62 protein-coding genes (1 of these 62 only partly in view) are annotated in these 57,671 nt (G+C 35.5%); 52 read left to right on the forward strand and 10 right to left on the reverse strand.

The window, feature by feature from the left end:
• The first annotated feature begins 11 nt into the window (after positions 1-11).
• From ACFVR1_RS16080 to ACFVR1_RS16115, 8 genes are all read left to right on the forward strand, one after another.
• The gene (locus ACFVR1_RS16080; RefSeq protein WP_387585456.1) at positions 12-1,046 is read left to right on the forward strand and encodes an ABC transporter permease; all 1,035 of its coding nucleotides are present in this window, start codon (positions 12-14) and stop codon (positions 1,044-1,046) included.
• 1 nt (position 1,047) lies between these two features.
• On the forward strand, positions 1,048-1,722 hold the full coding sequence (locus tag ACFVR1_RS16085; RefSeq protein ID WP_387585457.1) for an ABC transporter ATP-binding protein: 675 nt from the start codon (positions 1,048-1,050) through the stop codon (positions 1,720-1,722).
• Between the two features lie 263 nt (positions 1,723-1,985).
• Entirely contained in the window at positions 1,986-2,351 is a 366-nt protein-coding gene (locus ACFVR1_RS16090) for a DUF2089 domain-containing protein (protein WP_387585458.1), read from the forward strand.
• Between the two features lie 12 nt (positions 2,352-2,363).
• A complete protein-coding gene (locus tag ACFVR1_RS16095) occupies positions 2,364-2,750 on the forward strand; it encodes an SHOCT-like domain-containing protein (RefSeq protein WP_387585459.1) in 387 nt (128 codons plus the stop codon).
• A gap of 9 nt (positions 2,751-2,759) precedes the next feature.
• The gene (locus tag ACFVR1_RS16100; protein ID WP_387585461.1) at positions 2,760-3,041 is read left to right on the forward strand and encodes a hypothetical protein; all 282 of its coding nucleotides are present in this window, start codon (positions 2,760-2,762) and stop codon (positions 3,039-3,041) included.
• Between the two features lie 134 nt (positions 3,042-3,175).
• Positions 3,176-4,135 carry an NAD(P)-dependent alcohol dehydrogenase gene (locus tag ACFVR1_RS16105; RefSeq protein ID WP_387585462.1) on the forward strand — a complete coding sequence of 320 codons (960 nt, stop codon included), beginning with the start codon at positions 3,176-3,178 and terminating at the stop codon, positions 4,133-4,135.
• 357 nt (positions 4,136-4,492) lie between these two features.
• Complete coding sequence (locus ACFVR1_RS16110) at positions 4,493-5,374, forward strand: DMT family transporter (protein ID WP_387585463.1); 882 nt, start codon at positions 4,493-4,495, stop codon at positions 5,372-5,374.
• 425 nt (positions 5,375-5,799) lie between these two features.
• Positions 5,800-8,931 (forward strand): Ig-like domain-containing protein, encoded by a 3,132-nt coding sequence (locus ACFVR1_RS16115; RefSeq protein ID WP_387585465.1) that lies wholly within the window; start codon positions 5,800-5,802, stop codon positions 8,929-8,931.
• Positions 8,932-9,162: 231 nt separating this feature from the next.
• Here the strand turns inward: ACFVR1_RS16115 and ACFVR1_RS16120 are convergent, their stop codons facing one another.
• Positions 9,163-9,513 (reverse strand): DoxX family protein, encoded by a 351-nt coding sequence (locus ACFVR1_RS16120; protein WP_387585467.1) that lies wholly within the window; start codon positions 9,511-9,513, stop codon positions 9,163-9,165.
• A gap of 127 nt (positions 9,514-9,640) precedes the next feature.
• Here ACFVR1_RS16120 and ACFVR1_RS16125 point away from each other — a divergent pair, with 127 nt between their 5' ends.
• The gene (locus tag ACFVR1_RS16125; RefSeq protein WP_387585469.1) at positions 9,641-9,991 is read left to right on the forward strand and encodes a winged helix-turn-helix transcriptional regulator; all 351 of its coding nucleotides are present in this window, start codon (positions 9,641-9,643) and stop codon (positions 9,989-9,991) included.
• A gap of 355 nt (positions 9,992-10,346) precedes the next feature.
• On the opposite strand, the gene ACFVR1_RS16130 is transcribed toward ACFVR1_RS16125, so the two are convergent.
• Entirely contained in the window at positions 10,347-11,105 is a 759-nt protein-coding gene (locus ACFVR1_RS16130) for an SDR family NAD(P)-dependent oxidoreductase (protein ID WP_387585471.1), read from the reverse strand.
• Positions 11,106-11,256: 151 nt separating this feature from the next.
• Here ACFVR1_RS16130 and ACFVR1_RS16135 point away from each other — a divergent pair, with 151 nt between their 5' ends.
• From ACFVR1_RS16135 to ACFVR1_RS16180, 10 genes are all read left to right on the forward strand, one after another.
• On the forward strand, positions 11,257-12,504 hold the full coding sequence (locus ACFVR1_RS16135) for a helix-turn-helix domain-containing protein (RefSeq protein ID WP_387585473.1): 1,248 nt from the start codon (positions 11,257-11,259) through the stop codon (positions 12,502-12,504).
• Between the two features lie 910 nt (positions 12,505-13,414).
• Complete coding sequence (locus tag ACFVR1_RS16140; protein WP_387585475.1) at positions 13,415-13,591, forward strand: asparagine synthase; 177 nt, start codon at positions 13,415-13,417, stop codon at positions 13,589-13,591.
• Positions 13,592-13,663: 72 nt separating this feature from the next.
• A complete protein-coding gene (locus ACFVR1_RS16145; RefSeq protein ID WP_387585476.1) occupies positions 13,664-13,987 on the forward strand; it encodes a DUF378 domain-containing protein in 324 nt (107 codons plus the stop codon).
• Between the two features lie 127 nt (positions 13,988-14,114).
• Positions 14,115-14,549, forward strand: a complete 435-nt coding sequence (locus tag ACFVR1_RS16150) for an NUDIX hydrolase (RefSeq protein WP_387585478.1) — start codon at positions 14,115-14,117, stop codon at positions 14,547-14,549.
• Positions 14,549-16,036 carry an amidase family protein gene (locus tag ACFVR1_RS16155; RefSeq protein WP_387585479.1) on the forward strand — a complete coding sequence of 496 codons (1,488 nt, stop codon included), beginning with the start codon at positions 14,549-14,551 and terminating at the stop codon, positions 16,034-16,036. Before ACFVR1_RS16150 ends, ACFVR1_RS16155 begins: the two co-directional genes overlap by 1 nt.
• Positions 16,033-16,779 carry a class I SAM-dependent methyltransferase gene (locus ACFVR1_RS16160; RefSeq protein ID WP_387585481.1) on the forward strand — a complete coding sequence of 249 codons (747 nt, stop codon included), beginning with the start codon at positions 16,033-16,035 and terminating at the stop codon, positions 16,777-16,779. Before ACFVR1_RS16155 ends, ACFVR1_RS16160 begins: the two co-directional genes overlap by 4 nt.
• A gap of 59 nt (positions 16,780-16,838) precedes the next feature.
• Positions 16,839-17,465, forward strand: a complete 627-nt coding sequence (locus ACFVR1_RS16165) for a histidine phosphatase family protein (protein ID WP_387585482.1) — start codon at positions 16,839-16,841, stop codon at positions 17,463-17,465.
• A gap of 59 nt (positions 17,466-17,524) precedes the next feature.
• Entirely contained in the window at positions 17,525-18,001 is a 477-nt protein-coding gene (locus tag ACFVR1_RS16170) for an AraC family transcriptional regulator (protein ID WP_387585483.1), read from the forward strand.
• A gap of 24 nt (positions 18,002-18,025) precedes the next feature.
• On the forward strand, positions 18,026-18,823 hold the full coding sequence (locus tag ACFVR1_RS16175) for a class I SAM-dependent DNA methyltransferase (RefSeq protein WP_387585484.1): 798 nt from the start codon (positions 18,026-18,028) through the stop codon (positions 18,821-18,823).
• The gene (locus ACFVR1_RS16180; RefSeq protein WP_387585486.1) at positions 18,807-19,271 is read left to right on the forward strand and encodes a hypothetical protein; all 465 of its coding nucleotides are present in this window, start codon (positions 18,807-18,809) and stop codon (positions 19,269-19,271) included. The genes ACFVR1_RS16175 and ACFVR1_RS16180 overlap by 17 nt, the downstream gene beginning before the upstream one ends.
• A gap of 40 nt (positions 19,272-19,311) precedes the next feature.
• Here the strand turns inward: ACFVR1_RS16180 and ACFVR1_RS16185 are convergent, their stop codons facing one another.
• Genes ACFVR1_RS16185 through ACFVR1_RS16195 form a run of 3 tightly spaced genes read right to left on the reverse strand, consistent with a single transcriptional unit; the run spans position 19,312 to position 22,389 of the window.
• Positions 19,312-20,874, reverse strand: a complete 1,563-nt coding sequence (locus ACFVR1_RS16185; RefSeq protein ID WP_387585488.1) for a YndJ family protein — start codon at positions 20,872-20,874, stop codon at positions 19,312-19,314.
• Positions 20,864-21,475 carry a DUF4166 domain-containing protein gene (locus ACFVR1_RS16190; RefSeq protein WP_387585489.1) on the reverse strand — a complete coding sequence of 204 codons (612 nt, stop codon included), beginning with the start codon at positions 21,473-21,475 and terminating at the stop codon, positions 20,864-20,866. The genes ACFVR1_RS16185 and ACFVR1_RS16190 overlap by 11 nt, the downstream gene beginning before the upstream one ends.
• Before the next feature lie 11 nt (positions 21,476-21,486).
• Positions 21,487-22,389, reverse strand: a complete 903-nt coding sequence (locus tag ACFVR1_RS16195) for a DoxX-like family protein (protein ID WP_387585491.1) — start codon at positions 22,387-22,389, stop codon at positions 21,487-21,489.
• Between the two features lie 90 nt (positions 22,390-22,479).
• Between ACFVR1_RS16195 and ACFVR1_RS16200 the strand changes: the two genes are divergently transcribed.
• The 5 genes from ACFVR1_RS16200 to ACFVR1_RS16220 all read left to right on the forward strand — a co-directional run bounded on the left by ACFVR1_RS16200 (position 22,480) and on the right by ACFVR1_RS16220 (position 25,196).
• Complete coding sequence (locus ACFVR1_RS16200) at positions 22,480-22,986, forward strand: NUDIX domain-containing protein (RefSeq protein WP_387585492.1); 507 nt, start codon at positions 22,480-22,482, stop codon at positions 22,984-22,986.
• A gap of 43 nt (positions 22,987-23,029) precedes the next feature.
• The gene (locus tag ACFVR1_RS16205) at positions 23,030-23,437 is read left to right on the forward strand and encodes a hypothetical protein (RefSeq protein ID WP_387585493.1); all 408 of its coding nucleotides are present in this window, start codon (positions 23,030-23,032) and stop codon (positions 23,435-23,437) included.
• 41 nt (positions 23,438-23,478) lie between these two features.
• Complete coding sequence (locus tag ACFVR1_RS16210; protein ID WP_387585494.1) at positions 23,479-23,691, forward strand: hypothetical protein; 213 nt, start codon at positions 23,479-23,481, stop codon at positions 23,689-23,691.
• Positions 23,692-23,833: 142 nt separating this feature from the next.
• Entirely contained in the window at positions 23,834-24,361 is a 528-nt protein-coding gene (locus tag ACFVR1_RS16215) for a histidine phosphatase family protein (protein ID WP_387585496.1), read from the forward strand.
• A gap of 22 nt (positions 24,362-24,383) precedes the next feature.
• Complete coding sequence (locus tag ACFVR1_RS16220) at positions 24,384-25,196, forward strand: class I SAM-dependent methyltransferase (RefSeq protein WP_387585498.1); 813 nt, start codon at positions 24,384-24,386, stop codon at positions 25,194-25,196.
• A 240-nt stretch (positions 25,197-25,436) separates the two neighbouring features.
• On the opposite strand, the gene ACFVR1_RS16225 is transcribed toward ACFVR1_RS16220, so the two are convergent.
• The gene (locus ACFVR1_RS16225) at positions 25,437-25,973 is read right to left on the reverse strand and encodes an MFS transporter (RefSeq protein WP_387585500.1); all 537 of its coding nucleotides are present in this window, start codon (positions 25,971-25,973) and stop codon (positions 25,437-25,439) included.
• A complete protein-coding gene (locus ACFVR1_RS16230; protein ID WP_387585574.1) occupies positions 25,973-27,406 on the reverse strand; it encodes an FAD-binding protein in 1,434 nt (477 codons plus the stop codon). The genes ACFVR1_RS16225 and ACFVR1_RS16230 overlap by 1 nt, the downstream gene beginning before the upstream one ends.
• Positions 27,407-27,831: 425 nt before the next feature.
• Between ACFVR1_RS16230 and ACFVR1_RS16235 the strand changes: the two genes are divergently transcribed.
• The 3 genes from ACFVR1_RS16235 to ACFVR1_RS16245 all read left to right on the forward strand — a co-directional run bounded on the left by ACFVR1_RS16235 (position 27,832) and on the right by ACFVR1_RS16245 (position 29,079).
• Positions 27,832-28,029, forward strand: coding sequence for a hypothetical protein (locus ACFVR1_RS16235; RefSeq protein ID WP_387585502.1), 198 nt, complete (start codon positions 27,832-27,834; stop codon positions 28,027-28,029).
• A 59-nt stretch (positions 28,030-28,088) separates the two neighbouring features.
• Positions 28,089-28,451 carry a hypothetical protein gene (locus tag ACFVR1_RS16240; protein WP_387585504.1) on the forward strand — a complete coding sequence of 121 codons (363 nt, stop codon included), beginning with the start codon at positions 28,089-28,091 and terminating at the stop codon, positions 28,449-28,451.
• 139 nt (positions 28,452-28,590) lie between these two features.
• Positions 28,591-29,079 carry a HEAT repeat domain-containing protein gene (locus ACFVR1_RS16245; RefSeq protein ID WP_387585506.1) on the forward strand — a complete coding sequence of 163 codons (489 nt, stop codon included), beginning with the start codon at positions 28,591-28,593 and terminating at the stop codon, positions 29,077-29,079.
• A 253-nt stretch (positions 29,080-29,332) separates the two neighbouring features.
• Here ACFVR1_RS16245 and ACFVR1_RS16250 read toward each other — a convergent pair whose 3' ends face one another.
• Positions 29,333-30,109 carry an enoyl-CoA hydratase-related protein gene (locus ACFVR1_RS16250; protein ID WP_387585507.1) on the reverse strand — a complete coding sequence of 259 codons (777 nt, stop codon included), beginning with the start codon at positions 30,107-30,109 and terminating at the stop codon, positions 29,333-29,335.
• Positions 30,110-30,267: 158 nt separating this feature from the next.
• On the opposite strand from ACFVR1_RS16250, the gene ACFVR1_RS16255 reads away from it, so the two are divergent.
• Both ACFVR1_RS16255 and ACFVR1_RS16260 read left to right on the forward strand, forming a co-directional pair.
• Positions 30,268-31,497, forward strand: a complete 1,230-nt coding sequence (locus ACFVR1_RS16255; protein WP_387585509.1) for an EAL and HDOD domain-containing protein — start codon at positions 30,268-30,270, stop codon at positions 31,495-31,497.
• A gap of 163 nt (positions 31,498-31,660) precedes the next feature.
• Complete coding sequence (locus ACFVR1_RS16260; RefSeq protein ID WP_387585510.1) at positions 31,661-32,026, forward strand: YhjD family protein; 366 nt, start codon at positions 31,661-31,663, stop codon at positions 32,024-32,026.
• On the opposite strand, the gene ACFVR1_RS16265 is transcribed toward ACFVR1_RS16260, so the two are convergent.
• Complete coding sequence (locus ACFVR1_RS16265) at positions 32,023-32,565, reverse strand: competence protein ComK (RefSeq protein ID WP_387585512.1); 543 nt, start codon at positions 32,563-32,565, stop codon at positions 32,023-32,025. The genes ACFVR1_RS16260 and ACFVR1_RS16265 overlap by 4 nt on opposite strands.
• Before the next feature lie 176 nt (positions 32,566-32,741).
• Here ACFVR1_RS16265 and ACFVR1_RS16270 point away from each other — a divergent pair, with 176 nt between their 5' ends.
• From ACFVR1_RS16270 to ACFVR1_RS16285, 4 genes are all read left to right on the forward strand, one after another.
• Entirely contained in the window at positions 32,742-32,978 is a 237-nt protein-coding gene (locus tag ACFVR1_RS16270) for an IDEAL domain-containing protein (protein WP_387585513.1), read from the forward strand.
• A 117-nt stretch (positions 32,979-33,095) separates the two neighbouring features.
• Entirely contained in the window at positions 33,096-35,078 is a 1,983-nt protein-coding gene (uvrB, locus tag ACFVR1_RS16275) for an excinuclease ABC subunit UvrB (protein ID WP_387585514.1), read from the forward strand.
• Between the two features lie 4 nt (positions 35,079-35,082).
• Complete coding sequence (gene uvrA, locus ACFVR1_RS16280; protein WP_387585516.1) at positions 35,083-37,974, forward strand: excinuclease ABC subunit UvrA; 2,892 nt, start codon at positions 35,083-35,085, stop codon at positions 37,972-37,974.
• 77 nt (positions 37,975-38,051) lie between these two features.
• On the forward strand, positions 38,052-39,194 hold the full coding sequence (locus ACFVR1_RS16285; RefSeq protein WP_387585517.1) for a DUF4097 family beta strand repeat-containing protein: 1,143 nt from the start codon (positions 38,052-38,054) through the stop codon (positions 39,192-39,194).
• A gap of 160 nt (positions 39,195-39,354) precedes the next feature.
• On the opposite strand, the gene ACFVR1_RS16290 is transcribed toward ACFVR1_RS16285, so the two are convergent.
• A complete protein-coding gene (locus ACFVR1_RS16290) occupies positions 39,355-39,918 on the reverse strand; it encodes an N-acetylmuramoyl-L-alanine amidase (RefSeq protein WP_387585518.1) in 564 nt (187 codons plus the stop codon).
• Positions 39,919-40,038: 120 nt separating this feature from the next.
• Between ACFVR1_RS16290 and hprK the strand changes: the two genes are divergently transcribed.
• From hprK to whiA, 19 genes are all read left to right on the forward strand, one after another.
• Complete coding sequence (gene hprK / locus ACFVR1_RS16295) at positions 40,039-40,974, forward strand: HPr(Ser) kinase/phosphatase (protein WP_387585520.1); 936 nt, start codon at positions 40,039-40,041, stop codon at positions 40,972-40,974.
• Positions 40,975-40,998: 24 nt separating this feature from the next.
• On the forward strand, positions 40,999-41,808 hold the full coding sequence (gene lgt, locus ACFVR1_RS16300; RefSeq protein ID WP_387585522.1) for a prolipoprotein diacylglyceryl transferase: 810 nt from the start codon (positions 40,999-41,001) through the stop codon (positions 41,806-41,808).
• A 17-nt stretch (positions 41,809-41,825) separates the two neighbouring features.
• On the forward strand, positions 41,826-42,764 hold the full coding sequence (locus ACFVR1_RS16305; RefSeq protein WP_387585524.1) for a nucleoside recognition domain-containing protein: 939 nt from the start codon (positions 41,826-41,828) through the stop codon (positions 42,762-42,764).
• On the forward strand, positions 42,761-43,417 hold the full coding sequence (gene ppaX / locus ACFVR1_RS16310; protein ID WP_387585526.1) for a pyrophosphatase PpaX: 657 nt from the start codon (positions 42,761-42,763) through the stop codon (positions 43,415-43,417). The genes ACFVR1_RS16305 and ppaX overlap by 4 nt, the downstream gene beginning before the upstream one ends.
• A complete protein-coding gene (locus ACFVR1_RS16315) occupies positions 43,414-43,920 on the forward strand; it encodes an acyltransferase (protein WP_387585527.1) in 507 nt (168 codons plus the stop codon). The genes ppaX and ACFVR1_RS16315 overlap by 4 nt, the downstream gene beginning before the upstream one ends.
• A 243-nt stretch (positions 43,921-44,163) precedes the next feature.
• Entirely contained in the window at positions 44,164-45,156 is a 993-nt protein-coding gene (locus ACFVR1_RS16320; RefSeq protein ID WP_387585528.1) for an NAD(P)-dependent alcohol dehydrogenase, read from the forward strand.
• Between the two features lie 341 nt (positions 45,157-45,497).
• Positions 45,498-46,679 carry an ATP phosphoribosyltransferase regulatory subunit gene (locus ACFVR1_RS16325; protein WP_387585530.1) on the forward strand — a complete coding sequence of 394 codons (1,182 nt, stop codon included), beginning with the start codon at positions 45,498-45,500 and terminating at the stop codon, positions 46,677-46,679.
• On the forward strand, positions 46,672-47,301 hold the full coding sequence (hisG, locus tag ACFVR1_RS16330) for an ATP phosphoribosyltransferase (RefSeq protein ID WP_387585532.1): 630 nt from the start codon (positions 46,672-46,674) through the stop codon (positions 47,299-47,301). The genes ACFVR1_RS16325 and hisG overlap by 8 nt, the downstream gene beginning before the upstream one ends.
• An 8-nt stretch (positions 47,302-47,309) precedes the next feature.
• The gene (hisD, locus tag ACFVR1_RS16335) at positions 47,310-48,593 is read left to right on the forward strand and encodes a histidinol dehydrogenase (protein ID WP_387585533.1); all 1,284 of its coding nucleotides are present in this window, start codon (positions 47,310-47,312) and stop codon (positions 48,591-48,593) included.
• 11 nt (positions 48,594-48,604) lie between these two features.
• Positions 48,605-49,186, forward strand: coding sequence for an imidazoleglycerol-phosphate dehydratase HisB (gene hisB / locus ACFVR1_RS16340; RefSeq protein ID WP_387585575.1), 582 nt, complete (start codon positions 48,605-48,607; stop codon positions 49,184-49,186).
• An 18-nt stretch (positions 49,187-49,204) separates the two neighbouring features.
• The gene (gene hisA / locus ACFVR1_RS16345) at positions 49,205-49,948 is read left to right on the forward strand and encodes a 1-(5-phosphoribosyl)-5-[(5-phosphoribosylamino)methylideneamino]imidazole-4-carboxamide isomerase (protein WP_387585535.1); all 744 of its coding nucleotides are present in this window, start codon (positions 49,205-49,207) and stop codon (positions 49,946-49,948) included.
• The gene (gene hisF, locus ACFVR1_RS16350) at positions 49,942-50,697 is read left to right on the forward strand and encodes an imidazole glycerol phosphate synthase subunit HisF (RefSeq protein ID WP_387585536.1); all 756 of its coding nucleotides are present in this window, start codon (positions 49,942-49,944) and stop codon (positions 50,695-50,697) included. The genes hisA and hisF overlap by 7 nt, the downstream gene beginning before the upstream one ends.
• The gene (gene hisIE, locus ACFVR1_RS16355) at positions 50,694-51,320 is read left to right on the forward strand and encodes a bifunctional phosphoribosyl-AMP cyclohydrolase/phosphoribosyl-ATP diphosphatase HisIE (protein ID WP_387585537.1); all 627 of its coding nucleotides are present in this window, start codon (positions 50,694-50,696) and stop codon (positions 51,318-51,320) included. The genes hisF and hisIE overlap by 4 nt, the downstream gene beginning before the upstream one ends.
• Positions 51,321-51,474: 154 nt before the next feature.
• On the forward strand, positions 51,475-53,001 hold the full coding sequence (locus tag ACFVR1_RS16360) for a tetratricopeptide repeat protein (RefSeq protein ID WP_387585538.1): 1,527 nt from the start codon (positions 51,475-51,477) through the stop codon (positions 52,999-53,001).
• Between the two features lie 70 nt (positions 53,002-53,071).
• Positions 53,072-54,022 carry a thioredoxin-disulfide reductase gene (trxB, locus tag ACFVR1_RS16365; protein WP_387585540.1) on the forward strand — a complete coding sequence of 317 codons (951 nt, stop codon included), beginning with the start codon at positions 53,072-53,074 and terminating at the stop codon, positions 54,020-54,022.
• A 518-nt stretch (positions 54,023-54,540) separates the two neighbouring features.
• Positions 54,541-55,038, forward strand: a complete 498-nt coding sequence (locus tag ACFVR1_RS16370) for an NUDIX domain-containing protein (RefSeq protein ID WP_387585542.1) — start codon at positions 54,541-54,543, stop codon at positions 55,036-55,038.
• Complete coding sequence (gene rapZ / locus ACFVR1_RS16375) at positions 55,016-55,900, forward strand: RNase adapter RapZ (protein ID WP_387585544.1); 885 nt, start codon at positions 55,016-55,018, stop codon at positions 55,898-55,900. The genes ACFVR1_RS16370 and rapZ overlap by 23 nt, the downstream gene beginning before the upstream one ends.
• Before the next feature lie 4 nt (positions 55,901-55,904).
• Positions 55,905-56,864: a gluconeogenesis factor YvcK family protein gene (locus ACFVR1_RS16380; protein ID WP_387585545.1), complete on the forward strand. Its 960-nt coding sequence runs from the start codon at positions 55,905-55,907 to the stop codon at positions 56,862-56,864.
• Between the two features lie 45 nt (positions 56,865-56,909).
• A protein-coding gene (gene whiA, locus ACFVR1_RS16385) for a DNA-binding protein WhiA (RefSeq protein ID WP_387585546.1) crosses the window boundary here: on the forward strand, positions 56,910-57,671 show its 5' portion. The gene runs 180 nt beyond the window's last position; the window shows 762 of its 942 coding nt (coding positions 1-762); the start codon lies at positions 56,910-56,912; its stop codon lies beyond the right edge, outside the window.

Genomic DNA, 57,671 nt, shown 5'->3' on the forward strand with positions numbered 1-57,671 from the left:
GAGGGGTAAAAATGAATATTGCATGGAAAGAAATGAAGAAGAATAAAGCAAAATTTACGATCTTAGGATCTATCATATTTCTAGTAAGCTTTTTAACATTCATTATATCTGGATTATCAAATGGGCTATCTCAAGATAATGCGGCTTTGATAAAGGATTTACCAGACGGACAATTCTATATGAATGCGGATGCGAATGAAACATACAATCTTTCGAAAATAGATGTAGATATACAAGCAGATATATTAAAAAAACAGAAAGATGCGATGGCATTTTCGATTCAAATGGGTTTTGTGAACGATACTGAAGACAAGCAACATAGTGTTGCATTTGTCACTTCAACAGATTCGAAGTTATTTAAATCTGTTGGTAAAGGAGAGGTAATCCTGGATCGTTCAATGGAAGATGACGGTATAAAAGTCGGAGATATCTTAACGAACAATCAGTTTAATGGAGAATTTAAAGTGACGGGATTTGTCGATCAACAAAAATATAGCCATGCCCCTGTTGCTTTCATCAATATGGATGACTATAAAGAAATTTACCGTGCACAGGAAATGCAATTGATTTTCATACCGGGTACAGAGAAAGTACAAGATGTATCGGGTTTACAATCATTTTCTAATAAAGATTTCCTAAATACGATTCCTAGTTACAATGCGGAACAGATGTCGCTCAACATGATCGTTTGGTTTTTAGTTGTCATTAGTGGAATGTTGTTCGCGATATTCTTCTACATGATGAACGTACAAAAGATAGGGTTATACGGAATCCTGAAAGCGCTCGGTGTTAAAACAAGCCGATTGTTCGGTATGATGTGGTACCAAATGATTGTCATCACCGTGACTGCACTTGTATTATCAGTTGCGTTAAGCCAAGGCTTTGCGACAATTGCACCCGAAGGAATGCCTTTCAGTTTAACACTCGAAACAACTATTCAATTATCAATCATATTCTTAATCATCGGATTTATAGGCGCAACACTTTCTGGTCTTCAAATTAAAAAAGTTGAACCACTGCAAGCTATTCAACAAGGAGAGGTGTAATATGACAATCTTTACAATCGATGAAGTAACCAAAACTTTTACAAATGGCGAAGTGGAAGAACAAGTATTAAAAGGCATTAACCTTTCTCTACAAGAAGGTGAAATAACAGCTTTAGTAGGTGCATCTGGATCTGGTAAGAGTACAATGCTTACAATTGCGGCAGGACTGCAACGCGCATCAGATGGCAAAGTAATCTTCCAAGGAAAAAATATGACCAACATGAACCAGGAGCAGATTCGAAAAATCAGAGCAAGCGAGTTCGGATTTGTCTTTCAATCATCGCATCTCGTCCCTTTTCTCACAGTTGAGGAACAACTAATGCTAATGCTAGACGTTTCAGAAACGAAGATGAGCAAACTTCAACAAAATGAAGAAGTTGAAAAGACACTCAAATTGGTAGAAATGGATCATCGGAAAAAAGCCTACCCCGCATCATTATCAGGCGGAGAAAAACAGCGAGTTGCAATTGCCCGAGCAATCATCCACAAGCCAAAAATGCTATTTGCCGATGAGCCAACAGCAAGTCTAGACTCAAAAAGATCGAAAGACGTTATGACATTAATTCGAGAGTTGACGAAGTCCCTGAAAATCACGACATTGATGGTAACCCATGACGAAGAAATGCTGCCGTACGCGGATCATATTATTACAATGAAAGATGGATTAGTTTTATAATAAATAAAAAACAGCCTCACGAAACCGTAAACTTTGGTATCGTAGGCTGTTTTTTTTCTTCTTGTATTTCATTATCTAAATTGAAGCATCTTTAATTACAGAATTTTTTATAGAAAGAAGATGCTTTTTCAAATTAACTTTATCTTTGTATTAATATTATTTATTAATACTTTTAATTTTATTCATTTATTCAATTTTAATATTGATTTTATAAATGCGTTGTTATATGATGAATACAAATGAAAGGAGGAATTAACAGTTTTATGGGATATCCAGTTATTAGTCATTGTCCTGTCTGTAGTGAAACATTAAAAATCACGAAGTTACACTGCTCTCACTGCCAGACAACGATTGAAAATGAATTTGAATTATCCAAATTGGCTTCCCTTTCAAGTGAGCAACTTCGATTTGTTGAGGTATTTCTAACATGCCGGGGCAATATAAAGGAAGTTGAAAAGGAACTAGGGATTTCTTATCCAACAGTTCGTGGGAAACTGAATGAGGTTGTTAGTTCTCTTGGATACGAAACAAAGAAGAAAAACGAAGTGGATGAGAAAAAGGTAATTGAAATGTTAGCAAACGGAGAGATAAGTTCGGAAGAAGCGATTAAGCTTTTAAAAGATGAATAGGGGGAAATGGCGATGAATACTGAAATTGAAAAAGTGTTAACAATGGTACAAGAAGGGAAATTAGATGCTACGAAGGCTTCTGAGCTTATTCAAGTATTAAAAGATAGAGAATCCGGAAGCACTATTGCACCAAAGTCTTCTACCTATGCAGACAAAATGTTGAAAGTACGTGTTGTATCAGCTGAAAATGACAATGTTAATGTCAATTTGCCAATCAAGCTTGTGAAAGTAGTGTTATTAGCTGGACATAATATTGCATCAAGTATTCCTCAGTCGGAAAAATACGTAAAAGATATCGATATTAGCTTAATTCTGGATGCAATTGAAAATGAACTAGACGGTCAAATTGTCGATGTTAGATCAGCAAATGGCGACACAGTTTCCGTTACGATTGAATAGAGTACCCATATGTTAAACGTAAAAGTGAAATCGAAGGGAGTCAGACTCTCTATTCCAGTTCCTTATTTGGTATTAAACGTTGGTATTTCTATTCTTTCTTCACAATTGTGGAATAAAATGATGAACAAATGGATGATAGAAGGTATGAAAGAAAAAGAAATGTCATTTACTATTCCACAATTAAATAAAATGGAACTAAAAGAAATTGTGAAAGAACTAAAAAGACATAGAGGGCTTAATATAGTTGACGTTAAAGCAAAAGATGGAACAGAAGTATTTATAAGGTTGTAAATCAATTAAAAAATCCAATTTGATGGTTTATATCAGAGTCTAATAATTCATAAAAAAGATTGAAAATTCGTATAATATTTAGTGAAAAGTGCAAAGGTTAACTCAAGATGCCGATAATCAAGGAGGTAAGATAGTTGAGAGCTGCTATTTACAAATCCTATGGTCCTCCTGAAGTCCTGGAGATAAAAGATGTCGAACTTCCATCCATCAAGGATGACGATAGGGTATTGATCAGAGTGCAAAATGCCTCGGTCAATGCATATGACTATCTGTATCGAAAGGGCTATTTGCCTACCAGATTAGAGAATGGTCTTACAAAGCCGAAAACACTTATACTGGGCTTAGACGTTTCCGGTACGGTTGAAGCAGTCGGAAAAAATGTACACAGATTTAAGGTTGGCGATCATGTTTTTGGGAGTTGTCTCGGATCCCATGCAGAATATGTCTGCCCACGCCAAAGTGTTTTAAGTCATATGCCGAAGAACGCAACCTTTGAAGAGGCAGCGGCTATACCATGTGCTGCTCAAACGGCGCTGCAAGCTTTGCGAGATATAGCACAAATAAAGCAAGGTCAAAGGGTCTTGATTTATGGTGCATCCGGCGGTATCGGGCACTTTGCTGTTCAGCTTGCCAGGCACTTTGGTTCCGAAGTAACAGCTGTTTGTAGTACCTCGAATCTTCAGTGGGTTAAAGATCTTGGGGCACATTACGTGATAGATTACACTAAGGAAGATTTCGCAGATAACGGGAAAAAGTACGATATTATTTTAGATGCGGTTGGTAAGCGGACTTTTTTTAGTTGTATGAGTTCACTAACCAAGAAGGGTGTTTACATTTCAGAGCATGCACTTTACCCAAAGTATCACCCAATTCAATTGATAATAAGTCCTTTGATTGGTCGTAAGAAAGCTAAAGTGCATCTTGCAAAACCTAATGATAGGGATTTGGATTTCTTACGTGGGCTTATGGAGGAAGAGAAATTAAAACCGGTTATTGAGAAGTGCTATCCTTTGAATCAGATCATAGAAGCTCACAGGCATGTTGAAAGTGGACGCACAAAGGGGAAAGTCATCCTTGAAATCAATAAGGGGTGATTGTACCTACTTCACTTTAGGAACAATTATTTGCAGTCAGTAACCCCACTATGAACATCGTGCTTGTAAGAGGACATTGTCATGATGTTCGCCTCAAAGTAATAAAAGGAAGAATTCGTCATGGTATCAATCCTAGAAAATATGACTTTAAAGACCAATATATTCTGGTCTTTTTTATATGCACTTTTTTATGAATGAAAGGAGAGCGAAGATTTTTTTCGTAAGGCTAGGATTAGATAATAAAGTAATAAGTAAAAGGTTGAGTGCTAAGGTTTCTTTGAATTGTTTTAAATCATGTCTTTTTTTTCAATTTAATTAAGCTATACTTAGAATATTGAAAAAAGGCTGGTGGTTTAAATGCAAAAATATATTGGTGAAATATTGTTGATTGTAACAGCAATTATATGGGGAAGTGGATTTGTTTCCAGTGCCATAGCGTTAGAATATTATTCTCCTTATCAAATTTTAGCGGGAAGGTTCTTGATTGGCGCAGTAATATTAAGTATTTTATTTTACAAAAAGCTGAAGAAAGTAAATAGAAGTACCATGATAAAAGGAGCGCTTTTAGGAATTATCTTATACCTTGCTTTTGCTCTTCAAACTATAGGACTTCAATTTACGACACCTTCTAAAAATGCATTTTTAACATCCGTTAACGTAGTAATTGTACCTTTTATTGGTTTTCTCTTTTATAAGAAGAAAATTGATATGTACGAATTAATTGGTGCTATTCTGGCCGTAATGGGTATAGCGGTATTGTCTCTTAAGTTATCCTCTGAAGTTAATATAGGTGATTTGCTAACTTTATGCTGTGCGATTGGTTTTGCATTTCATATATTTTATACATCTAAGTTTGTAAAAAATGAGGATCCAATTGCTCTTACGATTGTTCAAATGATAGTGGCGGCTGTTGTCAGTTGGATTGTTGTTCTGTTCAGAGGGGAATCTTCTTTTTCTTTGGAAACAGAAGGAATGATCAATCTCCTTTATCTAGGTGTTTTTTCAACAACGATTGCTTTTTTAATACAAACAGTTGCTCAGAAATACATTTCGGAAACAAAAGCAGCAATTATTTTATCCACAGAAGCCTTCTGGGGAATGGCATTTTCGATTGTCATTTTAAGTGAAGTAATGACTTTCAAAATGACCATAGGAGCAATTCTTATACTTTGTGCAATTATTATTTCTGAAACCAAATTTGGATTTTTGAACAAGAAAAGCATAGAAGAAATAACTTAAAAAAAGAGAGCGTTTCTACATATAATTAAGCTACCCAGTTGAGTGATACGAAATACCATATAAAGAACGAAATAGACCGCCAATTCTCATATGAATTAGCGGTCTTTAAAATGCCTATAAATCAATGGTTGCATACAAATCGGACTTATTTTAGTAACCAGGAAGAATGGAATATAACATACCGCACTAAGCATCCTTTGTTCTTAACCCTTTTTGAAATAAATTATTGTTGTTATAGGACTCAATACAAACCGTTCTAAATTTGGAGGTATTACCCTAGACCAATCTGAAATAATTTTCTACTTAACCAAATATGCAATGATAATTTTCTTTTTTACGGATAATAACCCATGTTCTTCCTATATCTATTATCTTCCTATTCTAAGATAATAAAGGAATATATATGATTTTGGGGGAAGAATTACATGAAACATACTATTTTATCCATTTTTACTGCATTATTCTTACTGAGTTCACACTCACCTGTGTATGCTTCTGATTTAGCTGGTAATACGGTTATACAATTAGAGGATTCCATGCTTCAAAAAAAGTTAGAGGATTATGTTAACTTTTGTGACCACCAATATGACGAGGAAACCACTATCGATCGAATATCCAGCTGTGTAGAGAAAAATAATGGTGTCATAACGCTTGGAAATTGGTATTCGGGGACTATCACAACTTTCAAAGGGATGGAGAAACTGGCTGGTTTGCCTATTAAACAATTAATCATTCAAAACAGCCATGAAAGCGGCGACCCAACAGATCTTACTCCGCTTTCAAAAATAAAAAGTTTAGAGAGTTTGTATTTATCTGGTACTTACGCAAATGATTTCTCTCCTCTAGGTGAACTTTCGAATTTAAGTGAATTAGTGATTAACTCTGCTCATAATCAACCGTTGCTTACGATTTCTTCAATAAAAAACCTACAAAAACTTGACCTCTCCGGAAAACAAGTTACTTCGCTTGCTGGAATTGAAAGTATGCAACAGCTTACGGATTTGGCGATAACTGGTTTATCGATTCCTGATTTTAGTGAATTGACAAAGGCTCCGCAGTTGACGAAATTATTTATTGATTTTAATGGTAGCTCTCGTTTTTTACAGTCCCTGCCTAATCTAGAGTCATTAACACTCTTTAATAATAATAAATCTAAAGTCTTTCAGGGAGATGACTTGAAAAAGGCAACAAAGCTTAAGTATCTTCGATTGGATGGCATTGAGGTAAATTATGACTTCCTTAACGTTATGCCAACATTAGAGGAATTAAAGATATCAGATTCATTAAAGGACGCTAGTACCTTGTTCGATGCGATTAATAACCCATTGGTCCATCTTAGAAATATAGATTTAAGTTATAATCAACTTTCTGCTATGGAAGGTGCCAAGAAAATGTCTTATCTGTTTCCGTCCATTGAAAATATAATAATGTACAGAAATGAGATTACCGATTTATCACAGCTTGTTCAAACAGATATTCCTTATCAACATCTAAAGGAATTGGAGATAAACTACAATAACATTTTTAATATCAACTTACTAGGAGAGCATGCTGAATTATTCCCTTCATTGGAGACGATTAATGCTAATTCGAACTATATTCATTCTATTAGTGAAATGACTAAGCTTCCAGCATTACAATCATTGTTAACTGATTTCAATTTTATTGATCGCTCTGATGTACAAAATCCAGCAAATTTTGTGGGATCTCCACAATATCAATTAGGTACACCAAAAACATTAGAATTGTTTATTGGGTCTGTGTATAGTGGGTTTATTTTAGAAAAGTTTTCGATTCCAAATGGGGGTTGGAAAGAGAAAATTAAGTCAAAAGATTTGAATATAACTTTTTCAGACCCTGAGGTTGCTGAAATAACGGAAAAAGGCAATATTTTAGCCAAAAAAGCAGGGACAACAACCGTTACTGCCTCTATTATAGGTTCAACAGACCCTTATTTTTCACATTCCTTCCTGTTAACAGTCAAGGATGAATATTATAAACCGTATGATCCTATGGTTTATGGTGATGTGACGCTTCAAACGAACAAGCTGACCTTAGCTGCCTACGAGGAGGAAGGCAAAGTGGTTGTAGCAGGAAATGGCAAAGTGATTGCAATCGTTGAATCATCCGGAAATTTGACATTAGACCTTCCAAGCCTTGAGGGATTAACGGAATTACAGGTTTGGGCAGAATCAAAACTAGGGATTAAAAGCAATATTATTACCGTACCAGTTTATAAAACCGAGAAGCCCGAGATGCCAAGTATAGATTCTATTACCGATCAAAATGAATATATTACAGGAAAAGCAGAGCCTAATACGACTATTTATGTTTCTGCTGCAATACAAGACAAATTGTTTCAGGACCAATCCCAGAAGGTGAACGCTGACGGGACTTTTAAGTTTTATACAGGAAAGCTGCCAAGTGGTTATTCTCTTGTTTTTTATACGAAAAATGAGGAAGGACGAGAGAGCTATTATATCAGTTCGACTGTCCGTGATCTTACACCGCCTGAGGTACCAACATTTGATATTATTACAAGTGATTCAAAACAAATTAGTGGCAAAACAGAAGCCAATGCAAAAGTAACTATCTACAAAAATTCTAATTATATTGGGTACACTTTCGCAGATAAGAATGGCGTTTTCGAGTACTGGATTTCGGCTCCAATCCCAGGAGATATCTTTACTGCTTTTGCTGAGGATAAATATAAAAATAAAAGCGAAGAAGGAAGAATTGTTGTCACTTATAAATTGGAGAAGCCCCAGCCACCAAAGATAGATTTTCTTTCCGATCAAAATGAATATATTACAGGAAAAGCAGAACCTAATACGACTATTTATGTTTCTGCTGAAAGCCAAGATGAATTGTTTCGGGACCAATCCCAGAAGGTGAAACCTGACGGGACTTTTAAGTTCTATAGCGGAAAGTTGCCAGATGGTTATTCTCTAGTTTTTTACGCAAAAAATGAGGAGGGACGAGAGAGCGATTATATTCGTTCGACTGTCCGTGATATTACGCCGCCTGCGGTACCGGCATTTGATCCAGTTACAAGTGATTCAAAGCAAATTAGTGGTAAAACGGAAGCCAATGCAAAAGTAACAATCTACAAAAATTCAAAGTATATTGGGGATACTTTCGCAGATCAGAATGGCGTTTTCAAGTACTCTATTTCGGCTCCAATCCCAGGAGATATCTTTACGGCTATTGCTGAGGATAAACATGCAAATAAAAGCAAGGAAGGAAAAGTTGTTGCTACTCTGCCTATTAAGGAAGAAATTAAACCACAAAAGCCTGTCTTTTGGAAAGGTTTGGAGCTGAAAAAAGGTCAAATTGGTCTAGTTACCATTACGAAAAGAATCAATCTTTGGAAACGAGAAGGCGATAAGCTAGTCTTCGAACGTGTGTTAAACCCTGGAGAAGTATATCGAGTCTACCGGTATGACAGCAAATATGGAGGGCAATATGGCGTAGGCGGAAGCCTCTACATCACCAACATTAAGGGTTATGTGAAATACGAAACACCATCAAAGGCAGTGCTAGCACAAGTAAAATAGAGGTCTGGCTCTGCTCATCTATATTATACAATTTCAACGGTCTTTGATTTAAATTTATATATGGGAAATAAGTTACTAAAATATAAAGCCTGTATCTATGATTACTATGTAATCTAGATACAGGCTTTTTGAAAAAAATTCCTTCTTTTTCAACTTAAGCACCTGTTAATTGAATAACAATCACCTTGTCCTTTCACGTTAGTTTTATAATGTATTTTTATATATTTGAAATTAAAAACGTCCAATTGTGACAAATAGAGCTAAGGCGATAATGATAATATTTGTACCAATCGCTTTATATTCCCCACGCTTCCCATGGAAGCCAGCTGCAAACACCATAATTAATAGCAGACCAATAGCTGCAAGGGGTGTTAAAATTGGAACTATGCCTAAAGCGAATGGAAGAATTAATCCAATTCCCCCAAGAACTTCTACAACCCCAATAAATGCAATAAAGCCCTTCGAGTAATCACTTACCCATGGGAGTGACTTTTTTGCCTTTTCATATTGTAACTTAGTTGCTCCTGCACCAATAAACATTAGTGCTAACAAACCTTGAATAATCCATAGTGCAATGTTCATATAGTACCCTCCTTGTTTCAATTTAAATCCTAAGGTTATAATAATTGATAAGAGAAATATTTAGAAGTAGTCACTTTAATGTGTCATAGTATACAAAAAGATACCTAAGATACAAGGGGGAAGATTTATGACTAATAGTTGTAATGGTGGAATTGAAACTGCTCTTGATATTCTTGTCGGAAAGTGGAAGCCAGTAATTCTTTATCATCTTATCGAAAATGGTACATTGCGTTTTAGTGAACTACAACGTTCAATTCCTGGTATAACGAAAAAAATGCTTACAACCCAATTAAGGGAATTAGAATATCACGATATTATCAATCGTAAAATCTATGCACAAATACCCCCAAAGGTTGAATACTCCATTACTGAATACGGAAAAGGGTTAATGCCAGTTTTAATGCCAATGCATGAATGGGGATTAAATCATTTACAACATTTGGATGAGCTTTACAGGGAAAAGCCTGAATCTCAATGAACATAAAAAAGAGCTGTATTCAGCTCTTTTTTATTTATCCTTCTTCAACTATACGGCTCCGTTAGTTAGTTTAATCGCCCTTCACAATGTATAGTTGTTTTAACATAAATACCCAATAAAAATCACCTCTCAGTATAATTTGAGAGGTGATTTTAACAATCTTTACTATAAATAAAACTTTTACAAACTAAACTTTGAATTCTATAAAATTAGGATAAAAAAAGGAATTGCCACAGCAACTCCTTACATTATTTGAATACATTTAAAGCAATTAACTAAATTAGAATAACTAGGAGAGGTGTATACTTATTATTTCTTCAGTGTTCTACCTGTTACACTAAGATGTTATTATTGACTATAAAGTTAACCCGCCATCTACAAGAACAATTGAACCGGTCATATAACTTGCTTTTTCTGATGCTAAGAAAGCTACCATTTCAGCGAGTTCATTTGGCTCAGCATATCGCCCAAGTCTCATATTTGAAATTTCTTCAGGAATGTAACCACCTTGTGCAAACTGATCGGCAACACCTGCTGTTAGAGCTGTTTGAACTCCACCTGGACAAAGAGCATTAATACGAATTCCTTTTTTTGCATATTCTAACGCAGCACCCTTTGTTAAACCTATAACAGCATGTTTGCTCGCAGAATATACAGCTACACTATGTTCAGGGCGAATTCCAGCTGTAGAAGCAGTGTTAATAATAGATCCACTTCCTTGTTCTTCCATAACTTTCAACACATGTTTCATTCCAAGGAAGACACCCTTTACATTGATATTCATAATACGATCAAATTCAGATTCTTCTACTGTCGTGAAAGGTGCAAATTTTTGGATTACACCTGCATTGTTGAAAAATACATCTATACGTCCATATACTTCAACTGCTTTATTTACATAGTTTTGAACATCTTCGCTTTTCGATACATCAGCCTGAACGAAGATTCCCTCTCCGCCTTGCTCCTTAATTAGGTTTAATGTTTCTTCCCCTGTTTCTTTATTGTAATCTACTAAGACAACAGTTGCGCCGTCTTGAGCAAGTTTCAAACTACTTGCTCTTCCGATTCCACTTCCAGCACCGGTAATTACTGCAATTTTGTTTGTTAATTCCATGTTTAACTCCCCTTTTTTTTATAATATCTTACGTCCTTTATTTTATTGCGAGTAAAGGATTATATATTGTAGTATTTTACGGATAATGGTACTTTTTTAATGTGAATAAAATGTATTTGGAATAAAAAAGTGAGAGGAGAATATAAGGTAGATGATTAGAGAAGATTTACAATATATTTGTCAGCTCATTTATGACATTCATCAAATCCCTGTTTATTATGTCAATCAATTTGGCGAGTTTGAATATGAGCTTTCAAAAAATGAACTGCGGAAAAATCCATACTATGAGCCGTTCAAAGAGCAGATTAGGGTATATAATTACGACGAGGATCCACATGATTTTCCTATCTTTTTCTCGAATTCAAATTTGAACTGTTTCTTTATCAATCTTAAAGAAACTGGTCTTTTTTTAGGATCTATTATTGTAGGACCTACGCTGGAGTCAGAAATATCGAAAGAAGACATTTCCAAAGTCATGGATGTTTTTAAAGGAAACGTGAATAAAGGGAAGCTCATAGAATACTATCAATCCGTCCCTGTTATAGATAAGCAACAACTATTATCGATTAGCCTTTTGGTTTATTATTTAGCTTACCGTAAAATGTTAGATGAAAAGATAGTCTTGCAAAACAATAAGAAGTTGAACCTCGTAATAATTGAATCTGAAGAACTGGAACTCGAGCTTTCCAAAGGAAGAAGGAATTTCATTTTCCACTCCAATCTTTCATATGAACGGGTTTTGCTTGATTACGTTAAAAACGGTCGTATGGATAAAATAAAAGATACCTTTGATTACTCCATTGTTGGTGAGGCAGAATTAGGATTATTGTCGAAACGAAATCGCTTAAGAAGTGAAAAAAATTTAATGATAACCGGAATTGCACTTGTTTGCAGAGCTGCGATTGAAGGTGGCTTAAATGAGGAAATAGCCTTTACCTTAAGTGATTTTTACATTCAACAACTTGAGGAATTAAGAAGCCTAAAGACGATATTGAACTTAACGGAAGAAGCAATAATGGATTATACCAAACGAGTGCATCAATTAAATGTAGAGAAATATTCTGCAACAATTATTACATGTCAGGAATATATTTATAAACATCTGTATGGTGACATCACGCTTGATCAACTTTCGGAAATATGTAGTTTAAGTCCTAATTATTTATCATCTCTATTCAAAAAAGAAGTTGGTATACCAATAAGTGAATATATACAACGGCAACGAATAGAGGAAGCGAAAAGTTTATTACATTTAACGAAATATTCAATTTCAGAAATTAGCACTTGGCTAAACTTTAACGATCAAAGTTATTTTATAAAAGTTTTTAAAAAATACACTGGTTTAACCCCAAGGCAGTATAGAAATAATAATCATACTTCGGGTATTTCTTCAACATGATTTCTGTTATTTTTGCAGCAAGAATTTGCACAATTTTTTCTAAGTCTGACTTGAATAGACCAACTAACCGCTGTCATTCTTCTTTGCTCTCAATAAATCTAAATTTGAATAGTATCGATAGAACGTTCAGTAAGTCTGGTCATTTTGTAAACTTCCCCCGTTGTTAATGTCAAAAAAAAATAGGCTTAGCCTTCTGAGTACAATAAGAAAACCGAAATCTCTTTTAAATAAACAAGAGATTTCGGTTCACTATTGACGAATTATTTATTTAAAATTGAATTCTCTTTACGTAGGATTAATCGGCTTTATTCATGTCGGAAATTGCTTTAAGAACTTAGAAATAAAGTGGATGTAAATGATATATACTATGAATGAGGAAATGGGAAAAAGCGATTCCAATTAATACAAAAGCGTGCTATTTTTAGAGAAAATACTTGCTATTACTTCAGCATTTTTTATTTCCGATTGTGAGCAACAACATTACCATTAAATATCGACTAAAGATGAGCATGTTCTTTTTCTTGTTCTTGGTTGTCTATGATAAGTATTGACCGGCACTTTGGAATTTATCCTTTCCATAGATTAGGTCAGTTATCTTCCTAACAATTAATGGCACAAATTAATGAGAAAAAGAGAGATAACAAAGGATTAATCGGTAGGCGAAACTCATATACAAATGAAGCTTCTTGATAAAAAGGAAAAGTCGAAAACCCATCATAAAGGTTATCGATTTTTTCTTTTTTTGATATTCGTTTTAGAATAAATGATCGTTTTTTTATCATAATAATTAAAATCCCTTTTCATTAAATTAATTCTTTTAAAAAGCTTAAATTGCATTGGTCTGTATTAAACGAGTATTTATTGCGAAAGATAAGGACGAATCTTAGCAATTAGCGAAAGGAGTGTTTTTATGGAAAATATACGAGAAGGATTAATCCCCACAGTACTTGGAACAGCCGTAACAACTACGGGCATGGTATTGCGTAATAGTAGAAACATTTCACCGTTAATAACGAGTTCGATTATTGGCTTTGGTGTAGCCCATATCGTATTAGGAACAATCGATTTATTCGAACATCGTCGCTAATGATTCGTAAAGGAAGGTATGCGCCCTTCCCTTACATCTTGCTCCGTATAAAAAATAAGGAGGTGTTAATCCATGAGAGTTATATCTCGGATTGCTTTAGTCTTAGTTATAATTGGTGCGATCAACTGGGGTCTAATTGGGTTTTTCAAGTATGATTTAGTCTCCTCTATATTTGGTGGAGAGACTACAGGATTATCCAGAATAATTTTTGGTCTTGTTGGACTAAGTGGACTACTATGCTTACCACTTCTGTTTGACCCTGTTGGAGACGTAGATGTAGTTTCAGACAGAGATCATAGAAGCTACAGAAATCCTAATTTCGGAACTGAACTTGGTGAGGAACCAGACTTTACAGATGTTAAGGATTCTTCTAAAAAGGATTATGAAAAGGATTAGTCTCCATGGAAAACTGATGACCCTAAATAAAGGGTTGTCAGTTTTTTTATACTTTTTGTAAAAAGGAAAGGAAATATTGTTACACATCACGAAGAATACATAGTGGCTTTGTGGAAGGAGAATACATATGTTTTTTATAAATGTGGAAGGTGCGGTATTTAGAGACGATAAGTGGCTTTTAATAAGAAGAAGTACAAAGGAAGCACATGCAGGCGGAGAATTGGCCTTAGTAGGTGGAACAGTAGACCATGAAGGTGATTCGCGAGATATTTTGGAGAGAACACTACGACGTGAGTTGTTTGAAGAAGTTGGGGTTGAAGTGAAGGAACTTATTCAATATGTACGGAATACTTCTTTTGTATTGGCGAATGGCAAAGAAGTTGTGGACATTGTATTTCTTTGTGAATGGGATAAAGGCGAACCGTACCCAAAAAGTCCGGATGAAGTTGAGTCTATTCACTGGATGACTGCCGATGAAATTGTAAAAAACGAGGAAATACAATATTATTTGCGCGACAGTATTGTAGCAGCCGAGGCTTTGAAGAGTAGAGGAGAGTTTTAATGGTAATCAAATTTAATAAATTTCTCAGAGAAGAATTGACCATTCAAGAAATACAAGCAGGTATGGAAGACGGAATAATAACTTCAAAAGAGCTAATCATGTATTACTTACATAGAATCGCAAAATATGATCAGGACTGTTTAAAGATTAACTCTGTTTTGGAGATCAATCCTGATGCCGTTTTCATTGCAGAATCATTAGATCAAGAAAGAAATGTAAAGGGATCTAGAGGGCCTTTACATGGAATACCAGTTTTACTAAAAGATAATATTGAAACAAATGACTCCATGCATACAAGTGCAGGAACCATAGCTTTAGAAAATCATATTAGCGAGCGTGATGCTTTTCTTGTTGAACAACTTCGTAATGCAGGAGCTGTCATCCTAGGAAAAACAAATATGACAGAATTAGCAAATGCGATGTCTTCGGAAATGTGGGCTGGCTATAGTGCAAGAGGCGGACAAGTAAAAAATCCTTATGGCGATGGAAATCTTTTTGTTGGTGGTTCTAGTTCGGGCTCTGCTGTGGCAGTAGCTGCTAATTTCACTGTATTATCGGTTGGTACAGAAACAGACGCTTCTATACTTAGCCCAGCTATTCAAAACTCGGTAGTTGGTATTAAACCTACTGTTGGCTTAATAAGCCGAACAGGTATTATTCCTTTTACATATTCTCAAGATACAGCTGGACCATTTGCTAGAAACGTTACCGATGCTGCTATTTTACTAGGAGCACTAACTGGTGTCGATACTCTTGATCCTGCGACGCTTAAAAGTGATGGACAATCACTACAAGATTACACGATATATTTAAATACGAATGGATTAAAAGGTGCAAGAATTGGTGTGTTCAATCTCGCTTCTAATGAATCGGATGAATATGATGCAGAATTATTTAATTCTGCTATTCAAACTCTTGGTGAGGAAGGAGCAATGGTCATTCAAGATATAGAAATTCCTTCTTTCCATAGGGAATGGAGTTGGGGAGTGCCAATATATGAGCTGAAACATAGTTTAGATAATTACCTTTCTAAATTACCTCCGCAACAACCTGTTCATTCATTTAGGGAATTAATTGAGTTCAATAAAAGTTTAGGAGAAAAAGCATTAAAGTACGGCCAAGATAATCTAGAGAAAAGAAAACACTTACCTAATACATTAAGAAATCCAGAATATTTGAATGCAAGATTGGAAGATTTGTACTTTTCTCAAGAACAAGGAATTGATTATGCTATTAATAAATATAATCTAGATGCTATTCTTTTTCCTTCCTATATAGGATCCACCATATGTGCAAAAGCAGGATATCCTTCTATAGCAATACCTGCAGGATATATGAAAAGTGGAAAACCATTTGGAATAACCTTTGCAGGTTCTGTTTTTAGTGAGGGAATTTTAATTAAGTTTGCTTATGCTTTTGAGCAGGCTACAAAGCATCGTAAAAATCCATGCTTAATAGGAAAAAATGATGGGGGTTTTATGGAATGAATATTAAGTCACTAGAAAAAAACAAACATAGTTGGGAAGCAGCAGCAGAACGTTTTTATGGAAGAAATCCACTTCCTGAGTATGGACCAATGGCTCCACTTGAAGATGATCTTAATCTATTTGGGGATATTACGAATTTAAAAGTGTTAGACATCGGGTGTGGTAGTGGGCATTCATTACAATATATGAATCAGCGAAATGCAGCTGAACTATGGGGCTTAGATCTATCTGAAAAACAAATTAATTCTGCAAACCTATTACTAGAGGGTTGTGGTTCACCTGTTCAACTATTCCAATCACCAATGGAAGTTAATCCAGGGCTGCCACATAACTATTTTGACATTGTATATTCTATTTATGCTCTAGGTTGGACAACTGATTTAGACAAGACGTTATCCAATATTAATAAATACTTGAAACAGGGTGGCCTTTTTATTTTTAGTTGGGAGCATCCATTGCATAGTCGAGTAAGCAATGAAGATGGAGTTCTAACTTTTAATAAATCGTATCATGAGGAAGGACCATACGACCATGAGGGATGGGGGAATCCCGCAATTATGCAACAGTTTAGAATCAGTACTTATATTAATACATTAATTAATCATGGTTTTCAGATTGAAAAAGTGGTGGAGGATGTTTGGTGCTCTGAAGAAGACATTAAAAGGCATGAAAATAGATGGTACTCATACGAAAAAGCAAAATCTATACCAACTTCGTTAATTATTAAATGTAGGAAGCTTTAGGAGGATAGCTAGAAGAATACAATAAAGTTTTAAAATGAAGACTAATAAGGAGATTTGAAATGAGAAAAATTATACTCATTCAACACTGTCAATCAGAGCACCATATTAATAATATGACGGGTGGTTGGACAGATACTCCACTTACAGATTTAGGTAGAAGGCAAGCAGAATTAGTTGGGCTAAAATTGAAAAGAAATATAAATTCTGAAGAGTATGCTCTATACACTTCAGATTTAATGCGAGCAAAGCAAACTGCAGAAATAGTTGGAAAGCATCTAAATATTAAAATTCTTGAAGATATGGAACTTCGAGAAATAAACACTGGAATAGCAACAGGGAAAACAAAGGATTGGGCTAGAGAAAACAGAAATCCTCGTAATTTTGATGGTTTTGATCTTGATTATCAAGAATTCCAAGATGGTGAGACATGGCGACAATTTTATAGTCGTGTATGCGATTGTATGGAAAGAATATTTAATTCTGAGAGTAAGAATCTAATTATTGTGACCCATGGTGGGACATTAGGATACATAATAGCCTGGTGGATGAATTTCCAAACCGAAATGTTAGCGGAAGCATATTTTTCAGCATCAGTAGGTAGTATATCAGTACTACATGAAAACAGTTTTAAACAACATACCTTGAGTGTACTAAATGACACATCGCATCTATCAGAGTTAACTTAATGCTAAAGACGCATATGTCCCAAGAACAGAAACTATAAATTATGCGAGGGGGTAGGAAAATGAATGTATTGATTAAAACTTTACCTGAATATGAAGTAGCGTTTGTTAGACGTATCGGAAGTTATTTTGAACCGCAAGATCATTGGGGGAAACTGATTCAATGGTCAGCGAAAAACGGGCTATTTCCACCCATTCAACATTTTATAGGTATATCTTTAGATAATCAAAGTTTAGTAGAAGCGGATAAATGTCGACATGATGCTTGTGTAACTATACCAAAAGATTTTGAAAAAGAAGAACATCCTAATATGCAATTCAAAAAAGTAGATGGCGGGCTCTATGCTCTTTATTCATTTTATGATTCACCTGAAAAGTTAGCTCTAGTTTATCAATACATGTTTGAATACTGGTTGCCTAATGAAAATTATGAAGCAGATTTCAATAGAAATAACTTAGAATTTAATATGAATAATCCTGCAGATGATCCAGAAGGAAAGTGCAAGGTTGATTTATATGTACCGATTAAAGCCAAGTGAAGTTTAGTAATTAAGGAGAATCTCATGACAAATAAAATAATGAATGACAATCTGGAAGAATATGATGATCCAGTTGCCTATGATATCGAAAATAATGCTTATGTGGGGGAATTCCCATTTTTAATGGAGTGGGCTTCAAAAAAAAGAGGTACCATCATTGATTTAGCTTGTGGTACTGGGAGAATAACGATTCCTTTAGCACAAAAAGGCTTTAGCTTAATTGGGGTTGATCTACATGCAGGAATGCTTGAACAAGCAAAGAAAAAAGCAGAAGAACATCAAATACAGATCGAATGGTTGGAGCAAGACTGCACTCAACTAAATTTAAATTGTAAAAGCCCATTAATCTATATGGTAGGGAACTCCTTCCAACATTTTCATACGAATGAATCACAAAATATGCTTTTATCTTCTATCCATACACATTTAGAGGAAGATGGAGTCTTTATCTTTGGAACGAGATTTCCAAGTGCGGAAGAGTTGCTGCAACCGAGTACCGAAGAATATTGGAAATCGTATAAAGATACAACTTGTAATAAAGAGGTAGACGTTTATACGATTAGTAACTATGATGCATTGAGTCAAATTCAACACTATATTACTATTAGAAAGTTTAAAAATGCAGATGGTATTATAGTGGATGAAAAAAGAACGAGTATAAGCTTGCGATACACATACCCGAAGGAAATGGAAAGAATATTATCCGATAATGGTTTTGATATTTTACATGTGAATAAGGATTGGAAAGGTACACCTATTAATAATGAGAGTTATGAAATGATTTATGTTTGTAGAAAGAGGGAGTATGAAAAAGAAAAATAAAGTATATTTGATTTTAATCATTGCAGGTATTGCATTTTTTTCATTCAAGTATTGGAATGATTATCGTGAACGAGCTTTAGATGATTTAATCCGATTGAAAAAAAGTGATTTTATAGGGTTTTCATTTACTAATAGTGTCGTTCCTATTCCAGACGAGCAAGCTGATGGGTGGAGAACCGAGGATTTAGAGCCAGTAGATGAACTTCTAAATTTTTTAAGTCAGTATCGTGTGAAGAGGCAAAGGGAGAATTTCTTTGATCCCAACTACGAAGGAAAGAGATTCTCATTCACAATCCATCATGGTAAATCCAATCCTACTATGGTTACAGTGGAAGAAGATTATGTTCATATTTATTCTGGGGATTATTATAAAGTAGTTAACGGCCCAATTGATACGGATTGGTTAAATGCATACTATGAAAAATATAAGAAAATGTATAATGAATAGCAGGTTAAAAGGAGCTCTTTTAACGGAAAGCTCCTTCATTTTATATAAAGTTCTCACTTCTATTAATGACGTAATTAATCGTTAAAAAAGGCAAAGAGAATATTCGCATCTGATGTTTTGCACGAAGCTCTCCTTCTTTTATTTCCTCTATTAAGAATTGCTCTTGTAATGGTAATTTGAATACGTATTGGCGAAATGCTAAGTAGATTCCTGGATCGGAATCACTGCTTCCTTTACTTGTTAAGAGAAGTTTTTCATGTTTTTGATGCAATTCTAGTATCCCTATCATCGATGACCAAGGTAGTGGCAGGGCAATATTCATAAAAGTTTTATTGTTATTTTGATGGAAAGAGTAGAGAGCAACGAAAACTACTTCTTTATCTATTTTTCGAATCCATGCTCTCGTTTTTGTGCGACCGTCTTCAATAGCGACTATATCGCCAGTCATTTCCATTTGTTTGTTAGAATACGGAAGATTGAGCTGTTGTACTTTTCTACTAATAAGTTTATAGACAGCGGCAAATGGCTTAAACCAAGTGTGCCAGTGTACTTCTGAAAATAATCTGTAACCTTTTGTATTTTCGTAAAAATCGATAATCGTAGAAGGGGTTGATTGGCGATCAACGTACATATCCATATTATCCACAAGACCGTCGTAACTAGCAGTTCCTAAGTTATTCGATAATATCTTTTCACCGTTAATAGATTTTCCTCTAATGTTGCTAATCGGAAACTGCCAACCTTTATCTTTGGAGGGAGGTATGCTTATAGACCATCCGACAACACCACATAAAGCGAACAAAATACAGTTGAAAAATCCATGAAAGCGGAGCATAAAGTCAATGCCGATACTAGAAACCCCTGTTGCATACAACAAGGAGAAAACAATCGTAACCCCTAAAGATCCAAATGATGTAAGCACGAAAGCTTTTTGGAGAGTACTAGTAAATGTTGCTTTTATTGCTAATACAATAAATCCGTAAATCCCAATAATATAGAGAAGTACAGATACTAACTCCAGCCAAGGAGAGAAGGCAATACCGAGTGCAACGACAATCGGTGCAATTAGAATGATTGTGCAAATAATTTTGTACGCAGTTGTTTTATGTAAACGTCCAAGAAAACCAATGAAAATTGGTAGTAAAAAAGCAGAATAATGAAAGTGGATTCCCGTTAACCATGTAAGTATAGGGGAAAAGCCAGTATCAATCTCTGCAATAGAAGCAAAAAACCAAATACCGCCTATGAATAAATACATCATCCCTGCATCAATTGAAAATTCCTCTAAATGTGCAAAGCCTCGACGTATAAAACGCCCGAAACCGTAAACAGCAACTACGAAAGTGAATAGTAGGTAGACAGCAGCAAGCAATACATCCCACTTAGTATTGGCAGTCGTTTGTAAGATGGCGACAGCTATAAAAGCTGGAATGGCGAAATAAAAATACAGTCGATTTTCTCTTATTAAGATTGATCTTAAAATGAGTGGTACAAATAAAAGCTGTGCCACTGTTAACATTAAAAAATACCACGGATGGACACTAAAAATCAGTACTACTAGAAATAATATAATATGTATTAAGGCAATTCTCTTAAAAGTCATTTGCTTCGAACTCCCCCTTATATTCAAATAAAGTGCCGATTAAAGGGTTTGTAATAACGACATGTATAGAAAATGCATCTCTTTCTTCTATATAATACTCGGTTACGTGAACAATCCCTTGAAATATTTTTGGTAATGGAATTTCAATCTTTCCTATAACAAAACGCTGTTTTCTCGATTCAATTTGCATATGCCCTTCTGCTGAAACAAAGAAAACGAGTTCAGAGTAAAATAAACTCGGCTCTCCTAAATAGTCTTTTACGATGTTTTTGTGCTGATCCAGGCTCATAAGTGCATTAAAATATCTTGTTTTCTGTTTAAAATAAAAAGTTCTTTCCCAACGGACCTGGCACTCGCCGTTTGGTTCTATATGAGTTGTATTAACAATCGTAAAAGGAATATTCTCTCCATGTTCCGGAAATAAAAACTTCCAGCGCGTTCCTATTAAAAATAATGGATATAACCATTTCGGACCTCTACTTATCTTTTTCATAACTCCCTTTGCTTTAAAAGGTTTCTTATCAGGCAATGCATATCGTTTTTGAAGCATAGGCTGGAGCTGATGAAACTGATTCCCTAATATTTGTTTATATATAGACATGAAAGTACTCCTTATCTCGCTCGTTTGCAGCTTTTTGCAGATGGAATATCCTTACTCATGAAAAATCCAATAATCGAAATGATGAATAAAGTTACGTTAAAAGTTACAGGGTTGAATGGATGACTTAGAGCAGCTGGTTCCACGAAAATAGCCGATAAGGTTAACAAAGGAAAAAGGAGCATCTGCAAACCTAGCAACCTTCTTTTATTTTTATAAAATAGCCAAATTAATCCGAAAAGTACTTCTGCCATTCCTATTCCAATAACGGCTAGAGAGGCTTGGCTCGTTGTTAAAGAGAGTAAACTTTTTGTCATCGAGATTTCCTCGGGATGCATCGTAATTAATTTAGGAACTAACCCTTGATAAATCCAAACAAATGAGAACAAGAAAGTAATCATCCAATGAGTAAAGAATCGTCCGTATTGCGAGGATGGGGAATCTCCTTTTTCTAGCCATCTCTTTAATACATCGAAGCTTAGTGCAGTTGCCCATCCGATAAGCGGTCGGAAAACAAGATGGTCAAAGAACTTACCTATAGCACCAAAATTAGTTTCATAATCGTATTGTGTAAGAAATGTAATCGAATTTTGTTCAGGCTTATACTTCCAGTAACCTTTCCCCTCACGAATAATGGAAATCGCTTGGTCCGTCCCAAAGTGTAAGGATGATGTTCTTGAATCGTCTTTTGCATGAAATGTTCCAACACTTTTTCCCCATCCAGCAATGTTTAAACCAAATCCAATATTCGTTTTATATTCAAAATGTTGCGGTTGATTTTCTTCTTTTGGTAAATAGGTGATAGAAGAAAAGCGTAGATCCCATTGCTCATGCAGATCCGGTTTCTGAGTTGCGTCCCATAACTTATCTATTTCGGAATCGATGGTTATTTCTACATATATTGGTTTTCTCTTCATTATTTTCACCCCAAATTAAGCTTATCATAATATGAAGGGGTTTTCGCTAGTGATGAAGAATAGATTCATAGGAAGAGGGGAGTATTTAAAATGTGGATTAGGAATTTAGCACTAAAAGCTATCGTTAAATTATTTAAAATTGGAATAAGAAATTCGGCAAAAGCAGTAGTAGTAAAAGACGGAAAAATATTAACTATAAAAATAAATGAAAATGGTGGAACATATTATATTCTACCTGGCGGAGGTCAAAAACATGGTGAAAATCTACACCAAGCATTACTAAGGGAGTGCAAAGAAGAGCTAGGAGCGGAAGTGGAAATTGGAGAATTGATATTTGTAAGAGAATATATTGGAAAAAACCATGAACTAGCTGCATATCATTCTCACGCTCATCAAACGGAATTTATGTTTTTATGTAACATTAATCAACATATATTTACTAGTGGAAATAATCCTGATAAGGGCCAAGTAGGGACGGAATGGTTACCAATTACTGAGTTGTTAGATTATAAACTATTTCCTCAAGCTTTAAGAACACATTTAATTTCTTATTTTGAAAGTGGAAAAGCTACAACTTACGTAGGTGATATAAATTAATTATTATCTGACCTGTTATTTCATTTGGAAGGAGTGATTTTTGATGAAGCGATTTATTTATTATTTTGGTTGGGCCATATTTATTGGTTTTATCTGTTATTTAGGTAGCATGTATTATATGAGTTTAAAATCCTATGCAGAAGAAACGTTTGATTATAAAAGAATATTTATTTTCAATCTTGTGTTTCCTATAATAATAGGAATGTTTTTTAAGCTACCTACATTGGTCAAGGACATTCAGCAACAGAAAAAATGGACATTCGATTGGGTAAAATTATTAGCTATCGGTATCCCATCTCTATATATCGCGACTTCTCCAATTTGGACTTATACCTCGTTCGGAGAACATTTTTTGTTTGCAGATTATTTTAGAATCACAATTAGTAGTCCATTCACGACTGCAGCAGGAATAGTACTTGGTTACTGCTTGTTAGATATTTTGAAGAAGTAAAACTATTAATAATCACCGTGGTAATTTGGAAAGGAGAACAGATGAAAAAGAAGAGAACAGTTAAACAACAACTAGTTATTGGATGCATTTCACTAGGAGTGCTCGTTGTATTGGGAAGTCTGCAAGTAGTTTTTTCGCCTTACACTTTCGTTAGAGGAGTAATGATAATTTCAGTTATAGCTTGCTCAGCAGGAATAGGCGCATATATAAGAGAAATTTTTATATTAAAGAAAAGCAAGCAATTGAACGAATGATCCACGAATGGTTTGAAGATCTATTTTAGTTGTTTTCTGTTGGTAGGGTTTTTATTTGCTGAGATGTTTAATATAACGATGTCCCAGAAACAGAGATGCTAAATTTATCAAAGTTACATAGTTATTGATTAGGGGTGAAAAATTGATTTACGTTGTTAGACATGGACAAACTGATTTGAATAAAGAAAGAAGAATGCAAGGGAGATTAGGTTTGCCGTTAAATGCGAAAGGCATAAAACAAGCGGAACTATTAAGAGACGCTCTTCAAAACATAAAATTCGATTTAGTTTTTTCTTCTCCACAAGAAAGAGCAATTCAAACAGCAGAGATAGCAACGGAGAAAGAAGCAATAATTGACACAAGACTAGATGTTTTTGATTTAGGGGAAGCTGACGGTATAAAAAAAGCAGATGTAAAAATGAATGGAGTAGTTCCAGATTCTAGTATTTATAAAGGTGTCGAGGAAATTCAAAGCTACATAAAAAGGGTATTTTCTTTCATGCAGGAACTGGAAGTTAATTACGGCAAAAGAGAATTAAATATTTTAATATCCGGTCATAGATGTACAACTGGATGTATTGGCGCTTATTTTGAAGGAATACCGAAAGATAAGAATATTTTAAGATTGTCTTCTAATAATGGGGAATATAAAGTGTATAATTTCGGTTAAAATGAGGTTAGGAAGTGGAGTAATGGAACAAAAAACACTTAGTCGTGTAAATCAAATAGGGTGGAATCAATCCGCTTATCAAGCTTGGACTAATCGACACGGTTCACCTAATGAATATGCCAAAAAGTTAATGGAAAAACCAGTAGATGCTGTTTCTCACTATTTGAATCTTATAGGCGATGTAAAGGGTAAAAAAATTGCTAATTACTTAGGTTCAAAAGGTAATAAAGCGGTATCTTTTGCGCTACTAGGAGCAGATGTTACAGTTGTGGATATATCGGAAGATAACAGAAAATATGCGATGGAGTTAGCAACAGAAGCTGAAGTTAATATTAAATACATAGTCTCAGATATTTTAGAAGTTCCGGAGAATGAAGAATTAACGGAGTTTGATTTCGTTTTATTAGAACTGGGTGTGTTACATTACTTTGTTGATTTACTACCGCTATTTAAAGTAGTTTACAACTCACTTAAGCCTGGTGGGCAATTTATATTAAGAGATTATCATCCTATCGTTTCAAAACTAGTGCAGGTTGAAGGAAATAAAATGATCGCTAATGGGAATTATTTTAGCGAAGAAGTGGTGGAAGAGGATGTAGCTTATAGCATCTTGCTTTCGGAGGAAGAACGTACTACATTGAGTAAAGTTAATATTCGAAGATGGACTTTAGGTGAAATTGTTACAGCTATTTCAAGCATAGGGCTTACTATTAGCCTTCTAGAAGAAGAAGCAGGTGTAAAGTGGGCATTTCCTTCGAATTCTCCAGAAGGAATTGAAGAAAAAATGCCTGGATTATATACATTAATTGCTACTAAAAATGGAGATCTTTATTAAAGTATAAATGGAGAGACAAATCATTTTGTCTCTCCTTAATTTGTCTTTAACTAGATTTAATCGATTGACTTAAGCATAAACCATCCAAATACCAAATAAGTAGGACTGAGCACCACATAAATTGGTACGAGTGCCACATAATCCAGATTGAGCACCACATAACCTAGTCCGGGTGCCACATATCCTATGTTGAGTACCACATAACCTGGCCCGAGCACCACATATCCACCAATCTAATACTTAAGAATTCTCCAATTTCATCATATAAAACCCACTCCAAGCAAATACAATAGAAGCTACATAAAAGATACTTCCGATCGTCAGAAAATCAACTAAATATCCAGTAACTATAACCGCTAAAGCTGCACCAACTGATGTCCATATATGATAACGTCCAATTTCTTTTCCTGCCGTCTCTTTTTGAACCGTACGAGCTAGAACTGTTTTTTCAGAGTTTTTCTGAACTGCCCCCAGTAAACCCATTACAACTTGAAGAATATAAACATGCCAAATTTCATATGCAAGCGGAAAAATGAGCAAAATCAGTGCCATTCCCCACGAATAAATGATTAATAGGATTTTATCTCCCGTTTTATCAGCTAGCTTACCAATCACGGAATAGCTTAATGCTGCAGTCAGTGCAAATAACCCGTATGCCCATCCAAACTGTGAGTAGCTAGTGCCGACATTTTTTAACAACAACACATAGAAAGGGAAAATCATGCTTGCCGCCATACCTATAGTGCTTTGATAGACAATAAATCTTCTGTAATTCATCAGTGATACTCCTCATAGAAAAGATTCATGAATCGGTGATTAGGATCATACTTTTCCTTCATTTTAAAGAATTCATCTGCTCTAGGATATGCCTCTTCCAACTGTTCTTTCGTAGGATAGTTATAGTAGGGAAGATAATAGCTTCCATCATGAGCTAACGTAATATCAATCATCTTTCGTACTACTTGACCTGTTTCTGCGATACTGTCTTTACTGGTTCCTTGATTTATCAGCAATACGAGGGCAAACATGTCCTCTTTTGCATAAGACAGGACTGCTTCATCATTCTTCTTCACATATCGAATGGTAATGTTTAGCAAATTAAAGTCTTGTTCCTTTTTGAGCATTTCTCGTAAGTCATCGATATAGTTGGTAAACTCATTTATTGGTACGTAATATTCTTGTAGCACTTCTGTTTTACTTGTGCTGTCATACTCCATAAATGCTGAATCTGAGCGCATCACATTATTTCTTGAAATTAATGAGCCATCGATCCTCTTATTGTATGTTTCTTGCGTTTTCCAAAACATATTCTTTCCCCAATCATTTATACGAGAAAGACCAAGAAAGAATTTTGGGACTGCGATGATGCTTTCACGTTTTAAAGTAGAGTGTTTGTTTATCAGTGATTGGTCATCGGCTGTGAAATAGTTCGTTATATACATATCTGTCAGAAAGTTATCTGGTGCAACCGAAATTCTTGCCATATGCATTTTTACATTGTCATTTTCAAGAACATTAGTAGTGAAATAAGGACTGTATTCATCGTAAGCTAGCGATTTTGTTTGAACTTGATAGAGTTCATCATCCGTCAATTGCAATGTTACATCGACAATTACACCGAATAAACCGTAACCGCCAATGACTAGTTGAAAGAGCTCAGGGTTTTCTTCACGGCTGACATGAATAATAATCCCTTCTGCATTAAGTAATCTAAATGATTTTACCGATTCAATCAAAGAAGTATTTCGAATGTCACGGCCGTGAACATTCACACTTAATGAACCACCAACAGTGAAAATATTTTGCGATTGACTAACCATTAAAGCAAGTCCATATGGGTTAATATAGGATTGTATTTCAGCCCAAGTTACTCCACTTTGTACAGAGATGAGTTTATTCTCTCTATCTAATTCTAGAATTTTATTATAGTTTTTCATATCGAGTAGGATTCCATTTGGATAGAGGGTTTGACCACCTTGACTATGCCGCATGCCTGCAATAGAAATTGAATCATTATGCGCATTCGCTTGTTCAATAATTTTGCGGAGTTTCTCCTCGTCATCACTTGATTTCACAGTCTTCATCTTGATAGGTAAAAGTCTGCCATAATCCTCTACAATTGGATGTGACAATTGAAAATGAAATAGTTTAAAGGAGCAAATTAATAAGATTACATATAAAATAATAGCAAAATAACGATTTTTGAATATTTGTCTCGCCTCCTTTTACAAATGCAACTATACTTTACCATTTGAAGTAGTATTTTAATAGACAGTATTCTATTGGATGAAACAGATTGCTCTTAGATGATTTAATGTCATTAATATTTGTTGTAAAAAGGAATTATTACACTTACCATATTTTTGCTCCAGCGCAAGTTCGTTGTGTTAACCAAAGTGAGGAAAGAGTGATTATTATCTCGACTTATAGAAATCCAAGTCAAAAAGGGTCAAAATAATAGTATATTACCCCATAGGAGGAATGGAAGATTAAGCCATTAGAATTTCTACAAACTTATGATTTACATGATAGTCTTGTAGAAGCAATTCAATATTATTCAACAGAAAATATGCTCTTAATAAAGTTGGAACTAAGTAATTGGAAACAGAACAATTATAATGAGGTAGAACCAGAGATGTTAAAATGTCAACTGTTGTTTAATGGTGTTTTTACTTTTGAAATGCACCCCAATACAAATGTGGATTTTGACGAAATTTTGGAAATAGGTTTAATAGACGATTTTGGAAAAATTAAAATTGTTTTAAGCAGTAACGAAGATGTTACAGTTCTAATAGTTAATGCTAAAGAAGTAAATTTGATAAAAAATTGGTAATATCGTTAATAGAAGAAGTGAAGGTGCACATATTCCATACAAAATGTGAGGTTTTTTAGATGAATGCACAGGAAATACAAGAGAAAATTGATTCCCTTCATTATTGGGATGCTCGAGTAGTATCGTTGGAATGTAATTATTTTGCCGATGAAGTTACAATTGAGTACGAGGATTCTGAAGGTAATATAATCTATAAGTTTAATGGTTGCTATAAAACAAAATTTGAACATTACATTGGACATGATAAAGATGTACCTGTGAAAAACTTAACGCAAATACAATTACCTTATTTTCTTCATAATGTCGATGTAGGAAGCGTTAAATTTGAAGGAATAGAACTTTATATTTGTAAAATAGGCATGTCACCTATGAATATTGAAATTTGGTGCAAAGATATAGAAATCCAAAAATGTATTCTCTAGATATTATTGAGCCCTAGGTTTTTAAGGTTTTCTTTTGTGTGAACAATCTTGCTTATTAAAAGCATTAGGATATTAATTAATGACCACAGTGGAATTATCAATAATTACCATTACTTAGTAAAGTAGAGGTGTGATAGTAATGTTAGGAAAACTAGATAGTAAAATAGCTGATAATAAAGTTGATGAAGCTATTGCTATAGTAGAAGAACTAGGTAGTAAAAAGATAGTTGAAGCAGTTCATCTTTTGATTCATCATGTATTAACTACAAAAAATGCTAAGTTGAGAAATTCAATTGCTATAGCATTAGCTGACATTGGAAGTAATGAAGCTATAGAACCTTTGATAAGTTTACTGAAAAACCCAAATACTATAGGTGCTAGAGGTACAATATTGTATGCTTTAGAATCTTTTCCGTGCACAGAGTATATAGAACTGTTTGCTGAATTGTTAGGTGAAGATAGTTTTGAGGTGAGCAGACAGGCATTTATTTTGATAGATTCTCATTCCGAAAATATCTCAAGTGAAACAAAGGAAAAATGTATAAGCATTATTCAGAAAAAAATTGATCGCATAACTGATCAGAAAGAATTTCTAATTGACTCTTTAGAAGAATTAGGATGGGAATAATATCTTTTATGGGACTTTTAATAAATTTAAATTCCTATTAAAAGATTTGGAGAACCTGATTGGTTTGTAGTATTCCACCCAAACCATATGCACCATGTCTCTATACTTCCTAAGATGGCGACGGACAAACAACCGCTATAAGATTACCGAATTAAAGGAGCGTGAAGTGACTTAGACACTTCACGCTCCTTTAATTTTAATAATGTGCAGTCTCAAGCACCCAGAAAAGGTGGTGCCAAGGTGCCCTTAACGGTCATTTTCCTTTAAACACAGGTTTTCTTTTCTCACTAAACGCATTTAATGCTTCTACTCGATCTTCTGTTGGAATAGTGATTTCGTAAGCTTTACGTTCAATATTTAACCCTGTATGTAAGTCTACATTCATGCCGTGTTTGATAGCAAACTTTGCTTGTTGAAGGGCGATAGGTCCATTGGCAAGCATTAATGCTGCAAAGTTTTCTGTTTCTACTATTAATGTTTCACGCGATGTAACTTTTGTTACTAAACCGTATGCTAGTGCTTCTTCTGCTTTTAGTCTTTTTGCTGTTAAAATAAGCTCTAGTGCTTTTGCTTCTCCAATAAGGCGTGGTAGACGTTGTGTACCACCTGCTCCTGGAATAATGGCTAAACTTGTTTCAGTTAATCCTAATTGAATATCATCTGCTGCAATTCGAAAATCACATGCAAGTGCAAGTTCTGTACCTCCACCAAAGGCATAGCCATTTAGCATAGCAATCGTTGGTTGTGGAAGATTTTCTATAGCGGAGAATACTTCACCAATTTTATAAATATTTCGTTTTACTTGTTGATCGGTTAAATTTTTTCGTTCTTTTAAGTCTGCTCCCACACTAAATGATTTCGTTCCAGCTCCTGTGAAAATTACGACGCGGATATCTGGATTTATACGAATGGATTCTGTGATATCGCCTAGCTCTCGAAGCATTTCGTAATTAAATGCATTTAGTGCTTCAGGTCTATTAAGAGTTACATATGCCAAATTTCCGTGCTGTTCATAATAAATCGATTTCATTTCGTTTCCCCCTAAAAATACAATTAGTTCCCCATACAAAACATATCATTTTACTAGTAGTCTGTCATCTATAGGAAATGGATTCAAAATAGGTCGATTTTCCTTTTCCTGTTTGGTACAATTATGTTATTGAAATCACAAAGATTTGAGGAATTCACGTGGACATTTTTGTTGCGAGACAACCTATTTTTACTAAAAATGAGCGTATTTTTGGTTATGAATTATTATATAGAGATGGTCAAAGTGATTCTTTCCCCATTCTAGACGGTGATACAGCTACTTTAGATGTGTTGGTAAATTCGTTCCTTACGATTGGAATTAATGAATTAGCTGGAGAAAAACTTTGTTTTATTAATTTTACAGAAAATTTGTTAGAGGAAGAAGTATTTGCGAAATTTCCAGCGGATCGAATAATTGTAGAAATATTAGAGGATATTCCTATTACGGTTTCTTTACTTCAAAAAATACGGAAAATAAAATCCCTTGGTTTTTTAATTGCTCTTGATGATTTTGTCCTTCAAAAAAATGTTACTTTGTATGATGAGCTTTTCTCTATTGTTAACTTCATTAAGGTAGATTTTCTTTCAAGTACAACGAAAGAAAGAGAAGCTATAGAACGAATTGTTAAAGCGAATTATCCGAATGTTGTTTTGCTTGCGGAAAAAGTGGAAACACGGGCCGAATTTTACGAGGCAAAAGAGGCAGGATATACGCTTTTTCAAGGTTATTTCTTTGCTAAACCGGAAATTATTAAAGGGACTGAAATACCTACAAATATGGCGCAATATTTTCGAATCATTAACTTATTGCGAGATAAGTCTGCCTCAATCGAGGAGATTGCAGATGAAATCGAACGGGATGTTTCTCTATCGTTCAAAGTGTTAAAGATGATTAATTCGCCTGCTGTCCGTACGAAATCAAAGGTGCGTTCTATTAAGCAAGGCGTACTCATGCTTGGTTTAGAAGAATTAAATCATTGGTTATATGTTTTAATGCTTCGGGAAACAAGGATAAATCATTCAGGAGATGGGTTGGCTCTCATTGAAGCTTCATTATTTAGAGCAAAGTTTTGCGATTTACTAGCAAGACGCAAGCTTTTACCAAACGCTTCTGAATATTTCATAATAGGGATGTTTTCTTTAATTGATGCATTATTGCACCGTTCCATGAATCAATTATTAAAGGAGCTGCCTCTTTCAGATGAAGTGGCAGAAACACTGGTTGGCACAGCAACTGAAATGACACCTTATTTAGAACTTACCATCGCATGTGATGAAGTTCGATGGAACGATATAGTAGCTGGAGCGGACCTGCTTGGTATTGAGCACGCTATAATAAATGATTTTTACTTAGAAGCACGTCGTTGGGCTGCTGAAATTATAAAATAATGACTGATAATAAATAGTCTCGATGAGCTTTTAATTTGCTCATCGAGGCTTTTACTTTTAGTTCATTAAATTGGAAGAAAATATTTATTCTAGAATGTTGCGTTTTCCTACAAAAGATGTACAATTAGGGTAGAACAAGTGTTCTTAAAAAGGAGAATGCGACATGCCACTAATACCGGAAGAATCAATACCATATTTAGAAAACATGATCTATCTCCCAATGGTATTAACTATTTTAGAGAAAGATCGAACGATTTTTGAGCAAGCTCCCTTTAAGTTGAAGCGGCCGTATATATCCATGGTTGAAGAAGCGGCAAAGCATGTACAAAAAGAATTAAAAGAAACGCATATTTATATGAAGCGACATAGTATGAAAGTTCTTCGTGGGGAAGGGGATGATATGTTCACTGAATATGTTTTTTTTCATGGTGGGTATGAGGAACATCGTCGTTATCTAAACGTCCGCCTCCGTAACAGAGTGGAAGAACTACTTTCTATGTACTTCGCTCTAGTAGAAAAAATTCGTTAGTCTTGGAAATATTTCTGAGAAAATTGATTACGTGATGTTAAGAATTCAGTATGTGATAGACGACTCATTCTTTTTAAAAAATGCATTTTTAGAAGATTTGCAAACCCCACTTGTTTGCTTAACGTAATGGTGGAGGAGTTTACTGCAATCTTTTTACCATTTATTAATACTACCGTACAGCCATCCTCACTTGTTTCAAACCTGTCAATAGCTTTAAGTGAAAACCAAACATTTAAATCCGATTTTGGAGACAAAAGTGGTATTAAAATAAAAGGGCTTCCATAGTCATGAGCCACAACTATTGGTAGCTTAAGGTAATTGCCGAGAGTATCTTTTGAAAAATTTTTAGCTTGTTGAAAAGAAGAACCGTAATAGGCACATGATTGACGAACAATATCATAAGGCTTCTTACCTATTAGGATGGACTCTCCTGAAATATTAGTAACCTTTGTATAAATCTTGTTATTTATTCGAACTGGCTGTAATACCGCAGTTTCAAATGAAACTAGGAAGGATTTATCATCTACTTTTTTTGACATAATATTCACTCCTTAGTAGTTTATACATCAATTATAGTTAAATTTGGAAATAAAGCAAGAAAATATAACGAATTTTTAAAATTTTAGAAATAATCTCAAAATCACAATTTTCTCAAAATGATTGCAACTCTTGTTTTACTTTTATATAATGGATAAAAGGCATCGGGGTGATGGAGATGGACAAACAATATTCATATGCAGATTTTTTGAAAGCAATGGGTCAAACCGGTAAAGAAAGTTCTGCCGAAAAATTGTTGAATGAAATATATCTTGATATGTTTTTGAACATTATCCACCGGGAACAAAGTAGTTATCGATTATTAAAATTGATTGATGAAGCTCTTGATCAAAAAGATCAGGTGTCATTTATGAAGTATACGAAAGCATTACAACAATTACAAAGTACAAAGTAAAAGCCGCTTATGCAGAGCGGCTTTTCTTTTCTAATTCAAAAAACATACGTTCGTTTTCTTCGTTTTTAAAAACGAATTATGTTAAACTAAAAACATCTAAACCGTAGGAGGCATACTATGGATCAACTATTCGATTTACAAGCTCCGTATGAACCAGCAGGGGATCAAATAAAAGCAATCGAACAACTAGTAGAAGGTGTGCGAGAAGGAAAAAAACATCAAACGTTGCTTGGTGCTACTGGTACCGGGAAGACGTTTACAATATCAAATGTTATTCAACAAACAAATAAACCAACACTTGTGATGGCGCATAATAAGACACTTGCAGGACAGCTATATAGTGAATTTAAAGAGTTCTTTCCAAATAATGCAGTGGAATATTTCGTCAGTTATTATGATTATTATCAACCGGAAGCGTACGTACCACAAACGGACACATATATAGAAAAAGATTCGAGTATAAACGAAGAGATTGATAAGCTTCGTCACTCGGCGACATCTTCTTTGTTCGAAAGAAAAGATGTCATTATTATTGCGTCAGTTTCTTGTATCTATGGTCTCGGAAATCCAGAGGAATATAAAGAAATGGTCGTTTCACTTCGAACGGGCATGGAAATAGAAAGGAACCAGCTTCTGCGAAAGTTAGTTGATATTCAATATGAGCGAAATGATATTAACTTTACACGAGGGACATTTCGCGTAAGAGGCGATGTTGTGGAAATTTTTCCAGCCTCTCGCGATGAAAAATGTCTACGAGTAGAATTTTTTGGAGATGATATTGATCGAATACGTGAAGTAGACGCATTGACAGGGGAGATATTAGCGGAACGAGATCATGTAGCAATATTTCCGGCTTCCCACTTCGTTACACGTGAAGAAAAAATGCTCCTAGCTATTGAAAATATAGAAAAAGAACTAGAGGAACAACTTAAAATTTTACGAAGTGAAGACAAGTTACTAGAAGCACAACGATTGGAACAGCGGACAAACTATGATTTAGAAATGATGAGAGAAATGGGTTTTTGTTCAGGAATTGAAAACTACTCTCGTCATCTAACTTTGCGTGAAGCAGGGGCAACACCGTATACGTTGCTCGATTATTTTCCGAAAGACTTTTTAATAGTAGTAGATGAAAGTCATGTTTCGTTACCCCAAGTAAGAGGAATGTATAATGGTGACCAAGCAAGAAAGTCGGTACTAGTAAATCATGGTTTCAGATTACCATCTGCTCTTGATAACCGACCGCTTACTTTTAGCGAATATGAAGATCATGTTCATCAAGCTATCTTCGTATCCGCTACTCCAGGTCCATACGAATTAGAACATACTCCGGATATGGTCGAACAAATTATTCGTCCAACAGGGTTATTAGATCCAGTTATTACAGTGAAACCAATTGAAGGTCAAATAGATGACTTAATCAATGAAATACATGAGAGAACCCTAAAAAATGAGCGAGTGCTAATAACAACATTAACGAAGAAAATGTCAGAGGACTTAACCGATTATTTAAAAGAAATTGGAATTAAAGTTCAATATTTGCATTCTGAAGTAAAAACACTAGAACGAATTGAAATAATAAGAGAACTCCGTTTGGGAACGTATGATGTATTAATCGGTATTAACTTACTTCGAGAAGGCATTGATATTCCAGAAGTATCCCTTGTCGCAATCTTAGATGCCGATAAAGAAGGATTTTTACGCTCCGAACGTTCCTTAATTCAAACGATTGGAAGAGCTGCACGAAATTCGCATGGAGAAGTAATCATGTACGCAGATAAAATGACCGATTCTATGCGTAAAGCAATTGATGAAACAGAACGCCGACGTTCCATTCAATTAGAATACAATGAAAAGCATGGAATAACACCGAAAACTATCGAGAAGAAAATTAGAGAGGTTATTCGTGCATCGCAAGTTGCAGAAGAAGAGGCTACATATGCGCAGCAGTTAACGAGTGGTAAACCATTAACAAAAGAAGAGAAGGCAGCATTACTAGTAAATCTTGAAAAAGAAATGAAGGAATCGGCCAAAGCGCTTAACTTTGAACGTGCAGCAGAATTACGTGATGCAATCCTGGAATTGAAGTTGGAAGGATGATAGTGTGAAAAATCAAGAGATTATTATACAAGGTGCACGAGCACATAACTTAAAAAATGTAAGCTTAAAAATACCGAGGGATAAGCTTGTTGTGATGACAGGCTTGTCTGGATCTGGAAAATCTTCATTAGCATTTGATACGATATATGCGGAAGGACAACGACGTTATGTGGAGTCCCTATCAGCTTATGCACGACAATTTTTAGGGCAGATGGATAAACCAGATGTAGATGTTATTGAGGGACTTTCACCTGCAATTTCTATTGACCAAAAAACGACGAGTAAAAATCCACGTTCCACTGTAGCGACTGTAACGGAAATTTACGATTATTTACGTCTATTATTTGCCCGTGTAGGAAAACCGATATGTCCAACCCACGGTATTGAGATTAGCTCACAAACGATTGAACAAATGGTCGATCGTTTGAGCGAGTATCCTGAAAAAACGCGTATGCAAGTATTAGCTCCCATCGTCTCTGGTAGAAAAGGCACTCATGTGAAATTGTTAGAAGATATGAAGAAACAAGGATATGTACGTGTCCGAATAGACGGTGAGTTAATCGATTTAGATGATGATATTAATTTAGATAAAAATAAAAAACATAATATAGAAGTAGTTATTGACCGGATTGTGATGAAGGAGGGAGTAGCACCTCGTTTAAGTGATTCGTTGGAATCCGCACTGCGAATTGCTGATGGAAAAGTATTAATTGACGTGATGGAACATGAAGAAATTTTATTTAGCGAACATCATGCATGTCCGATTTGTGGTTTTTCTATAGGTGAGTTAGAACCGCGGATGTTTTCTTTCAATAGTCCTTTCGGTGCATGCACAGAATGTGATGGATTAGGAACAAAACTAGAAGTGGATCCCGAATTAGTAGTTCCCGATAAATCGCTAACACTTGAAGAAGGGGCTATTATTGCTTGGCAACCAACAAGCTCACAGTACTATCCCAAATTATTAGAAGCAGTATGTAAACACTACAAAATAAAAATGAATGTGCCCGTAGAGAAATTGCCGATAGATCAGTGGAATAAAATTATGTATGGTTCTGGAGAAGATAAAATTCATTTTCGCTATGAAAATGAATTTGGACAAGTACGAGACAACAAGATTCAATTTGAAGGAGTCCTATCCAATATTGAACGAAGATATAAAGATACATCCTCGGATTATATTCGGGAACAAATGGAAAAATATATGGCTCAACATAATTGCCCAACTTGTAAAGGATATCGATTAAAAGAAGAAACACTTGCCGTAAAAGTGGATTCCTTACATATTGCTCAAGTAACGGAGTTTTCAATTGAAGAAGCAAACCATTTCTTCAATCAGTTGACATTATCAGAAAAGGATATGCAAATTGCAAGATTAGTTTTAAGAGAAATTCACGAACGTCTAGGCTTTTTAGAAAATGTCGGACTTGATTACTTAACATTGAATCGTGCAGCAGGTACATTATCAGGCGGAGAAGCACAGCGAATACGTCTTGCTACTCAAATAGGATCAAGGCTTTCAGGGGTTTTATATATATTGGATGAGCCTTCGATTGGTTTACACCAACGTGATAATGATCGATTGATCGAGACATTAAAGAATATGCGAGATATCGGTAACACTCTAATTGTAGTAGAACACGATGAGGATACTATGATGGCGGCCGATTATTTAATCGATGTTGGACCTGGTGCTGGTATTCGTGGAGGAGAAATTGTAGCTGCAGGTACGCCTGAACAAGTAATGAAAAATAAAAAATCACTGACTGGACAGTATCTAAGTGGAAAAAAATTCATTCCTTTACCAACAGAGAGAAGAAAACCAGATGGACGCTTTATCAAAATTAAAGGGGCATCTGAAAATAACTTGAAAAATGTCAGTGTAGATATTCCTTTAGGAGTATTTACAGCAGTAACTGGTGTTTCTGGATCTGGGAAAAGTACACTTGTAAATGAAATTCTATATAAATCGCTTGCACAAAAGCTGAACCGGTCTAAAGTGAAACCGGGAGCAAACAAAAGCATAGAGGGAATAGAAGAATTGGAGAAAGTAATTGATATTGACCAATCTCCTATAGGTCGTACACCAAGATCTAATCCCGCAACTTATACAGGGGTATTTGATGATATCCGTGACTTATATTCAGCGACAAATGAGGCAAAAGTAAGAGGCTATAAAAAAGGAAGATTTAGTTTTAATGTAAAAGGTGGACGCTGTGAAGCATGTCGCGGAGATGGAATTATTAAAATTGAAATGCACTTTTTACCAGATGTGTATGTACCTTGTGAAGTTTGTCACGGAAAACGGTATAATCGTGAAACATTGGAAGTACAATACAAAGGGAAAAATATTGCAGAAGTTTTAAAAATGACAGTAGAAGATGGATTAGCATTTTTTGAAAACCATCCGAAAATTAGCCGTAAATTACAAACTATTGTCGATGTAGGTCTTGGATATATGGAGTTAGGTCAACCAGCTACGACATTATCAGGTGGAGAAGCTCAACGTGTAAAACTTGCATCGGAGTTGCATAAAAGATCAAACGGAAAATCATTTTATATTCTCGATGAACCAACAACTGGTTTACATGTAGATGATATTGCACGTTTGCTTATAGTGCTACAGCGTCTCGTTGAAAATGGCGACTCCGTTCTAGTCATTGAACATAATTTAGATGTTATTAAGACAGCAGATTATATGATTGATCTAGGTCCTGAAGGCGGCGACAAAGGTGGAACAATCGTTGGAGTGGGAACGCCTGAAAAAATAGCAGCAACAAAAGGTTCTTATACAGGAAAATATCTAAAAACAATTTTGGAACGCGACCGAGAGAGAATGGATGAAGTAGTTTCAAAAGCAACTAAAAAGAAAAAAGTTGCAGTAGAATCCAAATGAAACTTTTTTTCCCTTTAATCGTATTAAATAGTGTAAGAAGTTAAACAGACTTTTAACTTAAGAGGAGGCCTTTCACTATGCAAGAGGAACGTAAACGTATTTTAGATATGGTTGAAAACGGCACAATTTCTGCACAAGAAGCATTAGTCTTATTAGAAGCACTTGGCAAGCAATCAGCACCTGTAACTACACCAGTAAAAAAAGAACAAAAACAAGGATACTCATCTACGGAACAATCGGAATCACAACCGTACAACAAGCAACAGAACTCTGATTTTATAGAAGATTTAAAAAGAGATTTTACGGTAGTAGGAGAACGTTTTATGCAGTTTTTGCAAGGAACCGTAGATAAAATAAAAGAATTTGATTTTGAAATGCCTTTTGGTGAACCTGTAGTTTTCCAAGAAAGGTTAGTAGAAGAACAAGCGCAATATGATGATATATCTATAGATGTTGCAAATGGTAAAGTTGAAATTTTTCCAACCGAAGAATCTGATACACACGCAGATGTAACCGTTAAATCATATAAAAACACTTCACAAGAAGAAGCGAAAAATCGTTTTCACTCGGATTTTCTTTTTAAAACAGAAGGAAATAAATTACGTATATATAGTGATATGAAAACAACATCTGTTCAAGTTGCGTTATATGTACCTAAGAAAGTTTATAATGATGTATCAGCTCGTTTATTTAATGGTGATTTTAGTGCAAAGAACATCGAAGCAAATTCGTTTAAAGTGAAAACAACAAACGGAAAAGTGAAATTGGAAGAATTACAATTTGGAAGAGCAGATATTGAAACGGTAAATGGATCGGTTCAAGTACAACAAGTAGTAGGTGATTCCATTGAGGTAGAAACGATTAATGGGCGGATTTACGTAGATGGAAAATTGAAGGATGTAGAAGGCTCTTCTGTCAGTGGGCATGTTATCTTAACGACTAAAGATAAGGAAGCACGTAAAATAGAAGGAACTGCAGTCGCAGGATCTGTCGAACTATATGTACGGAAAGATGTTTCGTTAAAAGGAGAAGCTTCTTCTCAACTTGGAAAAATAGATGTGCAGCTTTCAGATGTTACACAACTTAAACAATCAGAACAATTATTAAATAAAAAAGTCGGATTCACGAAAATAGTAGAATCTGAAGATCAGCCTCTAAGAATTTACGGTGATGCAAAAACCGGAACTGTCCTTGTACGTTATACATTAGAAGACGAATAAACAGAAAAGCTGACAGAGAGCTAAGTGCTTCTGTCAGCTTCAGACTGTAGTTAAACTCAATTAAGAACGAGTTTATCTGCAGTCTTTTTTTAAGAATGAAATAATAGTGTAATGGATGTTTCGTCCAAAGCACTCAGGAATTAGCGTAGACAAGATGCAATTAAAGGAAATCTTGCATTTTACGAGCCCAACTTAGGATAGCGCTTGAAATAGCGTTTGCGCATTGTCTTCTATAAAAAGCAGATTGTAGTAATGATGCTTCCGCTTTATTTGTCATAAAGCCACATTCTACTAAAACGGCTGGCATTTTAGTATCGCGAAGCACGGCGAAATTGGCTTGTTTCACTCCACGATTGTTCCGCTTTGTAATGGAGCTCAAAGAGTCTTGTATCAACTTTGCAAGTATTTTAGAATCCTCGGAAGGCTTCGTATAAGTAAAAGTTTCAATTCCACTTACTTCATTCCACGAATAGCCAAACGCATTTGCATGAATAGAAACAAATGCGTCTACTTCTAGCTTATTTGCTAAAGCTGTCCTTTCGTTAAGCGGCACATCAGAAGTTCCAATATGGCTTAGAATGACAATTACTCCACATTCCTGTAGTTCCTCTTTAATTTGATGTACGACTGCCTGATTAAATTCAAATTCTCTCATCTTACCATCAGGTGTTCGTTTTCCCGGTGTATTTGGTCCATGACCCGCATCGAGCATAATTTTCATCATGAATTCTCTCCTTTCTATTAATAAATAGAAAGAGATAAGATAAATGGATACTATAAAATAGAATAATCATGCTAAAATAAGAAATATGTGATAACAGTAGTGCGAAAGGAGACTTATTGTATGCCTCATGTGACGACAAAGGATGTAAAAGAAAAGTTCAATCTTACATTAGTAAGTGGGGAAGAAGGAATTGGTCGACATATTGCAATTAGTGATATATCTCGTCCAGGGATTGAAATGGCGGGTTATTTCATGCATTATCCATCCAATCGCATTCAGCTTTTAGGGAAAACAGAAGTTTCCTTTTTTCAGCTATTAACACCAAAAGAAAAAGAAGAACGAATGATGAAGTTATGTGCGCAAGACACGCCAGTCATTATTATTTCGCATGGTATGGAAGTTCCAGAAGAATTAATTGAAGCTTCCAATAAAAATTCCGTTCCAGTGTTAACAACCAATATGCCAACAACAAGATTTTCAAGTAAGCTTACAAATTTCTTAGAAAGTAGGCTAGCTCCAACAACAGCTGTCCACGGAGTATTAGTGGATATATACGGAGTCGGCGTATTAATCACTGGAAAAAGTGGTGTTGGTAAGAGTGAAACCGCTCTGGAATTAGTCAAAAGAGGGCATCGATTAGTAGCAGATGACTGTGTAGAAATTAGGCAAGAAGGAGAAGATACACTAGTTGGTAGTGCTCCAAAACTAATCGAGCATATGCTTGAAATCCGTGGAATAGGCATTATCGATATCATGACTTTATTTGGTGCTAGTGCAATTCGTAGTTATAAACGTATCACTCTAGTAATCGAACTAGAATTATGGGATGCCGAAAAAACGTATGACCGGCTTGGGTTGGAAGAAGAAAAGATGGAAATTATCAATACCGCTATTACAAAACATACCATTCCAGTACGACCTGGACGAAATTTATCAGTAATTATTGAAGTAGCAGCAATGAATTATCGTTTAAAACGAATGGGTGTCAATGCAGCAGAGGACTTCGCAAAACGTTTAGACGATGTGATAAGCCAAAACGAAGAAAATGAATATTAATGAAATGGCAGAAGGGAGTTACATATGATTTTATTACAAGCAATTAATCCAGTGGCTTTTTCTCTTGGACCGATCGAAGTTAGATGGTATGGGATAATTATTGCATGTGGCATTATATTAGCCTTTTTAGTGGCACAACGGGAAATGGTGAAGCGAGGGTTTCATCAAGAATATTTAACAGATTTGCTTATTTGGGCAGTGCCTTTAGCAATTGTGGGTGCCAGAATATATTATGTTACCTTTAAATGGGACTTTTATAGTCAGAACCCAGAAAAAATTATCCAAATATGGCATGGTGGAATTGCAATTCATGGTGCATTAATTGCATCATTTTTAACTGCTTATTTCTTTACGAAAAAAAGAGGAACTTCTTTCTGGAAACTAACTGATATATTGGCACCTAGTTTATTAATTGGCCAAGCAGTGGGGCGCTGGGGAAACTTTATGAACCAAGAGGCGCATGGGGGAGAAGTTACTAGAACATTTTTAGAGAACTTAAAGCTTCCGAACTGGATTATCGATCAAATGTATATTGAAGGTAAATACTATCATCCAACATTTTTATATGAGTCAATATGGAATATTATAGGGGTCATAATACTAATATTGCTTCGTAAAGTAAATTTACGTCGAGGTGAGATGTTCCTGTTCTATTTAACTTGGTACTCAGTAGGACGTTTCTTTATCGAAGGAATGCGTACAGATAGCCTGTATTTAATAGGAGAATTAAGAACCGCTCAAGTTGTTTCGTTACTAGCAATTGCAATTTCAATAATTCTATTTATATACAGAAGAGTAACGATAAAACCTCCTGTACGATATCTAGATAAGTAAAGAAAGTTGGGCAAGCTTTGGGGATTATAAAAAGGGGTTTGTTAGCTGGTTTAAAAACGACATGGACATTAAGTAAAATAATATTTCCAATCACATTAATTATTGTCATTTTACAATATACACCTGTTTTACCTTGGATAATTCAGTTCATAACTCCATTTATGGAGTTAATAGGACTTCGTGGGGAAGCTGCAATTCCGTTAGTACTAGGAAATGGACTGAATTTGTATGCGGCAATTGCAGGGATACTTTCAATGGATCTAACTGTGAAAGAAGTATTTATATTAGCGACGATGCTTTCCTTTTCTCATAATATTTTTATCGAAACAGGAGTAGCTCTTCGAGTTGGGGTAAAACTTTGGATAGTGTTAGTCGTACGATTTGGTTTAGCTATTCTTTCTGCTATTATTATTAACTTGGTTTGGCATGGTGGAGGGGAAATAGCTAAATATGGAGGAGCAACGGCATCTCAGCATATACCAAATGGATGGGGAGAGATTGTGTTCCTTGGCTTACAAAAAGCAACTTTTGGAGTTTTACATCTGGCCGTTATTGTCATCCCATTAATGATTATTATCCAATATTTAAAAGAAAAAAATTATTTACAAAAATTCTCAAAAGCAATTAGTCCTTTTACTAAAATAATTGGATTAAAGCCAAATGCATCCTTAACATTGGTTGCAGGACTTATTACAGGGTTAGCTATTGGAGCAGGTGTGATGATTCAAGCGGTCAAAGAAGATGGTGTAAGTAAAAAGGATGCGACGATCGCTTTTATCTTCTTAGTTGCTTGTCACGCTGTTATAGAGGATACGCTCATCTTTATTCCATTAGGAATACCGATTTTGCCATTATTTTTAATCAGGTTATTGACAGCATTTATTTTGACGATTATTGTCGCCTTTGTTTGGAATAAAGCCGATCAGAGAAAACTAGAGGAAGTGGTAACTCCATGAATAGAGATCCTTATACAGCAATTCTGTTTGATTTAGATGGCACGCTATTAAATACAAATGAATTAATTATTGAAACTTTTTTACATGTTTTAGGAGAAAGATTTCCTGGGAAATATGACAGAGAAAGTGTTCTTCCTTTTTTAGGGCCAACTTTAACTGAGTCATTCAACACGATCGACCCAGCTCTAACAGAGTCACTAATAGAAGCCTATCGAACGTGGAATATTAACATGCATGATCAAATGGCGGTTCCTTTCGATGGCGTTGTAGATACTTTATATAAACTAAAAGAGCAAGGATATAAGTTAGCTGTCGTATCGACAAAAAGACGAGATATGATTGATCGTGGCATTAAACTGATGAAATGCGAAGATCTTTTCGACACAATTGTGGGCTTGGATGATGTAAAAAAGACTAAACCAGATCCAGAGCCAATTGAGTTAGCATTAACAAGACTTGGTGTCGAAAAAGAGCAAGCATTGATGATTGGTGATAATTTACACGATATTGTAGGTGGTCAACGAGCTGGTGTTGATACTGCAGCTGTAGCATGGTCCATGAAAGGGGAAGCGTTTCTAGCTACCTTTTTTCCAACGTATATAATTCATCATATTAGTGAATTGCTTACTATAGCAAAAGGTCAAACTGTATGAGGAAAACAGAAAGATATCCTGTAAGTGGAGCAAATTCACTTTGGCATGTGTACGATACTGTTCCTTTTTGGAAAGTAGTAAAGAATTTCATTTTCATACAAGCGGCGAGATACTCACCATTTTTAAGTTGGAAGAACTTTTTCTACCGAGTATTTCTCAAAATGAAAATTGGGGAAGAAACATCTTTTGCCTTGATGGTAATGGTAGATGTAATGTTCCCAGAGCGTATTAAAGTTGGTAACAATTCGATAATCGGTTATAACACGACCATCTTAGCACATGAATATTTAATCGATGAGTATCGAATTGGAGATGTAATTATTGGCGATAGAGTGCTAATAGGTGCTAATACAACCATACTTCCCGGAGTAACGATTGGTAATGATGCCATAGTTTCTGCAGCAACACTTGTAAACCGAGATGTTCCGGAAGGGTGTTTTGTTGGAGGAAATCCAATGCGCGTAATCTATACAAAAGAAGAAATGTTAGAACGAAATAAATAATACAAAGAGCTCTATAGATAAGCCGTTCTCTTTTAGAGTTCCCGCATAAGAATAGCAAATATAAAAACAAGTATAAAAGCAGTGGATTTCTCCTTAGAAATCGAACTGCTTTTAGCATTTTTAACAGAATTTATATTAGTAAAGAGTCTTCTTGAACTGCCGAGGCAATTATTTACGGAAGTTATTAGAAAGCTTTTGCATGAATAGTATGTAATAACCTAAAAAAGTTAAGGAGAAACCTTGATGAAGGCGATTATGTATAATAAATACGGAACGACAGAAGTTCTTAAACTCAAAGAAGTAGAAAAGCCTACACTAAAGGACAACGAAGTTCTAATAAAAGTTCATGCTGTTTCTGTGAATTCTTGGGATTGGGAACTCCTAAGAGGCAAACCATTCTTAGCACGTCTTGGAGGGCTTCTTAAACCAAAATACAAAATACTTGGCGCGGACATAGCAGGTAAGGTTGAAGCTATTGGTAAAGAAGTAAAGCATTTATTACCTGGTGATGAGGTTTTCGGGGACATTTCTTGGTGTGGATGGGGTGGGTTTGCGGAATATGTATGTGCTCATGAAAATGCATTGTCGTTGAAACCACCGACTATGACTTTCGAAGAAGCTGCGTCCATACCACAGGCAGCAGTCCTTGCACTACAGGGACTTCGTGATAATGGAAAAATTAAAGAAGGACAAAAGGTTTTAATTAATGGTGCTGGCGGAGGAGTTGGCACGTTTGCATTGCAGATTGCAAAATTATATGGAGCAAATGTGACATGTGTGGACAAGGCGGAGAAATTAAATATGCTGCTGGCAATGGGGGCTGACCAAGCTATTGATTATGCCCAAGAGGATTTCGCCCAAAAAGGACAGTCTTATGAACTTATTCTGGATATTGTGGGAAATCGGTCTATCTTCGATTTCAAACGTATATTAAATCCTAAGGGCACCTATGTCATGGTAGGAGGTACCTTGCATCGAATTTTACAATGCATGTTAATGGGACCTTTGTTTTCTAAACCCTCGGGAAAGCAAATGTCTATCCTGGTCTATAAACCAAATAGAAATGACCAAAATTATTTAACGCAGCTCTTTATGGCAGGCACAATAGTACCTGTAATAGATAAACTATATCCGTTGAGTAAAGCTGCTGATGCTGTACAGTATCTTGGAGAAGGACATGCAAAGGGAAAGGTAATCATCCGTGTTGAGCATAAGACCAATCTCAGTATTGAATAACTATGATGTGTAATTGTACAAGACATAGAGAAAAATAGGTAGTATCAATTAATAAAGTAGCGAAGTTGCGTACGAAATTGTATCTCGAATGTAGGACGATGTTCAAACATTCTCCAGAAGATTACCGAAAATGGCCCGTGAAGTGATTTAGTCACTTCACGGGCCGTTTTCTTTGGTAATATCTTCAGAAATGGTGAGCCTAGGTGTACTTTGAGCATTTTTTTCTTATAAGTTGGGGATGAATGTATAGTGTTGACGAATTGAAGGAAATAGGATAGAATTTTAAATAATTTATCACGCTAGTACTCTAGTGTATTAAAGTGAAATTAGGAGTGAATCGAATGAGTAAGATTCAAATGTTTGAGAAACCTTTAGGAATGAGAGATTCTTTTCCGGAAGTAAATGAGCAGAAGGAATATATTCGTTCGACAGCGAGAGATTTTATTCGGAACAAAGGATATGACTTTATAAAAACGCCATCGGTCGAGTACTTTGAAACGATTGGAAAAGCTTCTGCCATAGATGAGTCATCACTATTTAAATTAGTAGACAATCAAGGGGAAATGCTCGTTTTACGTCCCGACATGACTACTCCGATTGCAAGAATAGCAGCTTCCAAACTATTAAAAGAAAAAAATCCCTTACGTTTAGCATATTTCGCAAACGTATTTCGTGCACAACATCGAGAAGGTGGAAGACCAGCGGAGTTTGAACAACTGGGGCTAGAATTGATTGGAGACTTTAGTGCGTATGGAGATAGCGAAATTATTCATACAGCAGTCGAACTTATAAAAGCACTAGGAATAGAGAGCTTTCGAATTACTATTGGGCACGCAGGAGTGCTATCAGCAATACTAACGAATAATACAAAAACAGAAGAACAAGTGGACTCTTTGAGACAACTTTTAGTAGAAAAAAATCTTGTTGGTTTTGAACAAAAGCTAGAAGAAATGCAACTGTTGGACAAACAAAAAAAGAACCTCATAAAACTGATTGATTATACAGTAGACTCTAAGGAATTAGAGAGTTTGCGACCATTCTTAACGGACGAGCAGCAGTATTTAATGGATCAAGTGAAACAATTACAACGTTTATTAGAAATACAATTAAGCGATTCTTCTATTGTATCTTTTGATTTTACGCTAGCGAGTCATATGAGTTATTACACAGGTATGCTGTTTGAAATTCATGCTGAAGGAAGTGGGTTTCCTATTGGTAACGGCGGTAGATACGATGAACTATTTAAACAGTTTAATGAAAAAGTTGGAGCTATTGGATTTGGGATAAGGGTAGATAGACTCTTAGAAGTACTACCTCCAAAAGAAATAAAGGAAAAACATACACTCTTTTTATTCCAAGAAGGATTTTATTCCAAAGCAAATGAGCTTGCAGAAGAGAGAAGAAAAAAAGCAGCAGAACGAGTAACGCTTCAATATATAGAAAGTGTAAATGATTTAAATGCATATACTAAAAGCTTTGATGAAGTAATAATCGTTTCAGAAGGTGGTTCTTTGCGTGAATGAACTAACAATTGCAATGCCAAAAGGGCGCATATTTGAAGAAGCATATAAATTGTTTGTGGAAGCAGGTTTTGATTTACCTAAAGAAATAAATGATTCGAGAAAGTTAATCGTGGAAGCTCCGAACGAGCGAATTCAATTTATTTTAGCTAAACCAATGGATGTCCCAGTATATGTCGAACATGGAGTTGCAGACATTGGGATTGCTGGAAAAGATGTATTGTTGGAGCAGAAGCGCGATGTCCATGAGTTACTTGATTTGTGTATTAGTAATTGCTATATCGCTAGTGCTGGACTTCCAAATACGAAAATGAATGAAATAGCACCAAGAGTTGCAACAAAATATCCGACCATCGCAACGAACTTTTATAAGGAAAAAGGGGAGCAAGTGGAGATCATTGAGTTAAATGGTTCTATTGAGTTAGCACCAATGATTGGATTAGCGGATCGAATTGTTGATATCGTTTCTACAGGTCAAACGTTAAAAGAAAACGGACTAGTCGAATATGAAAGAATAGTAAACATATCTTCTCGACTAATTGTTAATCCTGTAAGCTATCGAGTGAAACGAGAACGAATAAAAGAATTCGTAGCGCGATTAAAAAATGAATTGAACAAAAGGTAGGGAATCCTATGAAAATAGCAAAGCTATCCAATACAATTTCATTACAACGTTCAGTGGAACAAGCAAATGTGGATCATGTAAGAACTGTACGTCAAGTGATTGATCATGTTCGTCAAAATGGGGATAAGGCTCTTTTTGACTATACAGAGAAATGGGACGGAGCAAAGCTTTCAAACCTACAAGTGACGAAAGAAGAGATAGAAGAAGCATTTAACAACTTTGACCCACAATTGGTTAAAGATTTAGAGGAAGCCGCTGCTAATATTCGAGCATTTCACTCGCAGCAAGTACATCCAAATATTGATTTCCTTTTGGAAAAAAGTTCTTATATAAAATATAAAATTACACCATTAGATGCAGTTGGATTGTATGTCCCTGGAGGTACTGCTGCTTATCCATCTTCTGTATTAATGAATGCCATTCCAGCAATGGTTGCTGGAGTTAAACGAATAGTCATTGTGTCACCACCATCAAAAGAAGGAAAGCTTCCAGCATCCGTACTTGTAGCAGCTCGTATTGCTGGAATAACGGAAATTTATAAAGTCGGAGGTGCTCAGGCAATTGCAGCACTTGCTTATGGTACTGAAACAATTAAATCCGTAGATAAAATAACTGGTCCAGGCAATAGCTATGTAGCGCTTGCAAAAAGAGAAGTATTTGGAAAAGTAGCGATTGATATGATTGCAGGTCCAAGTGAAATTGCGATCATTGCCGATGATACCGCCTTTGCGGATGAAGTTGCATCTGATTTGTTAGCACAAGCAGAGCATGATCGATTTGCAAGTTCTGTTTTAATAACAACAAGCGAAAAACTCGCAAAAGAGGTCCAATTAGAAGTAGAGAAACAATTAAAACAGCTCCCACGTGAAGAAATTGCGAGAGCTTCGATTGAAAACTTCGGTCTTATTTATATTGCTGAAACTCTAAACCAAGCAGTAGATGCAGTGAATGAGCTTGCACCGGAGCATCTAGAAATTATGACGGACCAGCCAGAAAAAATTAGTGAACAAATTAAGCATGCCGGAGCAATCTTTATCGGAAGATTTAGTAGTGAACCAGTTGGGGATTATTTTGCGGGGACTAATCATGTACTTCCTACAAATAGCACGGCTAGATTTTCGAGTGGATTATGCGTGGATGATTTTATGAAGAAAACAAGTGTTGTATATTATTCGGAAGAAATGTGGCAAGAACAATATCCGAAAATTGCTCGTTTAGCAAGATTGGAGCAATTAGAAGGGCATGCACGTTCAGTCGAGTCACGAAGCTGGCGTAAGGAGGAATTCAATTGATAAATAAAAGAATGGCTAAAATAGAAAGAATGACAAATGAAACAAAGGTACTTGTTGAAATAGATTTAGATGGCGAAGGAAAAGCAGTAATTGATACTGGCGTTCCTTTTATGGACCATATGCTCGATTTATTTACGAAACATGGATTATTTAATGCAACAATAAAAGCAAATGGCGATACACATATCGATGATCATCATACTACAGAGGACATTGGAATCGTACTGGGTCAAGCAGTGAAAGAGGCATTAGGAGATAAAAAAAGTATTAAGCGATATGGAAATGCATTTGTACCAATGGATGATGCACTAGCACAAGTAGTGATTGATATTTCCAACCGACCGCATTTAGAATTCCGTGCTCAATTCCCGACACAAAAAGTAGGGAATTTCGATACTGAGCTTGTCCATGAGTTTCTTTGGAAATTCGCACTGGAAGCTCGTATGAATGTGCATGTCATTGTACATTACGGAATGAATACACATCATATGATTGAAGCAATTTTCAAAGCATTAGCACGAGCGATTGATGATGCTATTACAAAAGACGAACGTGTGAAAGGTGTCCCTTCCACAAAAGGACTTCTTACATAATAAAGGGAGAGTACCGATATGACGTCTATTCAAGTTTACCCAGCGATTGATATGAAGGGCGGAAAATGTGTCCGTCTATATCAAGGCGATTATGAGCAAGAAACTATTTACGGAGAATCTCCATTTGATATGGCTAAAAAGTTTACAGATGAGGGTGCAACTTGGATTCATCTTGTCGATTTAGATGGTGCAAAAGACGGGGAGAAAATTCATGCTCAGGAAGTAATCCGAATTGCAAAAGAGCTTCCTGTGAATGTGCAAATTGGTGGAGGAATTCGTTCTAAAGACGATGTCCGATTATATTTAGAAAATGGAGTGAATCGTGTCATTATTGGCAGTCTTGCGATATCACAACCGGAAACAGTTGCAGATTTAATCAATGAGTTTGGTGGAGAAAGAATTGTTATTGGACTTGATGCTAAAGATGGAATGGTGGCTACACATGGTTGGTTAGAAACATCTACACAATCAGCCGTTGAAGTTGGACAGTATTTTGCCTCAAAAGGTGTTAAACATGTCATTTTCACTGACATTGCAACAGATGGCACGCTTCAAGGACCAAATTTAGTTGCAAACAAAGAGCTTGCAGAAGCAACTGGACTTTCCATTATCGTATCAGGAGGAATTAGCTCACTAGAAGATATCGGCGACGTTGCAAAGCTAGCGAAAGAAACAACAGTCCGTGGCGTAATAACGGGAAAAGCATTATATAATAATCGGTTTACTTTGACAGAAGCTTTGCAGGAGGTTACGAAATGGTAAAGAAGATCATTCCTTGTCTTGACGTGAAAGATGGACGAGTTGTTAAAGGGGTTCAATTTGTAGGATTAAGAGACGCTGGAGATCCTGTAGAACTAGCTGCATTTTATGATAAAGAAGGTGCGGACGAGCTAGTATTTTTAGATATATCGGCTTCGATAGAAGGCCGTGAAACTATGATTGATGTCGTGAAAAAGACAGCGGAAAAAATTTCAATTCCTCTAATCGTTGGTGGTGGTATTCGTACGACAGAAAATATGCAGCAATTATTAGATGCAGGAGCAAGTAAGGTTTCGATTAATAGTGCAGCTATTAATAATCCATCTCTTATTACAAACGGTGCAAAATTATTTGGTTCTAATAAAATCATTGTCGCAATCGACGTAAAATGGTCCGAGAAGGATCAAGAGTGGTTTGTTTATACACATGGGGGACAAAAGAAAACAGAATGGAAAGTAGTTGACTGGTCAAAAGAAGTAGAAAAACTCGGGGCTGGAGAAATTTTACTTACAAGTATGGATCGTGATGGTGAAAAAGATGGGTACGATATTGCAGTTACCAAACTTGTAAAAGATGCTGTTTCAATTCCAGTGACTGCTAGTGGCGGAGCTGGAAATGTGGAACATATTTTATCTGCCTTTACAGAAGCTAATGCGAATGCTGCACTAGCTGCTTCCATTTTTCATTTTAAAGAAACAAGTGTACGTGAAGTGAAAAATTACGTCCGTGAAAGAGGAGTAGAGGTAAAATGAAAAAATTGAAATTTGATAAAAAAGGACTTATCCCTGTTATTGTTCAACATGCTCTAACAAGAGAGGTATTAACCCTTGCATATATGAATAAAGAAGCGTATACAAAAACAGTAGAAACGAAGGAAACTTGGTTCTTCAGTAGAAGTAGACAGGAATTATGGCATAAAGGGGAAACTTCCGGAAATACGCAACAAGTCATTTCGATTCGAAAAGATTGTGATTCTGACGCGCTAGTGGTCGAAGTATTGCCAAATGGAGCAGCCTGTCACACTGGGGAAGAAACTTGCTTCCACAATACAGTTGAGAAATTTGCAGATACTGTTGGCTACAATGTAATTACTTCTTTGATTCAAATTATTGAAGAGAGAGAAAGAGAAATGCCAGAAGGAGCATACACTACTTATTTATTTGAAAAAGGTGTAGATAAAATATGTAAGAAGGTTGGGGAAGAGTCTGCTGAAGTGATTATCGCTTCTAAAAATAATGACGGCGAAGAATTGAAGTGGGAAGCAGCGGATCTTATTTACCACATGCTAGTGCTCTTGCAAAATCAAAAAGTAAGCTTCTATGACCTTTTACAAGTATTGCAAAAAAGACATGAGAGTAAAACACATAAAAAATAATTGTTTATGATATACTGAAGAATATACTGATAAGGGACGTTAAAGCCTCTAGCAGGTGAATGCTACAAACTTTTATCAAGCAGGGTTGATAAAAAATGGGTTCACTTACGCAAGGCGTTGAGATACGTTCCTTATTATTTTTCGGAGGATTATCTTGAATAAAAAAAGTAAAAAGATATTAAAAGAAAATATTATTTCATTTTTGCCTACAGGCGAATACTACTATAAAAAAGCATTAGATGAGCTTCAAAAAGAACAATATGAAAAAGCACATAAATATTTAAAAAGAGCTGTAGATTTAAGTCCGGATGATCCATTAATTTTAATGCAATATGCCATCTTACAAATGGAATTAGATAACTTTGACTTTGCACATGAACTTCTAAGAAAAGCACATGATATTGATCCTAAAGAGTCAGAAATTGTTTTTTTCCTGTCCGAAGTAAATGCACATTTAGGCAATTTCATGGATGCCAATAGATTTGCAAGATTGTATTTAGAAATCGATATTCGCGGAGAGTATACAGAAGAAGCAATGGAAATAGTAGACTTCACTGAGCAAGAAGATTTGGAATCATTGGAAATGGAGAGTCCGTCTAGTGAAGCTCTTTTTCTTCAGGAAAAATCCCGACGTTTAATGGAGCAAGGAAAATTTCCTGAAGCTGTAGAATTGTTGGAATCATTGATAATTGATAATCCTGACTTTTGGGCAGCTTACAATAACTTGGCACTCGCTTATTTCTATATAGGAGAAGAAGAGCAAGCAAAAGCCTTACTTCATCAAGTTTTAAGTGAAAATAGAGGCAATATTCATGCGCTATGTAATTTAGCTGTTATTCATTATTATGAAAAAAATACAGAAGAATTAGAAGAAATTAGTGATTTCCTATCTAAGATTAATCCCTACTTTATCGAGCATCGATATAAAATGGGTGCAACTTTCGCATTAATTGGAAAATATGAAGAAGCTTTTAAATGGTTACGAAGCTTACAACGAAAAGGCTTTGAAGGGGACCCTGGATTTTATTTTTGGTTAGCTCATTCTGCATACTTTGCGGGGCATGAGGAAATTGCGCGAAATGCTTGGAAGACACTTCTCAAACTAGATCCAGAAAAAGCGGGATTCGAGCCATGGTTACCTCAAATGAAAGATATAAACTCCCATGGGTCAGAACATCAAAAAGAATTCATTTTGGAGAAGCTTCAAAGTAAACATGTAAGTGAACGAATCTTTGGCTTTTATTTGTTAGGAAAATCGAAGCATCGGCAAGAAATAATTTCTCATCCTCAATGGATTAAAGTAGAAGAATTGAGTACGATGGAGAAATTATTTTTAGCACAATCACTAGGACATTCATTTGATGAAAAGTCTGTCGCAGAAAAAGCCTTTGTACGAGCAATTGCTGCAACAGATTTGTTATATGAAAAATATAAACCCCTTGCGCAATCAGCTACTTACTTGTTTCAAATGTGGTTTATGTTGATAGAACGTGCGCTAGAAAAGGGATATGGCTTCAAAAATCCAAAAGCATTAGCAGCTGCAACTGAGTATATGTTTGAATCATCACGTTCCAAAAATGTGACGAAAAAGTATTTTGCGGATCAGTATGGGATTACTACAAATACCTTGACCAAATATGTCAATGAACTAATTCAGTTTTTGCCGCTATTTGATGCATAAGCAAAATAGTTGAAGCAAGTACAAAAATCCTATAGATTGAGTGTTAGTAGAATTGTAGGGGGAATTAGCAATGACTGAAGAAAAAATTTATGATGTAATAATAATTGGAGCTGGACCTGCGGGGATGACTGCCGCTGTATATACTTCTCGTGCCAATCTTTCAACGCTTATGATTGAACGCGGAATTCCTGGTGGACAAATGGCGAACACAGAAGAAGTAGAAAACTATCCAGGTTTTGAAACGATTTTAGGACCTGAACTTTCTACAAAAATGTTCGATCATGCAAAGAAATTCGGTGCTGAGTATGCATACGGTGACGTTGCAGAAATCGTAGATGGCGAACAATATAAAACGGTAAAAGTAAGTGGAAAAGAATATAAAGCATTAGCGGTAATTATTTCATCTGGTGCTGAATATAAGAAAATGGGAATTCCAGGAGAATCGGAACTTGGAGGACGCGGAGTAAGTTATTGCGCGGTCTGTGATGGTGCATTCTTTAAAGGAAAAAGACTTGTTGTTGTAGGCGGCGGAGATTCTGCTGTTGAAGAAGGTGCGTTTTTGACTAAGTTTGCAGAAAAAGTAACGATTGTTCACCGTCGCGATGCACTACGTGCTCAAAAGATTCTACAAGATCGTGCATTTGCCAATGAAAAAATCGACTTTATTTGGAATACTACATTAAAAGAAATTAATGGCAAAGACGGAAAAGTAGCTGGCGTGAAATTGGTCTCTACAGTAGATGGGTCTGAACGAGATTTCGAAACAGACGGAGTTTTTGTATACGTAGGAATGTTACCGTTAACAAAACCATTCAAGAACTTAGGTATCTTAAATGATAATGGATATATCGTTACGAATGAAAAAATGGAAACATCTGTACCTGGAATTTTTGGCGCTGGGGACGTACGCGAAAAAATGCTACGACAAATTGTTACTGCAACTGGAGATGGCAGTATAGCTGCTCAAGCTGCACAACATTATATTGAAAACCTAAAAGATAAAAATACTGCAAACGTATAACTTAATGTTATTTTAATCCAATTGTAACCTTATTGAAATAAATAAGGTGTATATTAAGGAGTATAAATACCCCTTTTTATATAAGCAATATTTGGACAGGCTGTTTCTCGATTTCAATCGATGAAGCAGCCTCTTTTTGAGTGTTATAAGAAAATGTAAACTATTCGTAACTGTCTAGACTCCAATGTCTGTGCTATGAGAGTACTTTCCGCCAATGCGAGAGCAATTCGCTTTAGCGAGATCGTTAACGGCAGATACGAGAGCACTCTTCGCCAATGCGAGAGCAATCCACTTTAACGAGAGCGTTAACGACCTATACGAGAGCATTCCATAAAACTCTCCCGGTAATAGTGTAGCCAATGTTTTTTTCGACGAGTAACCGCAGGAGCCAATGTTTCGTCCCAAGCACTCGGAAATTAGAGAAGAACAAGGGGTTCTTAAAGGGCAGTTGCGCATTTCAAATGAATTTCATGTATAATATTTAATAATAAGTATAGATAGTTTTGGAGTGATTATTCTTGCAGCGAATCGCAAATTTACTCATATGCAAAGACGGGCAAGTTCTTTTATTGAAAAAGCCTAGAAGAAACTGGTACGTTGCCCCAGGAGGAAAAATGGAAGTTGGTGAATCCATTCTTAATTCTGCTATTAGAGAGTTTACAGAAGAGACGAATACGATTCCAATCGATCCTCATTTAAAGGGAATATATACAATGGTTATAGAAGAAAACGGTAACCAAATAGATGAGTGGATGCTATTTACATTTGTCGCAAAAGATTTAGAAGGAACTCCTTTTCAAGAAACAAAAGAAGGCATCTTAGAATGGCATCCAGTAGAAGAATTACATGTATTACCTATGGCAGAAGGAGATCGAACGAATCTGCTATTTGCTGTTCGAGAGCAAGGAATACAATATGGTACATTTGTATACACACAAGACTTTACGTTAATAAAAGAAACGATTCAACAGTCAGTGGAGGGAGAAGTAAACAATGGAAAGTCAGCAAAAGCTTGAAACTGAAGTGGTTATTATCACTGGTATGTCGGGGGCAGGAAAGACTGTAGCGATTCAAAGCTTTGAAGACCTTGGCTATTATTGTATCGATAATTTACCTCCAGAACTTTTAGGTACATTTATCAATTTAATGATAGATTCCAATAAACAACCTCGTAATATTGCAGCTGTAATGGATTTACGAGGGGGAGAAATGTTTCATACTTTAGTTGATTCGGTTAATAGACTTCAGGAAGCAACTTCTGTTACTCCTAAAGTTTTATTCCTAGACGCGGAAGATGAAGCTTTAGTGAGAAGGTATAAAGAAACTAGGAGATCTCATCCACTAGCGAACTCTGGACTTCCTTTAGATGGGATAAAAAAAGAAAGAGAGTTATTATCTGATTTAAAAGGAAGGGCACAATTCATTTATAATACATCCAAAATGAAACCTCGTGAACTACGTGAAAAAATACAAGATGAATTTTCTGCAAAAGGAAGTAAGGTTTTTACTGTAAATGTCATGTCATTTGGCTTTAAACATGGCATTCCTATTGATGCGGATTTAGTATTTGACGTTCGTTTTCTCCCAAATCCTTATTATATAGAGGAATTACGATTGAAGTCGGGATTAGATGAGGAAGTTTCTAGTTATGTTTTAAAATGGGGTGACACAAAAACGTTAATTGAAAAGTTAACAGACTTGTTTTTATTTATGATTCCTCAATATAAACGGGAAGGTAAAACCCAACTTGTCATTGCATTTGGATGTACTGGTGGACAACACCGATCAGTTACACTTGCAGAATACTTTGGAAAACAATTAAAAGCAGACGATAAAACGATTATTACGCACAGAGATGTTACAATAAGAAAGGAATGAAGTAATGAATCGTACACAACACCAAAAGAAAATAGTAATAATTGGTGGGGGTACGGGATTATCAACTTTACTTCGTGGTTTAAAGAAATTTCCAATCGATATTACAGCAATTGTTACTGTAGCTGATGATGGTGGAAGTTCTGGACGATTACGAGATGAATATGATATTCCACCACCTGGTGATGTTCGAAATGTTTTAGCTGCACTATCAGATGTAGAGCCTCTTGTGGAGGAAATGTTTCAGTATCGTTTTTCCAATGCCACTGAATTAGAAGGTCATTCTTTAGGGAACTTAATGTTAACTGCATTAACTTCTATTACCGGTGATTTCGCCAATGCAATTCGAGAAATGAGCCAAGTATTGAAGGTGCATGGAAAAGTACTTCCGGCTGCAAACCAGCTAGTTACACTTCATGCGCAATACGAGGATAATGCAATAATAAGTGGAGAATCCAAAATTCCGAAGTATGGTCAGAAAATAAAAAAAGTGTTCATTACTCCCGAAGATGTGAAACCGTTACCGGAAACACTTAAAACCATTGCAGAAGCTGATATCATAGCAATTGGACCGGGAAGCCTTTATACGAGTATTCTTCCTAACTTATTAGTAGAAGATATAAAAAAAGCAATAATAAGTTCTAAAGCTAAGAAAGTATATATTTGTAATTTAATGACTCAAGCAGGGGAAACGAGTAATTATACTGCCTCAGATCATGTTCAAGCACTTATCGATCATATGGGAGAAAATTTTATCGATACTGTTTTAATTAGCAAGGAAGAAATTCCTGAAAACGTGCAGTATTTATATAAACAAGAAAAAGCTTCTCCTGTTAAAATAGATGTAGAAGTATTAGAAACATTAGATATAGAAATCGTAAAGAAAGATATTTCAGTTGTGTATGATGGTGCAGTTCGCCATGATTCCATCAAAGTCGCAAAATGGCTAGTAGAGTATGCGGGTTAATAGAATGATCGTTAGCAGTCTCTAGCAAGAAAGGGGGAAACGGATATGTCGTTTGCTTCTGAAACAAAAAAAGAAATGACGCAAGAAGAATCGAAACCATGCTGTGCAAAAGCTGAACTTTCCGCACTTATTCGGATGAATGGTTCTTTGTCATTTAGCAATAAAATGCTTAGTTTAGATGTTCAAACAGAAAACGCTGCAATAGCAAGAAGGCTATATACTTTGATAAAATCTTTATACCCATATCAAGTAGAATTGCTTGTTCGAAAAAAAATGAGATTGAAAAAAAATAATATTTATATTTGTCGTGTTCGTGAAGGTGCAAAGAATTTACTAGAAGATTTGAAAATATTAAATGAGGGCTTTCAATTCGAATATTCGATATCAAAAGAACTTGTGAAAAAGAAATGCTGTAAACGTGCTTATTTAAGGGGAGCTTTCTTAGCAGGAGGATCCGTTAATAATCCTGAGACGTCTTCCTATCATTTAGAAATTTATTCATTATATAAAACACATAGTGATGCACTCGTAGAACTGATGAATGAATTTGAGTTAAATGCAAAAACGATCGAACGAAAAAAAGGATATGTTGCTTATTTAAAGGAAGCAGAAAAAATTTCCGATTTCTTAAGCATTGCTGGCGCGCATAATGCATTATTAAAGTTTGAGGATGTTCGAATTATACGAGATATGCGAAACAGTGTAAATCGTCTCGTTAACTGTGAAACGGCGAATCTAAATAAAACGATTAGTGCCGCTATTAGACAGGTAGAAAATATACGTTTTATCGAGAATTCGGTTGGTCTA

Origin of the sequence: Psychrobacillus sp. NPDC058041 (assembly GCF_042885655.1) — a bacterium.
In the GTDB taxonomy this organism is placed as follows: Bacteria; Bacillota; Bacilli; order Bacillales_A; family Planococcaceae; genus Psychrobacillus.

Coding starts and splice junctions, on each gene's coding strand:
- ACFVR1_RS16135 (WP_387585473.1), top strand. CDS start 11,257: ATGATTAGAGAAGATTTACAATATATTTGTCAGCTCATTTATGACATT.
- ACFVR1_RS16270 (WP_387585513.1), top strand. CDS start 32,742: ATGGACAAACAATATTCATATGCAGATTTTTTGAAAGCAATGGGTCAA.
- ACFVR1_RS16095 (WP_387585459.1), top strand. CDS start 2,364: ATGAATACTGAAATTGAAAAAGTGTTAACAATGGTACAAGAAGGGAAA.
- ACFVR1_RS16245 (WP_387585506.1), top strand. CDS start 28,591: ATGTTAGGAAAACTAGATAGTAAAATAGCTGATAATAAAGTTGATGAA.
- ACFVR1_RS16315 (WP_387585527.1), top strand. CDS start 43,414: ATGAGGAAAACAGAAAGATATCCTGTAAGTGGAGCAAATTCACTTTGG.
- ACFVR1_RS16265 (WP_387585512.1), bottom strand. CDS start 32,565: ATGTCAAAAAAAGTAGATGATAAATCCTTCCTAGTTTCATTTGAAACT.
- ACFVR1_RS16165 (WP_387585482.1), top strand. CDS start 16,839: ATGAGAAAAATTATACTCATTCAACACTGTCAATCAGAGCACCATATT.
- ACFVR1_RS16190 (WP_387585489.1), bottom strand. CDS start 21,475: ATGTCTATATATAAACAAATATTAGGGAATCAGTTTCATCAGCTCCAG.
- hisD (WP_387585533.1), top strand. CDS start 47,310: ATGAAAATAGCAAAGCTATCCAATACAATTTCATTACAACGTTCAGTG.
- ACFVR1_RS16150 (WP_387585478.1), top strand. CDS start 14,115: ATGTTTTTTATAAATGTGGAAGGTGCGGTATTTAGAGACGATAAGTGG.
- ACFVR1_RS16110 (WP_387585463.1), top strand. CDS start 4,493: ATGCAAAAATATATTGGTGAAATATTGTTGATTGTAACAGCAATTATA.
- ACFVR1_RS16160 (WP_387585481.1), top strand. CDS start 16,033: ATGAATATTAAGTCACTAGAAAAAAACAAACATAGTTGGGAAGCAGCA.
- ppaX (WP_387585526.1), top strand. CDS start 42,761: ATGAATAGAGATCCTTATACAGCAATTCTGTTTGATTTAGATGGCACG.
- ACFVR1_RS16380 (WP_387585545.1), top strand. CDS start 55,905: ATGAATCGTACACAACACCAAAAGAAAATAGTAATAATTGGTGGGGGT.
- ACFVR1_RS16200 (WP_387585492.1), top strand. CDS start 22,480: ATGTGGATTAGGAATTTAGCACTAAAAGCTATCGTTAAATTATTTAAA.
- ACFVR1_RS16180 (WP_387585486.1), top strand. CDS start 18,807: ATGAAAAAGAAAAATAAAGTATATTTGATTTTAATCATTGCAGGTATT.
- ACFVR1_RS16185 (WP_387585488.1), bottom strand. CDS start 20,874: ATGACTTTTAAGAGAATTGCCTTAATACATATTATATTATTTCTAGTA.
- ACFVR1_RS16090 (WP_387585458.1), top strand. CDS start 1,986: ATGGGATATCCAGTTATTAGTCATTGTCCTGTCTGTAGTGAAACATTA.
- ACFVR1_RS16130 (WP_387585471.1), bottom strand. CDS start 11,105: ATGGAATTAACAAACAAAATTGCAGTAATTACCGGTGCTGGAAGTGGA.
- ACFVR1_RS16320 (WP_387585528.1), top strand. CDS start 44,164: ATGAAGGCGATTATGTATAATAAATACGGAACGACAGAAGTTCTTAAA.
- ACFVR1_RS16080 (WP_387585456.1), top strand. CDS start 12: ATGAATATTGCATGGAAAGAAATGAAGAAGAATAAAGCAAAATTTACG.
- uvrB (WP_387585514.1), top strand. CDS start 33,096: ATGGATCAACTATTCGATTTACAAGCTCCGTATGAACCAGCAGGGGAT.
- trxB (WP_387585540.1), top strand. CDS start 53,072: ATGACTGAAGAAAAAATTTATGATGTAATAATAATTGGAGCTGGACCT.
- ACFVR1_RS16155 (WP_387585479.1), top strand. CDS start 14,549: ATGGTAATCAAATTTAATAAATTTCTCAGAGAAGAATTGACCATTCAA.
- ACFVR1_RS16250 (WP_387585507.1), bottom strand. CDS start 30,109: ATGAAATCGATTTATTATGAACAGCACGGAAATTTGGCATATGTAACT.
- ACFVR1_RS16170 (WP_387585483.1), top strand. CDS start 17,525: ATGAATGTATTGATTAAAACTTTACCTGAATATGAAGTAGCGTTTGTT.
- ACFVR1_RS16210 (WP_387585494.1), top strand. CDS start 23,479: ATGAAAAAGAAGAGAACAGTTAAACAACAACTAGTTATTGGATGCATT.
- ACFVR1_RS16220 (WP_387585498.1), top strand. CDS start 24,384: ATGGAACAAAAAACACTTAGTCGTGTAAATCAAATAGGGTGGAATCAA.
- ACFVR1_RS16225 (WP_387585500.1), bottom strand. CDS start 25,973: ATGAATTACAGAAGATTTATTGTCTATCAAAGCACTATAGGTATGGCG.
- ACFVR1_RS16195 (WP_387585491.1), bottom strand. CDS start 22,389: ATGAAGAGAAAACCAATATATGTAGAAATAACCATCGATTCCGAAATA.
- hisB (WP_387585575.1), top strand. CDS start 48,605: ATGGCTAAAATAGAAAGAATGACAAATGAAACAAAGGTACTTGTTGAA.
- ACFVR1_RS16145 (WP_387585476.1), top strand. CDS start 13,664: ATGAGAGTTATATCTCGGATTGCTTTAGTCTTAGTTATAATTGGTGCG.
- hisIE (WP_387585537.1), top strand. CDS start 50,694: ATGAAAAAATTGAAATTTGATAAAAAAGGACTTATCCCTGTTATTGTT.
- ACFVR1_RS16325 (WP_387585530.1), top strand. CDS start 45,498: ATGAGTAAGATTCAAATGTTTGAGAAACCTTTAGGAATGAGAGATTCT.
- hprK (WP_387585520.1), top strand. CDS start 40,039: ATGCCTCATGTGACGACAAAGGATGTAAAAGAAAAGTTCAATCTTACA.
- ACFVR1_RS16235 (WP_387585502.1), top strand. CDS start 27,832: ATGTTAAAATGTCAACTGTTGTTTAATGGTGTTTTTACTTTTGAAATG.
- ACFVR1_RS16175 (WP_387585484.1), top strand. CDS start 18,026: ATGACAAATAAAATAATGAATGACAATCTGGAAGAATATGATGATCCA.
- ACFVR1_RS16285 (WP_387585517.1), top strand. CDS start 38,052: ATGCAAGAGGAACGTAAACGTATTTTAGATATGGTTGAAAACGGCACA.
- ACFVR1_RS16205 (WP_387585493.1), top strand. CDS start 23,030: ATGAAGCGATTTATTTATTATTTTGGTTGGGCCATATTTATTGGTTTT.
- lgt (WP_387585522.1), top strand. CDS start 40,999: ATGATTTTATTACAAGCAATTAATCCAGTGGCTTTTTCTCTTGGACCG.
- rapZ (WP_387585544.1), top strand. CDS start 55,016: ATGGAAAGTCAGCAAAAGCTTGAAACTGAAGTGGTTATTATCACTGGT.
- ACFVR1_RS16240 (WP_387585504.1), top strand. CDS start 28,089: ATGAATGCACAGGAAATACAAGAGAAAATTGATTCCCTTCATTATTGG.
- hisF (WP_387585536.1), top strand. CDS start 49,942: ATGGTAAAGAAGATCATTCCTTGTCTTGACGTGAAAGATGGACGAGTT.
- ACFVR1_RS16260 (WP_387585510.1), top strand. CDS start 31,661: ATGCCACTAATACCGGAAGAATCAATACCATATTTAGAAAACATGATC.
- ACFVR1_RS16120 (WP_387585467.1), bottom strand. CDS start 9,513: ATGAACATTGCACTATGGATTATTCAAGGTTTGTTAGCACTAATGTTT.
- hisA (WP_387585535.1), top strand. CDS start 49,205: ATGACGTCTATTCAAGTTTACCCAGCGATTGATATGAAGGGCGGAAAA.
- ACFVR1_RS16290 (WP_387585518.1), bottom strand. CDS start 39,918: ATGATGAAAATTATGCTCGATGCGGGTCATGGACCAAATACACCGGGA.
- ACFVR1_RS16140 (WP_387585475.1), top strand. CDS start 13,415: ATGGAAAATATACGAGAAGGATTAATCCCCACAGTACTTGGAACAGCC.
- ACFVR1_RS16100 (WP_387585461.1), top strand. CDS start 2,760: ATGTTAAACGTAAAAGTGAAATCGAAGGGAGTCAGACTCTCTATTCCA.
- ACFVR1_RS16085 (WP_387585457.1), top strand. CDS start 1,048: ATGACAATCTTTACAATCGATGAAGTAACCAAAACTTTTACAAATGGC.
- ACFVR1_RS16115 (WP_387585465.1), top strand. CDS start 5,800: ATGAAACATACTATTTTATCCATTTTTACTGCATTATTCTTACTGAGT.
- ACFVR1_RS16125 (WP_387585469.1), top strand. CDS start 9,641: ATGACTAATAGTTGTAATGGTGGAATTGAAACTGCTCTTGATATTCTT.